The sequence below is a fragment of the Paenibacillus fonticola DSM 21315 genome, from assembly GCF_000381905.1.
Taxonomy (GTDB): Bacteria; Bacillota; Bacilli; order Paenibacillales; family Paenibacillaceae; genus Fontibacillus; species Fontibacillus fonticola.
The window spans coordinates 115,343-173,013 of the sequence record NZ_KB907251.1; the positions used below are offsets into that span (position 1 = coordinate 115,343).

Genomic DNA, 57,671 nt, shown 5'->3' on the forward strand with positions numbered 1-57,671 from the left:
GGCTGAACAGCTCCTCCTGCAAAAACTGGCCTAGCGTTTTGCCGGAAACGACCTCGATCAAAGCGCCGACCAAGTCGTGCCCGTACCCGTAAAGCCACTGCGTGCCCGGTTCAAAGGCCAGCGGAACCTGAGCTGCTGCTTTGGCTTCTGTGAGCAGGCTGTATTTTCCATGCTCGTCCTTTAGTTTCTGCTGCAGAGCCCTTAGCTGCCGGGCCGATTCGGATTCCCCAAAGGGGTAAGGAATTCCTGCGGTCATGCAGAACGCGTCTTTGATAAGAATCGGGTTTTTGGCGGCTTCCATATAGATTTCGCCGTTCGGTTTGGTCTTGACGACCTGCGGATTTTTAAATTCGGGAATGTATTCATGCAGCGGCTCATTCAGGAGAAAATGTCCTCTTTCGAAGAGCATCATGGCTGCGGTACATACGACAACTTTTGTCATGGAGAACAACCGGAACACCGTTTCGTCAGATATCGGGATTTCTTTACTTACATTGGCGTAACCGTGATAGCCTTCATACAAAATCTCCCCATGTCTTGCTACAGCGCAGGCACAGCCAGCAAGATTCTTCTTCGTAAAGCCGTCCAGCAATGCGTCCAGATGCCGAAAATCTCCCATACCAGATCCCCCGTTTCATTGATTTAAAATCATCTTATTCTGAAAAAATTTCATATATCCGTGAATAAAGTCATCATACTGCAAACAGCACTTTTGCGGCAAATCCCCATTTTTAAAATCATAAAATTTTAAACGTTTTTCAGTAGATTATTCCACTCTAATTAAAGTGCCGTCCCTATAAACTATTTGTGAGTATGAAGGAACCGAGGTGAAATGATGAACGACATTCTGGTCTCCATGAAAGGGATCGATAAACAGTTTCCAGGCGTTAGAGCTTTGAACAAGTGTAATTTCGAGCTGAAAGCGGGTGAGGTTCATGCGCTTGTCGGTGAGAACGGGGCAGGCAAATCCACGCTGATGAAAATTTTGACGGGCGTATACCGGAAAGATGGCGGCACGATTTTCTATAAAGGAAATAGTGTGGACATACCGGATACGAGGACGGCTCGCGAGCTGGGCATTAGTATCATTCATCAGGAACTGCAGCTCATGCCTGATTTAACGGTAGCGCAAAACATTTATATCGGCCGGGAGCCCAAAAAATACAGAGGTTTGCTAACGGATGAGAAAAAGCTGAACGAGCAGGCGAGCGCCCTGTTCGCAGAGCTGAACGCCAGACTGGATCCCAAAGCTAAGGTCGCCGGTCTTACTGTAGCGATGCAGCAGATGGTCGAAATTTCGAAAGCGCTTTCCTTTCGGTCTGAAGTGTTGATTATGGATGAACCTACTGCGGCTTTGACAGACGGGGAAATCGATGATTTGTTCCGGGTAATCGAACAGCTGCGCGAGAAGGGTGTAGGTATTGTCTATATTTCACACCGGATGGATGAATTGAAACGGATTACCGACCGGATCACTGTCATGCGCGATGGCTGTTATGTAGATACGGTGGAAACGTCCGGAGTAGATGTCGATGACATCATTACGATGATGGTAGGCAGGCAAATTTACGCCGTCTCCAGGCCGGATATTACGGAGGTGAGTGAGGAAAAGGTATTGGAAGTGAACAATCTCTCACGCGGGACTGCCGTAAAAAATGTCAGCTTTCATTTGAAAAAAGGGGAAATTCTCGGTTTTGCAGGGTTAATGGGGGCGGGAAGAACCGAAGTGGCCCGGGCTATTTTTGCAGCGGAATCTCCTGATGAGGGGGAAATCTACGTTCATGGAAAAAGGGTGCGAATAAAAACTCCGGCCGACGCCGTAAAGCATGGAATCGGCTACTTGTCAGAAGACCGCAAGCGTTATGGATTGATGGTCGATATGGATGTGAAAAGCAACATCTCCATCGCCACGCTGCGGAAATACCGGAAAGCCTTTGGCTGGATGAAGCGGGAGGCGATACGCAAAGAGGCGGAGGAACGGGTTGCCGAGCTGAACATTAAAACGCCCGGGGTAAATCAGATTGTGAAGTTTCTGTCAGGGGGCAACCAGCAAAAAGTCGTTATTGGAAAATGGCTGACGCGCGACAGCGACATTCTGATGATCGACGAGCCTACCCGCGGTATTGACGTTGGGGCGAAAGCAGAGATTTACAAGCTGCTGGATGATTTGGTGAGCCAAGGCAAATCGATCATTATGATTTCCTCAGAGCTGCCTGAGGTGCTGCGGATGAGCCACCGTGTGCTGGTTATGTGCGAGGGGCGGATTACCGGAGAGCTTTCCCGCGAGGAAGCGACCCAGGAGGCGATTATGAAATACGCCACCATGCGCGGGGATGCCAGGGTTGTGGCGGGCCAGGGCTGAGCCCATAAACAGGATACGGGCTGAGTCTCCACAAAACTAGGCGTATGCTTGCGAAGCAAGTTTTGTTGCGAAGCAGTTCCATAGCAGTAATGCTTCACAAAACTAAGCCCATGCTTACGAAGCAAGTTTTGTTGCGAAGCAGTTCCATAGCAGTAATGCTTCACAAAACTTTTAGGAGGTCAAACCAATGGCTGAACTTGGCAAACCGGCCGCAAATGCCGCAGCCGCAAGACCGGCAGCGGTGCTCAAAGCCGGGGCCACGCAAAAAGTACTGGCATTCGCCAGTCTCATTATGCTCATCGTCGTATTTTCATTATCGTCGGAAAATTTTTTCCGCTTTGACAATCTGATCGGAATTATGTTATCCACAGCCGTTATCGGCGTGCTTGCGCTGGGCTCTACATTCGTCATCATTACCGGGGGAATTGACCTTTCCGTCGGCACGGTTATGACGTTTTGTTCGGTCATGGTCGGCGTGATCGTTACTTTCTGGCAATTGCCGATCCCGCTCGGCATCCTTGGCGGAGTGCTGACGGGGGCGGCCTGCGGCTTCATTAGCGGCTGGCTCGTAACGAAGATGAGTATCCCGCCGTTTATCGCCACGCTCGGCATGATGATGGTGACAAAGGGGTTGTCGCTTGTTGTATCCGGCACAAAGCCAATCTATTTCAATGAAACCCCCGGCTTCTCCAAAATCTCGATGGCAACGTTATTCGGCATCCCTTCCGCTGTGTTCATTTTTTTCGGTTTGGCGGTGCTGGCCAGCATCGTGCTCTCGAAGACGATCATCGGCAGGTATAATTTTGCGCTAGGCAGCAACGAAGAGGCTACCCGGCTGTCCGGGGTCAATGTGACCTTTTGGAAAATCATCATTTATATCATCACTGGCATTTTCGCCGGTATCGCCGGCATCATGATGGCGTCGCGGCTGAACTCGGCCCAGCCATCGCTTGGCACGGGCTACGAGCTGGAAGCAATCGCAGCGGTGGTCATTGGCGGAACCTCGTTAAGCGGCGGGCGCGGCTCTATTCTTGGCACTGTCATCGGCGCGCTGATCATGAGCGTACTAACAAACGGGCTGCGAATATTGTCGGTCCCGCAGGAATGGCAGACTGTTATCGTTGGCGGAGTTGTTATTTTGGCGGTTTATGCTGATATACTGCGGCGCCGTAAGTAATAGTCCATTTAATTAATAACTAAAAAGGGGAGATCAATATGCGGGTAAACAAACGGATGATGGCGGTCGTGATGTTATTACTGACGGCAATCATGCTCAGCGCTTGTGGCGAGGTCGGTAAAAACAATGGGACAAACGGAGGCGGTGCCAAGAGCACGAGCAATAATAGCGGCACCTCCGGTTCGGAAAACAAGGGCAAAGGGCAAGAGAAGCTGTATATTCCTCTAATCTCCAAGGGTTTCCAGCACCAATTCTGGCAGGCGGTGAAGCAGGGAGCCGAGAAAGCGGCGGAGGAATACGACGTGCAAATAACGTTCGAGGGGCCGGAGACCGAGTCCCAGGTCGATAAGCAGATTGAAATGCTGCAGGCGGCTCTGGACAAAAAGCCCGATGCACTTGGTCTTGCGGCACTCGACAGCCAAGCAGCAGTACAGCTGTTGGAGAAGGCCAAGGCAGCGGGCATTCCGGTGATCGGCTTCGATTCCGGTGTAGACAGTGATATTCCGATCGCCACAGCCGCTACCGACAATAAAGCTGCCGCCGCGCTGGCCGCCGACAAGATGGCTGAATATATCGGCGGAGAAGGAGAAATCGCGCTTATTGTCCATGATCAGACGAGTCGCACGGGCGTAGATCGACGCGATGGATTTATGGAGCAAATCAAGGAGAAATATCCGGACATCCAAATCGTCGACGTGCAGTATGGCGGCGGGGATCAGCTGAAATCGACCGACCTGGCCAAGGCCGTGATGCAGGCTCATCCAGACTTGAAGGGGATTTTTGGCTCGAATGAAGGCTCTGCAATCGGTGTTGTCAACGCGGTGAACGAGCTGGGGAAAATCGGTAAAGTTACGATCATCGGCTTTGACTCCGGCAAACTGCAAACGGACGCGATCCGCCACGGCACGATGGCCGGAGCGGTAACCCAAGACCCGATCGGTATCGGCTACTGGACCGTGAAAGCAGCGGTCATGGCCGTTCGCGGCGAAGCGGTAGAGCAAAGCATCGATACTGGATTTCACTGGTACGACCAGTCCAATATTGATGCTGAAGATATTAAACCTCTTTTATACGAATAAAGCCGATACGAATAAAGTCTTTCAATAATATCTATACGAATAAAGTTGATTTGACAGACGGATACGGAATACGGCCTTTGTTTAAGGCTGCAGCCGTATCCGTCGGCCTATGAACAAGGTACAAATGTAAGCGCTGTCGAATATCAGTGAATGAATCTGCCGCACAACTTCCGCATACCTGAACGAGGAGGGGGAGCGACTTGTATAAGCTGATAGTTGTCGATGACGAGGATGAAGTAAGAGAAGGAATCAGGCTGAAGACGGATTGGAACGCCTGTGGCTTTGAACTGGCCGGGGATTACAGCAACGGCCGGGATGCTCTCGAGGCCGTGGAGCAGCTGCGCCCCGATGTCATTATTACCGACATTTGCATGCCATTTATGGATGGACTGGAGCTGGCGCAAAACGTTGCGCTTCTTTACCGCGACATTCGCATCGTAATCGTTACAGGCCATGAGCATTTTGAGTATGCTCAGCAGGCGATTAAGTTGAAGGTGCATGATTATTTACTGAAGCCGGTGAACCTGAGGGAAATTACTTGCTTTTTGCAGAAAATGAAGCAGGAACTGGACGAAGAGCGATTGAGGCGGGAGGATTTGAGTCTGCTGCGCCTTCGGCTGAACGAAAGCCTGCCCTTGCTGCGTGAACGGTTTTTGGAAAAAATCGTGACTACCCCGGTGCGAGAAGCGGAGATCGAACGCAAGTTTCGTTATTTTCAGCTGGATTTGGCCGGTCCGGCTTATGTTGCTCTTGTAGCCGATCTCGATGAAAACGGCTATCGCGAGGCTGAAACGAATGCCGCTCAAGCTGCAGACTATACGGAACTGCACCGTTTTGCCGTGTTTAACATTTTTGAGGAGATCTTTGTGAAGGAGAGAGGAGGAGCCGCATTCCGGACGCGCGATGACAAAATTGGGCTTCTGCTGTCCGGTCAAAACCGGGAGCTGGAGTCGGCGGCACAAACTGCAGCCGAGCAGGCCAGGTATGCGGTAGAGAAATATTTGCGGAGCTCCGTCTCGATCGGAGTCGGACGAATGTGCCAGCTGCGGAGCGAGCTGAGGCAATCGTACCAGGAAGCTTGCTCGGCGCTGGAATATCGTTTTTTGTATGGACGGGGGCGGGTGCTGTCGAATCAGGATGTTGAGTATGGTAAGCAGGGAGAACGTGCGGGATACAACGTTTTTGAGAAAAAGCTGATAGCGGCTCTGAAGACAGGTAAAGCCGACCTTGTATCCGAGGAGCTGGAGGAAGGGTTCAACCAGCTAAGGCGGGCTGCCTCGCCTCCCCGGCGCTGCTATGCCTCAGCACATCGTCTGCTTGTGGTGCTTATGAACATGGTCACAGATGCGGGCTTCGATGATGAGGAATTGTTCGGGGAAGACCCCTTCTCCCAAATACCGCCGATTCAGACGATTGATGATTTGCAAAACTGGCTGGATTTCAACTGCCGCAGGGTTATTGCATTTCTGTCTGAACAGCGTGCCGGCCTTAGCGCATGGCAGGTACAGCAGGCGACCGCCTACATTGAACAGCACTTCAGCGACCCGGAGCTTGCTTTAGGCCAGGTTTGTCAGCATGTATACCTTAGCGCAAGTTATTTCAGCGCTTTGTTCAAGCAGCATACCGGCAGTACATTTGTGGAATATGTAACCCGCCTGCGCATCGGCAAGGCTAAGGAGCTGCTGGCGCTGACCTGCTTGAAATCGTATCACATCGCCAGCAGAGTCGGGTACGCTGACCCGCAGTATTTCAGTGTCATATTCAAAAGAATGACCGGATTCACTCCGAAGGAATACCGCGCATCTCTAAAGGAGAGTCTGTAGCATGGCGAAATGGAGCAGACTTCAGTTCAGAAGTATACGTACGGAAATCGCCGTCGCTTTTTCCTGTCTGATCGTTTGTACGACAGTTGTCCTTACGCTGAATACCTTTTTGCTGTCCTCCGATGCGGTGAAGAAAAACTCCAGCCGCTACACAGCCAAACTGATTGAACAAGTCAACACTAATCTCGCGACTTACGTGGGAAATATGACCAGCATTTCCGACATGGCGATGCAGCATGCCGATCTGCAGGCGCTAATGCGGTTAAAGGATCCACAGGGGGAGGAAGGGCAGGAGTACACGAGGCGGACCGCTGATTTTTTTCGGGCGGTCGCGGAGTCGAGGGAGGATATCGCCGCAATATTGTTTATAGGGGGAAATGGGGCGATCGTATCCGACAGAAATCGGCAAGGGCTGAAAGATTACGGGGAGCTGACACGTCAGGAATGGTATGAGACGGCCAAGGCGGCGGATGGCCGTGAGGTCATTTCCTCCTCCCGGGTGCAGCACCTGTTTCATGGAGAATACCGCTGGGTCGTTTCGATCTGCAGGCAAATCGGAGCGGAAGCGGCAGGTCCAGGCCTAGGCCCGGGCAGCTCAGGCTCGGACTTGGGCTCGAGTTCGAGTTCGAGTTCGAGTTCGAGTTCGGGGGGGACCGCTGATGGTGTGCTGCTGGTCGATTTAAACTATAACGTCATTAATGATTTGGGGCAGTCGCTGCAAATGGGCAGCCGCGGGTATGTATTTATTGTTGCGCCGGATGGGAGCTTTGTCTATCATCCGCAGCAGCAGCTTGTCTATTCCGGGCTGAAATCAGAGCCAATCGGAGCGATTCTGGACGCAGAGGATGCTGCTTTTGAGATGGAGAACGACGGTACTCCCAAAACGTACATGGTGCGGAATTCTGTATTCGGCTGGAAAATCGTTGGGGTGATTGACCCGGAAGAGCTGGCGGGAAATAAACGGCAAATGCAGAGCACCTCTTTTTTGTGGGGCGGTATTTCCCTCGTGCTCGCCTTGGGCCTATCTCTTCTATTGTCATTGAAATTGACCGAACCGGTTAAAAATTTGGGGCGGCAAATGAAAAAACTCGAAACCGGCAATTTCGACGTCAGGGTTGATATTACTGGTGTAAATGAAATCGGCAGACTGGCGAGGACGTTTAATTTGATGGCCGGGAAAATCAAGCAGCTCGTCAATCAGCTCGTACTGGAGCAGGAACAGAAGCGGGTCAGTGAGCTCAAAGCGCTTCAGGCGCAAATCCAGCCGCATTTTTTGTATAATACGCTCGACTCTATCATTTGGATGGCTGAGATGGACAAATCGGCGGAGGTCGTAACGATGACCTCAGCGTTATCCAAGCTGCTCCGCTCCAGCATCAGCAGCGGGGAGGAGCTTGTCTCGATTCGGGCAGAGCTGGAGCACGTTCAGAGTTATTTGACGATTCAGATGATCCGTTACCGGGACAAGTTCACTTATACGTTGGATGTCGAACCGGCTATTCTCGATTGCAAGACGATTAAGCTCGTTCTCCAGCCGCTGGTGGAAAATGCGATTTATCACGGGATTCGCAACAAGGTTGAGGCTGGGCATATTACCGTTCACGGCCGTCGAACGGCTGGAGGAATCAAGCTCGGCGTCAGTGATGACGGCCTAGGTATGACCCCAGAGCAGAAAGAGCGTCTTATAGCTGCACTGAGTCAGTCTGGATATTCCAACTCCTCCTTGCTTGAGTTGGCGCTGGACCGATATAAGTGGACGGAAGCGGAAGCGCATGGCCGCAGCTCCGGTGGTGTGGGACTGTATAATGTAAATCATCGCGTTCAGCTGCATTTTGGACGGAAGTATGGGGTTACCGTCACAAGCGAGCTGGAGGAAGGGACGACGGTTTTGCTGCGCATTCCTGAATTGAACGAAAGGGGGCAGTCCGGTGCGGGGGCGGATACTGATTTTAATTAATTGCGTTGTGCTTATGGCTTTGCTAATCGGGTCATTCCTCTTTGTTAACCGGCATATGACTCCTGCAACGCCTGTCATTTGGTATGTGCCGAAGGCACTTGATTCCAGCGTGGAATTTTGGGTTACGCTGCATCAAGGCGTAACGGCCGCAGCCGAAGAATACGGCGCTCAAATTATTGTGAAGGGGACGGAGACCGAAAGTGACAGCAGCGGGCAAATTACGCTCCTTCGCCAGGCGCTTGTCGAGAAGCCGGATGCCGTTATCCTGGCAGCCACCGACCAGCGGCTGCTTCTGCCCGTGGCGGAAGAGCTGACAGCGGCGGGAATCAAGCTGCTCACCGTCGATTCGGGACTTGAGGGCGGCCAGACGGCGAGCTTTATAGGCACGGATAACTATGAGGCTGGGCAAAAAGCGGGAATCATGATGGCCGAGGCCATTCGCGGTGAAGGGCTCGTCGGGATTATAAACACCGTTTATGGCTCGGAAGCCGCACTGCAGCGGGAACAGGGAGTCAGGGATACGCTGCGGCTCTATCCTCGGATTACCGTGCTGGAGAGCAGTTATAGCGGCGCAATCCGGACGCGGGCGTATGAACTTGCGCGGAAATTGCTGGAACTGGAGCCCGAACTGTGCGGCATCGTGGCCCTGAACGAACCGACGGCTGTTGGGGCGGCGCAGGCAGTGGCCGAGCTGCAGGCTGTGCGTCAGGTGAAGCTGATTGGCTTCGACAGTTCGATGCGGGAGGTCGTCTACTTGGAGGAGGGCGTGCTGCAGGCAACGGTTGTGCAGAAACCTTTTAATATGGGGTACTTGGCTGTAAAAACTGCGATTGATGTCATCAAGGGGCGCGATGTTAATGACGTGATCAACACCGGGTCTGTCGTCATCACGAAGGAGAATATGTTTGTTCCTGAGCATCAAAAGCTGCTGTTTCCGTTCTTGGAGGATACACAAGCGAATTAAGGCAGCTGGAGAAACAGTTAAACGGACGGAAAACGATTCTATCGGAAACGACACTATGGATAACGATTCCATAATGTGGTTGAACTAACTATACAAAAAGGATTAAAATGACAATGGGCGGCAGGCTCAATTAAAAATACGAATCAGGGTGGGGGGGTTGCATGGAAGCTATTCAAAAAGAGCCGTCGATGCGTGTGTTGAAGTGGTTTTTTCTCGTTGTAGACTTGGCTTTTATAATGTACTTCAGCGCCACGGCAATGGGGCTCATTCCGGCAGAATATGCTTATTCAGATTATACCAATCCAATATTGGTTGCCTGGAATTGGTCCTTTTTTCCTCTAGACATGGCCATCTCGCTTACAGGCTTGAGTGCAATTTATTTGCATCGAAAGAGATGTAAGGAGTGGAAATCCATCGCATTAATTTCACTTGTTCTTACATTTTGTTCCGGATTAATGGCGATTTCCTACTGGGGAATTCGCTTGGAATTAGATCCCGTGTGGTGGATACCGAATTTGGCCTTGATGCTGTATCCTTTATTTTTTATTCCTCGCTTTTTAAAAGTATAATGCACAATTCACAAATTATGCGCTGGACCACAAGGTCTGGCGCTTTTTATTGCTCTGTAGCGGTTGTGACTCCGTCTCTATATGTCGTAATTTTATATATTTTTGTCGTATAGTTCTACTAAAAAAATGCATTCTATTGTGGTACCTTAGTACATAGATGTCAGGAAATTATATAAAAATCGGGAGGTTGCGAAATTGAGCATTCGTATTGGCAAGGCCAGCTTTTGGCATGTTCACGCCTGGGATTATACCAGGGAAGCCCAAGCGCATCAGAATACCGAAATTGCGGCGGTATGGGATGAAAATCCCGAACGCGGAAAGAAAGCGGCCGAGGAACTGGGTGTGCCCTATTATGTTACCTTGGCAGACATGCTTGCCCAGGACGATTTGGACGCGATTATAGTGGACGCGCCAACGAATCAACATAAGGAGGTTATGATTGCCGCGGCCAGAGCAGGCAAACATATTTTTACGGAAAAAGTGGTTGCCCCGACGCTTAAGGAAGTTCATGAAATTATCGGTGAAGTCGCCCAAAACGGCGTAAAATTAACCGTTTCTTTACCGCGGTTAAATGACGGTTACACGCTGGCTATTCAACATATTTTGGACCAGGGGCTGCTGGGCGAAATTACTTACGTCAGGGTGCGCTTGTCCCATAACGGCGCGATTGCCAATTGGCTTCCGGAGCACTTCTACAATCTGGAGCAATGCGGCGGAGGAGCGCTGATCGATCTTGGCTGCCATCCGATGTATTTGACCCGTTTGTTCCTGGGACAGGAAGTGACGGGAGTGAGCGCGAACTTTGGCTATATTACAGGAAAAGAAGTTGAAGATAACGCCATGGTGACGTTACATACGGAATCCGGGGCAATTGGTGTAGTTGAGGCGGGATTTGTAAACAGCTACTCACCGTTTACAGTAGAGGTTCATGGTACGGAAGGAACAATATTGTACGGCATGCCGGAAGGCAAATTGCTGCTAAGATCAAATCGAGCGGCTGACTCCGGGAAGGAGTGGACCGAGCAGCCGTGCCCTGACAGACGTGAAAGCGCCTTTGAGCAGTGGGTGGGGCATATTCAGAACGATACTTTGGCCACTGAAAATGTTCAGATAGCTATGGAGCTCACGCGCTTAATGGAAGCGGCAAACCTCTCGGCCCGGGAAAGACGCATGGTCCGGCCGGAAGAGCTAAGCCGCTAATCTATGGATGGCAGTATGAATTTGAATAATGCTTATCCCTTCGAGGTCATGTTTGAGAAGCACGATATGCTCGAGCGGCTGGATATTGTAATTTCTTGGGGGCATTACGAAATATCCGTACTCCGATTTCATTTGATTTCATTTGAGCCGGGAAGAATCGTCGATTTTCATAATCATGCCGAATTTGAATTTCATTTTATTCCGCGCGGGAAAGGCAAAGTCATTCTTGGGGAGCGTACGTATTCGTTATCTGCGGGCATGTTCTATTTGACAGGCCCCGGCGTCATGCATTATCAGGAAGCTTCTCCTGAGGAGGCGATGGATGAGCTATGTCTGCATGTCGATATCACCCGTAAACACAATCCTGATGCCGACCCCTGGGAAGCAGCGGAAGCTGAGGAGTGCATGGAAAAGCTGCGCGAGCTGCCGATAAAGCCAGCGGTGGACAGCCACCGGGCGATGAACTGCTTTCTTGAGGCGTATGAAGCTTGCGAAGGAAAGTATCGGGGATACTATACTTCGATTAAACAGCAGGTCATCAGCATTTTGTTAAAAGTGGTGAGGGCTTACGATTCCGGTGAAATGAGCGCCGAAGCGCCGATCAGGGATATGCTCGTCTCCCGTTATCAATACGCTGTCCAGTACATGGAGGCCAATTCCCCGGCGAGCCTCACGCTGGAAAATGTCGCCGAAAAGCTGAATATCAGCCCCCGGCAGCTGCAAAGAATTTTTAGAAATATCAATGCCGAAATGCCCTTCAGCAAGGTGCTGGAAAGTATCAGATTACAGGCCGTTTGCCGCCGGCTCGAGGAAAGCTCCTGGTCCATTGAGCGAATTGCCGAATCTGAAGGATTTTCAAATGCGACATATTTACATCAAGTGTTCCGCAAACGCTTCGGGATGACTCCTTCGGACTATCGAAAAGCGAAGGATCCAAATAAACAATTGAGGTGAACAAAAATGAAAAAAGTTTATCGCATCGGAATTATTGGTTGTGGCGGAATCGCCAACGGAAAGCATTTACCCAGCCTGGGCAAAATAAATGATGTGCAACTTGTCGCATTTTGTGACATTATCCCTGAACGTGCCGAAGAAGCCGCAGCCAAGTACGGCATAGAGGGAGCCAAGGTTTATACGGATTATAAGGAGCTTTTGAAGGATGGGTCTCTTGATATCGTACATGTGCTTACGCCAAATGACTCGCATGCCGATATTTCTATCGCTGCGCTGGAAGCCGGCAAGCATGTCATGTGTGAGAAGCCGATGGCCAAGACGGCGGCCGATGCCAGAAGGATGGTAGAAGCGGCGAAACGTACGGGCAAAAAGCTGACGATCGGCTACAACAATCGTTTCCGCGAGGACAGCATGTACTTGAAGAAGATGTGCCAGGAAGGAAAGCTGGGCCACATTTACTATGCTAAAGCCCACGCTATCCGCAGGAGAGCTGTTCCGACCTGGGGCGTATTTTTGGATGAAGAGAAGCAGGGCGGCGGGCCGCTTATCGATATCGGAACGCATGCGCTTGATTTGACGCTCTGGATGCTGGATAATTACAAACCAAAAGTCGTTTTGGGGACGAAGTATCATGAGCTATCGCAAAGGGAAAATGCGGCAAACGCCTGGGGGCCGTGGGATCCGAAGCAGTTTACGGTGGAGGATTCGGCGTTTGGGATGATTGTCATGGAGAATGGCGCAACGATTATGCTAGAATCCAGTTGGGCGCTCAATTCACTTGAAGTGGATGAAGCAAAATGCAGCCTTAGCGGGACTGAAGCGGGAGCGGATATGAAGAACGGGCTTCGTATTAACGGCGAGGAATTCAGCCGCTTGTATACGAAGGAGATCGACCTCAGCGCGGGCGGGGTAGCTTTTTATGACGGTAACGCCGAGAACGCAGCAGATGTGGAAATGAGAAAATGGATTGAAGCGGTTGATCAAGATTTGGAGCCTGTGGTTACGCCTGAACAGGCTTGCGTCGTCTCGGAAATTTTGGAGGCGATCTATGAATCGGCACGTACCGGCAAGGCTGTATATTTGAACTGATCCTTGCAGTTGAAGCAAGGAATGTGGAGGAGAACAACGATGAAGTATGTTAACAATCATGCCGTAGTTATTGTTGGCTACGGCGGCATGGGCAGCTACCATGCCAAACTGATCAAGGACAACGGGCGGCTGAAAGTCGTCGGCACTTATGACATTGACTCGGCACGCGGGAAAGCTTCTGAAGAGGACGGTTATCCGGCGTATGGAAGTTATGAGGAGGTGCTGAATGATCCGGCGGCGGATATCGTTCTGATTGCGACGCCGAATGATGTCCACAAGGATTTGGCTGTACGCGCCTTTGCCGCGGGCAAGCATGTCATTTGCGAAAAGCCGGTGACGATGTCCGTGGACGATTTCAAGGAAATGACAGCTGCCGCCGAGCAGGCCAAACGAGTGCTGATGGTGCATCAGAATCGGCGCTGGGATGAAGATTTCCTCATTATAAAACAAATGTATGAGCAAAGAACGATCGGCGAAATTTTCCGGATCGAGTCGAGAGTTCATGGCGCGAACGGGATCCCGGGCGACTGGCGCCATCTGGAAGTGCACGGCGGTGGAATGCTGCTGGATTGGGGCGTTCATCTGCTGGATCAGCTGATTTTTATGATCGACAGTAAAATCACCAGCCTGAGCAGCCGTTTGAGCTTCATTTTGGGCAATGAGGTGGATGATGGCTTCGAAGCTTTGCTGCAATTCGAAAACGGCGTGTCGGCGTTGGTCGAGGTAGGCACTACCAATTTCATTACGCTGCCGCGCTGGTATGTCAAGGGAACGGAGGGCACAGGAGTCATTGAGGATTGGTCGATGACCGGCCGAATCGTCACCCGCAACCTGGAGGCAGAACACGTGGAACCTAAACCGATCCGTGCGGGAGCTGGGCTGACCAAGACGATGGCCCCTCCATCGGAAACGGCGACCATTACGGGAGCATTGCCGGAACCTTACCGTCTGCCCAGCAGCTTCTTTGATAATTTTGCTGCGGTGCTGGAGGGAACGGCTGAGCCGATCATCAAAAACGATGAAGTGCTGCGGGTGCTGAACTTGATGGAGGTTATTTTTCAGGCTGGCCGGACCGGGGAAACCATTAAAAATTTTGATCTTTATAAATAAGACAGGCTGTAATTAGGCAAGCTGTAATAAGCAAGCGAGAATGGCCAAACTTAAAAGAAACTGCAGGTTGTGTGCGGTTTCTTTTAATTAGGTCAACAAATTAGGTTAGTAAATTAGGTCAGTACTCCAGGATCAGTATTTATAAAAATGAATTCCATATTTGGGAGGGATTGCTGTGACGGTAAAAATCGGAGTTCAGCTCTATACTTTGCGGGATTTGACGGATAAAGATTTTATCGGTACGCTGAGAGAGGTTTCCAAGCTTGGTTATCAAGGTGTGGAGTTTGCTGGGTATGGCGGTTTAGAAGCATCGGCCTTGAAAGCAGTTCTGGATGAACTTGGCCTGCAAGCTGTCGGAAGTCATATCGGCATGGATAGATTGCTGAAGGCGCTGCCTGAAGAAATCGCTTATAATAAAGTACTGGGCAATCGCAATTTAATTATCCCGTGGTATGAAGACAATAAATTGAAAGATCCGGAGCAACGTGCTCAATTTGTCACAAATTTAGCGGAAATTGGACAAAGATGTCTTGAAGCAGGTATGCAGCTGTTATATCATAATCACGAGTTTGAGTTATTGATAGAAGTAGATGGAGAGCCGGTGCTTGATGCGTTATACAGCAGCATTGATGAGAAAATCTTGCAGCTGGAGCTCGACAGCTGTTGGGTTCATTACGCCGGGTTTAATGCAGCTGAATATATCAGAAAGTACGAGGGACGTCTTCCCCTGCTTCACCTGAAGGACATGAGACGGGATGCTGAAGGCAATGTGACTACAGTTGAGCTGGGACAGGGTGAGGTCAATTTAAGGAAAATTGCCGATGCCGCCGTCAGCAGCAATGTCGAGTGGCTGGTTGTTGAACAGGACGAATGTCCGAATCCCCCGCTGGAAAGCATCGCTACCAGTATGGAGTGGCTCAGACAATATGGATATATGAAATAAAGAAAGTAGTGAAAGTACAGCTAACTTATGTATAGCGTCATGAAGCGGAGAGAGCAATTTTGACTATGAAAAAAAGAACGGCAGCACGAAAAGACAGACAAATGTTAGTCCTGCGTGGAATGAACTTTTGGCAGTATGCTATTTTAGCTGTGCTTGCGCCATTTTTACCGTTATATTTTGCAAACTTAGGATATTCTTCTTCACAAATCGGGTTTCTTATGATGATTGGCCCGTTTGTGGCAAGCATGATCCAGCCGTTCTGGGGGTATTTGAGCGATCGGCTCCAGACGGTGAAGAAACTTATTTTTTTGTTATGGATTTTGGCGATTATTAGCAGTGTAGCGTTATTTAACGCCGGGGGCAGCTATGCGCTTACGTTATGCTTCGTATTAGCGCTATACTTTTTCTATCAGCCCTCTATGCCATTGCTGGATAGCATATCTGTCCAGTCAGCGGCACGCAGAGGAAGCTCCTACGGATCTGTGCGGCTATTCGGCTCTTTAGGCTACACTGTAGTTTCCCTGTCGGGAGGCGTGCTGCTAGCCGTTTTGGGCGGGATTACCAAATTGCCCTATCTGCTATGGGCCGCCTGGATTGTTCCATTCTTACTGCTGATATTTCTGCGTGACGAACCGGCCGAAGGGGAAGGAATGACGCTTCAGTCGATAAAAGAGCTGTTCACGAATAAATCATTCCTGTGGTTTCTGTTTTTAGTGTTCATCATCTCGGTGCCCCACCGCATGAATGACGTGATGCTTGGTTTATACATGAAGGACTTGGGCGCCTCCGACGCGATGGTCGGTTGGGCCTGGGCTCTGGCCGCTGCTCTTGAAATTCCCGCTTTCGCTTTGCTGGGGAAGCATCTCCATCGGATTCATGAATATGTGCTGATTGGCATTGTAGGCATCTTGTATTCGCTTCGCTGGTCCATGTATTATGTGGCGGACGATCCGTGGGTGCTGCTGGCGCTGCAAGCGGGGGCTGCCATTACATTTGCCGTGTTCTGGATCGTTGCCATGCATTACGTCGCCCGGATTCTTCCTCCGCAGCTCGGAGCTACCGGCTTCTCGTTGCTAAGCATGGTGTACCTTGGCTTGTCCGGCATGACCGGCGGCATTGTGGGCGGGAGACTGTCCGACTTGTTTGGCGGAGCGAGCATGTATTTGTTTGCCGCCATCGTTTCCTTCATCGGAGGAATGCTGTTCCTTGTTACTGAAGTCATTTCCCGCCGGCGTGGTTGAGCCGTCTGTGAGAAGAACTTGCTTGAAATGATAAAGCCGCCTATTGCGTATCGGAGCGCGATGGGCGGCTTTGCTATTATGTTATTTTGCTATTTTGCTATTTTGTTATTGTTGATTTCGGGCTTAAGTCCGGGGCTTGAAAATGCCGAAGGGCCGGCCTACCGGCAAAAATATCCGGCCAAAATGAACATTAAGCACAGCAGCCCCGGCGCCGTACAGCGAGAGAAGAGCAATGCCCAATTCCGCGTAAGCAGCCAGAGGATGAAATATTTCTGGTGCAATGCCAAACGCATCCAAAGCAAGGCCAAGAAATAGAGCATCAATCAGAACGAATATAAAGAACAGCACTTTATGAGTCTCCATTGCGCCTATCGTCATAAAAAGGGTGAAGACAAGGTATCCGGCAAACGCAAAGCCAAGCTGTTTTCCGTCTATACCGTTCGCCAAATGCGGGCCGAATGTGCCGAGTTTAATCAGCCAGCTGACGCCCATGGCGAACCAGAAAAAAGCATATGCGCCGAAGGCGGTCATCCCGAAAGTGTTGTTCAGCTTAGCATCTTGAATGCACGCGAACAGTTGAGCGAACGCGCCCAAAAAAATTGCCCAGGGAAGGACATAGCTTAATCCGTCGGTCAGCCCCAGCTTCTGCGAAGAAGCGACCAAGGTGACGATCGCCAGTCCAAATAAGCCGATGCCGCTCGGATCAGCTGTCATTATTGCTACATGAGTCCGATTTGTATTTTGCATGGTTCCGTAAAAGCCTCCACTAGATGATATATTGCCCTATTCCTCCGATAACGGAATGCAGGCTGAATTGATTATTATATCGGATTTAACTCGATTTTGCAGTGAAGTTTCTTTGACTCCTGGAGAGATCCCGTAACTATCAGGTTAAATAATGAACAATTAAAAGAATAAAAAAAATCGAGAAGCATCATTTTCCTTATATTGACATCCTGTGTTTTATGCATTAATATAAATACCAACCAGCGGTATGTATATAAGTAGAGGTGCTAAACTTATGGCTAGAAACAAATATCCAGAGCAAACATTGGAACACATCCTGTCGGTATCAGCAAAGCTGTTTACTGAAAAAGGGTTTGAAAAGACGAGTATTCAAGACATTATTGATGAATTGGGAATGTCGAAAGGGGCTATTTATCATCATTTCAAGTCAAAAGAAGATATTTTGGATGCGGTAATGGAACGGCAATTTACCTATGTCGCGCAAATGCTGGAAGAACTTATTCACAATACACGGGCATCCAATGCCAGGGAGAAGCTGATTCTCATTTTGGAGGCTATTGTTTCCGATCCTGATGCGCACTCCATTGACGATATTTTAAGCACACAAATTAAAAATCCGCAATTTGTCATGAGGGGAATCAAGATCGGCGTAAATCATGATGCCCCAGTAATTGCCCAGCTCATGATGGAAGGAAAGCAGGATGGATCAATTACGACGGACTATCCCATCGAGTGTTCGGAAGTGTTCATGCTGCTTGTAAACATTTGGATTAATCCTGTTTTATTTGAACGCGGCAGCAATGAGACACTTCAGCGCTTGAAGTTTCTGCAGCACATGATGAAGCTGCTCGGCGCAGATATTGTGAGTGATGAACTTATTCGGACAATAACAGCACGTCATTCTGATATTGGAGGATACAAAGTGAATGAGTGAATTTGTAGTCAGAACAGAGGGGCTGGTCAAGACTTTTGCTGGGATAGAAGTCATTAAAAGATGCAATATGTCTGTGAAGCGAGGCAGCATTTATGGATTTTTAGGGGCAAATGGAGCCGGCAAGTCTACCGTCATGAAGATATTGACCGGATTGCTCACTCCTACCGCTGGGAGGGCAGAAGTGCTCGGGCTCCACGTCACACTTTACCGTGATAAAATATTGCGGAATATAGGCAGCCTGATTGAGGTTCCAGTCTTTTTCGAAGATTTGTCAGCTAGGGAAAACTTGAGTCTGCATTTGGCTTATATGGGAATCAGCAATTCAACTGAACAGGAAGACATCTCTAAAGTGTTAAAAATGGTAGGCCTGGAACATACAAACGAGCAGCCTGTCTCTAAATTTTCATTGGGAATGCGTCAGCGGCTAGGCATAGCCAGGGCGATTATTCACAGGCCTAAGCTGCTTATACTGGATGAACCGATTAACGGGCTAGACCCTATAGCCATACGTGAAATGAGAACATTATTTATCGATTTAGTTCAAAATTACGGAATGACCATTTTGCTATCCAGTCATATTATTTCGGAGATAGAACAAATTGCTGATACAGTAGGCATTATTTCCGCCGGAGTAATTGAACGAGAATTATCTTTAACTGAAATAAAATCGAGGCATCCAAATGGTCTTGAAGAGTACTTCTTCGGAGTAATGAGCGGGGGGCATGGTATTGCTTAACTTAATAAAATTAGAAATAAGAAGAATCAAGATTGGAACTTATATATTAGCCAGTGTAATTGCTACTGTTATTCTTGTCGGATTTATTTATTTCGTTTCTTATGTGGCCCAAGTGGAAAATGAACTGGATTTTAAAAATTACACGAATATTTTTTTGTTTGTCAGTATCGTGAGCATGATTATTTATTGTGTGCTATCTGCTGTCATGTACTCTCGTTTTATTATTGAAGAATATAGCGGCAAACGACTGCTTCTCATGTTCTCATATCCTGTAAACCGGAAAAAAGTATTGTTTGCTAAAATTACACTCGTAGCAGGGTTCACAACATTCGCGACGATTGCCAGCAACATTCCCCCGTTTGTAATATTTACCATTACGGAATCGATCTCACCTATTGTCGATGACACTCTCTCCTTAGAGTTACTACTTTCCATATTTAAAACAATTATTGTATTAGCGATTGCCGTGAACGGAATCAGTATTATAGCGATGAGAATAGGTTTTATAAAGAAGTCAATATCAACCACGATTGTCACTGCCTTTATTTTATGCGCACTTGTTGGAAATGCGGTTATAGGCAGCTACGGAAACAACATGTTGTTAGTGGGGTTATTACTTGTTATCACAGCCGCTGGTGTTATTGTTGCGTTGGAACTTTCAAATAAAATCAATGAGATGGAAATTGAATAGGAGAGGATTAGGGTGGTTGTTAACAACGGATTGAGCCTTCGTAAAAAAGTGAATATCGAAGAGAGCGTGTCCAGCATATCCTTGGATTGGTTCTCTGGAGAAGTAAAAATCTTGGCTAGCGAAACGGACAATGTCCACATAATTCAATACGGGAATAACAATTTTCCTGAAAAAAAACTTGCACATACTCACGTCAGTTCAGGGGTTCTCAGCATTGTCGACGGGAGGAAGAAAGGCAATTTTCTAGGTTTTAATTTTCAACAAACACTCCTCGAAATTTACCTTCCAAAGAAAAAAATACAATCGTTTACGATCAATGGAACAGGCAGCCATTTATTTATTCAAACACTGCATACGGCAACCGCTAAAATCAAGCTAACTTCTAGTCGAGCAACCATATCCGGAAATTATGATGAACTTGAATTATCCGCAGTAGGAACAACTATCGTAGGTGAAGATGCAGATATCGGAAAGCTTAAATTGCTTGCCACTTCATCCAAAGCGGATATTGACGGCAAAATTTCGAATATCGATGTCAATGTCATAGGCCGATCTGCAGCCATTTCCTCCAAAGTGGTGCCAAAGCATATTCAATCCTTATCCACAGGAGCGAATTTAACAGTAACTATCCCTGATAATGAAGGTTTTAATTTTAAATTCAAAAAGGTGTCAGGCCACTTCAAAACGGATTTTGCTCTTACTTCAAAGGATAACAGCTTTACTTACAAAGGAGGAGGGGAAAATTACAGTGCCGAGGTAAGAGGAGGAAAATTTTCTTTACAAAAGGAAAAGTGATGGGAGGAGGAGTTGAATTGGAGACAGCAGGCTGGATTGTTGGAACAAGCTTGTCCGTTTTAGTACTATTGGTGGGAATTATCGGAATGCTCGTCAGTAAACAGAGACGAACCAGAAACAAATGGTCAATATGGCTGATACTGTTCGGGGTATGTGCTTTAGTAAGTGCGTTTATTAACGCCGGTTATAAATAGGCAGTCTATACTATCAAGTCGGTTACGGAGGTGCATTTTGAAAATATTCACTTTGAATAGAAATTTTAACCTATTGATAATCGGCCAAATTATTACGCTTTTTGGAAGCTCCATTCTTAGATTCGCATTATCGCTATTTATCTTGGATATAACAGGTTCAGCAGGGACGTTCGCTTTCATACTGGCGGTATCTACCATCCCCACTATTTTCTTATCGCCAATCGGCGGGGCGATAGCGGACCGGGTTAACCGCAGAAATTTGCTTGTTATTCTTGATTTAATTAGCGGATTAATTGTAGCGGGTCTTGCTTTCTTTTTGTTCAGCGGGGTACATTCGATTTTGCTGATTGGAATTGTAATGACCTTGTTGTCAATAGTGAGTACATTTTATCAGCCAACCGTACAGGCAAGCATTCCGGTATTGATTGAAAACGACCATTTGTTGAAGGCTAACGGGGCAGTATCAGGAGTATCTGCTCTTACTAATTTTGCAGGTCCTGTGTTGGGAGGACTGTTGTACAGTTTTCAAGGTATCGAATGGATTGTAGTGATGACTTCAGTTAGTTTTTTCCTCTGCGCTATTGTAGAAACCTTCATGTACATTCCATCCGAAAAAATGCAGCAGACGTATGGGGCAATCAGAACGATTTTGAACGATCTTAAAGATGGAATCAGTTATATTGTGAAGAAAAATTCCTTTCTGCTTAAAGTCATCCTTATTGCAGCAGTCATGAATATTTTTATTACGCCAATATTTTTAGTGGGAATACCTTACATTATTAAGATTATTATGGGTTTAGATGGCAGTTTTTTTGGCTATACGCAAGGTGGAATTTCATTAAGCATGATCTTTGCGGCGGTCGCAATTGGATTGCTGTCAAGTCGTATCAAAGTCAGTAACTTGTATAAATGGTTTATTGGCAGCGGCATATTATTTATTCCAATGGCATTGTCCGTTTATCCTCTGTTTTTAAGCGCCCCTTATAGCACGATTATTTCCTATATCATGTTTTCATTGTGTGCCATGCTTATCATGTTCTCCATTACGATTATCAATATTTTTGTTATGACAATACTGCAGCAGCAGACCCCCAATTTACTTCTCGGTAAAGTGATGGCCATCTTAACCGCTGTATCAACGTGTGCAGTACCTATTGGCCAAATTCTGTTTGGTACCTTGATGGACAGCTTTACTACGAATGTTTATGCACTTTTGTTAATTGTAGCGGTCGTTACTATTGCCATTGCTATTACGACTAAAGTGTTGTTAAAGGAGAGAAAAGCCGCGCATGCTGACAAAGTAGATGAAGCTATAGTATAGGATAAGTTTGAGTCGGAGAGAAAAAATGAAAAAGATTCAATTGTTTTGCTTCAGGTTGCCGTGCTTGATGTATTTATTTTAGGTGAACGATTAAGTTGGCTGCAAATGGTTGCTCTGGTTCTATTGTTGATATCGATCGGATATGTACAATTAGCCCCTCAGTTAAGAGAAAAGAAAGAGAATAGTGTTTCCAAGTCTGCTTAATAATAAAGCAGAATTCTCGGGAAGAAGACTTACTTCCCCCGTACATGCACATCTAGGCCCCTGCCCACATACAATGTAGAACTGAACTTCATTGTATGCTGAAGCGGGGCGCGGCGATCCCCTTCGGCCAATCGACGTGGGGGTGCTTTGTTCATGGAATTGTTTTCTGCGGTTGCCTTGTTCATTAAACAGCTGACTTTGCTTGTGTCGTATGTGAAAAACAATGCTTTTCCCCAGCCATTGACGGAGGAGGAGGAAGCACGGCATCTTCAGCGCATGGCTGAAGGGGATGCGGTATCCCGAAATATGCTGATTGAGCATAATTTGCGGCTCGTGGCGCATATCGTCAAGAAATTCGATAACACCGGCGAGGACTTGGAGGATCTGATCTCTATTGGCACGATTGGCTTGATCAAAGCGATTGAAAGCTTCCGTCCCAACAAAGGGACAAAGCTGGCAACGTTTGCGGCCCGTTGTATCGAGAACGAGATACTGATGCATTTAAGATCGCTCAAAAAAACGCGCAAGGATGTATCCCTTCATGATCCCATCGGAACGGACAAAGAGGGAAATGAGATCACGCTTATCGATATTTTGGGAACGGAAGCGGATGACGTGGTCGAGCGGGTACAGCTTAAATTGGAGAAGAGCAAAATATATCAGAACCTCGATATTCTCGAGGCCAGAGAGCAGGAAGTCATCAAAGGGCGCTTTGGACTGGAGCACGGGGGGGAAGAGCGAACGCAGCGGGAGATTGCGAAGGAACTGGGCATCTCACGCAGCTATGTGTCTCGGATTGAGAAAAGGGCGCTGATGAAGCTTTATCATGAGTTTTATAAGAAGAAGTAAGTGCTTAACGGTAAACCAGCCGGGGCTGCCGTAAAGTTCCGGTTGGTTTAGTCATTACTGAAAGCTAAAGAACGGGGACATAACTCCAAAATATATTGTTGGACAAGCCTGGATCAAATAAGTTGATGCAATTTGAGTATTTGATTCGAAGCGCTTGACTATGACGTAAGGTCATAGTGCATAATTCTCACTATAAACGACGAGGAGTGAGAGATATGAATATAAAACAAACGCAGAAACACTGAACAGGCGCATAAAGCCTGTGCTTAGAGAGCAATTGCAATTAACTGGATTTGATCAATTTGCTCCGTATCTTTACGGTGACGAGATCGCAAAACTTCAAAACTTTAAACCGGTCAATATGCCTTATAGCGCTGGCTACGCTTGCGGATATTATTTAATCCAGTATTATTTAAGAAAAACAGGAAGAACGATCTTTGAGGCAACGATCACACCTGCTAATCAAATACTAGACGAGGTAAAGGGATTTTGGGATGAAGAAACGATTATTAGCGGTTAAAGATATTGTTCGGATTACAGGCATTATAGATCGGACCCTGCATTATTACGATAGAATTCATTTGTTGCAATTATGTACGATATCAATCCGTTGAACGGCTCTCAATTCAACAACAACTTAAACAATAAGCAGCTATATAATAACAAGCAAGCCAGCTGGCAAAAAGGACTGCCAAGCTAGCTTGCTTGTTAAACTTTAAAATTGAAAAGGTTTACTACTGTTTCAGTATATCTTGAACCGCCTTGTCCAACTTCTCCAGAAGTTGTTCTCTGGAGATTTGGGCACCCAAGTATTCCTGCATCGCGGCTCCAAAGCCTTGCGTAACACCGTCTGGGAACAGGTCCCAATACCAGCCGACAGCAGTAGAGGATTTTCCTTGGATAGCCACAGCTATTTGTCCGATATCATTTTCAGTGGCTTCAATGCTTGTAAGGGCAGGAATAAAATTAAACTCTTTACTTACAAAAGTCTTTCCGGTTTCGGATGTGACCAGCCAGTTCAGGAAGTTTTTTGCCTCTTCAGGATGTTCTGACTTGCTGTTCACAATATAGTTGCTAGGTACCCCGATCAGTACACTGCCTTCGTTATCGTTGATTGGAGCCGGAAGCACTCCCAACTGCAAACTGGGATCGACTTTATCGATGTCGGCCTGCGTCCAATTGCCCTGAAGCATCATCGCGGCTTTGCCTGCAGAGAAGTTGGCGATTTGCGAGGCGTAATCACTGGTCATTTTTTCCTTTTGCGCATTGTTAAATATCAAGTCGACTAGATCCAGCCATTGGTTGAAAATTTCATTGTCTTGGAAGGTTGCGTTTCCTGCCTTGACGTCTTCGATGAACTTTTGTGGATCGGGCTGATTGGCGAGCCCGACATTAACCAGATGCATGCCGAGTGACCACCATTCATTCGTTGCCATGAACGGTGTAATACCTTCGGCATTCAATTTTTCCACGGCCTCTTTTAATTGTGAAAGGGTCTTAGGTTCCTCGGTAATTCCAGCTTGCTCAAACAAGGATTTATTATAAATAATACCGTATCCCTCCACGTTCATTGGCATACCGTAAAGCTTTCCGTCTACCATCATGGGATTCTTTGAAGATTCAATCAGATCTTTGCTCCAAGCCTCATCGGTAAGATCTGTCGCACGATCCATATAGGGAATCAAGCCGATATAGCCGCCGTTATTAAAGATTTCCGGTTCGGAACCTGAAGCCAACTCGGCCTTTAATAAAGCACCGTAGTCTTCCCCGCCGCCATGGGTTTCTACTTCTACTTTGACACCAGTTTCTTTCTCATATTCTTCGACCAGTTTATTGAGGGCTTCGGCAATTTCAACTTTGAAGTTAAACATTTTAATGCTGAAATCTTTTTTGGCTCCCTGTTGGTTTTGTTCCCCGTTATTCTGTGTGCCTTGATTCCCATCTTTGCCGCAACCAGCAATTACTAAAGTGAAGATGGTTGCTACAATGAGGGCAAGCTTCCAATTTTTCATTTCGATAACCTCCCTTTATATTTTGCCTATAAGGTCATTTTAAATGAATACGCTTTACGATAGACACTAATTATAATGCTGAAAAAAGTGGACAATTTTGTTTGCTAACCTTTTACAGAACCTGCCGTTACACCTTCGACGATATATTTTTGAAGTGAAAGGAAGAAGATGATTATTGGTGTAATTGCCATAACAAGACCAGCGAGCGCAAGATCCCATTTTTTCGTATACTGACCAAAAAATTTCGTGACAGCCAAGGGTAATGTTGTTAGATCTTTATTGCCTCCAATGACGAGTACCGGCAGCAGATAGTCATTCCAGATCCATAATGTGTTCAGAATAATGACAGTAACTGCAATAGGCATCAGTAGAGGAAAAACGATTCGGAAAAAAACACTGTAAGGATTTGAACCATCCACTTTAGCTGCCTCTTCCAATTCGATAGGAACCGTCTTGATAAATCCATGGAACAGAAAAACGGACAACGGCATCCCAAAACCGAGATAACAAGCCACAATGCCGTAAAATTCTCCGCGCAATTCCAGTAAACTTGTGACGCGAACCAATTGCAGCATAATGGATTGAAATGGTATGATCATGGCCGAAATCAGCAGCAGGAACACCAGCGCATTGAAGCGGGTTGGTTTCCGGACAATTTGGTACGCAGCCATGGAACTGAACAGGACGATAAGAACTACGCTAAATAAAGTAATTAAAAAGGAATTCGAGAATGCTTGAGGAAAATTTATGGCACTCCAGACGCTCGAGTAATTATCCCAATGAAAGATTTGTGGGAAAGAAGCTGCGTCGATCAGAATCTCCTTTAGCGATTTTACCGAGTTGGTCAGAACCAAGTAGAAGGGAGACAAAAAGAGCAATCCGAGTAATATAGCGGCGATTTCTAAAGTCAACAGTCTTGCTTGATAGGTTTGATTGTGAGAAGACATTAGGCGGACACCTCCTTGCGCTTCGTCACCCAAACCTGTGCAAGGGTAATCGCTGACACGGCAAGAAAGAACAGCAGAGCTTTTGCTGTGCCCAACCCATAACGGTTGTTTATTAGAGCTTCGGCGTAGATGTTATAAGCCAAAGATTGGGTTGAAGTGCCAGGACCGCCTTTCGTCAAGGAAAGGTTGAGATCAAACATTTTGAAGGCGTTGGAAGTTGTAAGGAAAAGACAAATTGTAATCGCTGGCATAATCAAAGGAATGTATATTTTTCTTAGAATTTGATATGGACGTGCTCCGTCCATTTGCGCTGCTTCAATCAGATCCTTGGGGGTTCCAGACAGGGCGGCGATATAAATCACCATCATATACCCTGCGGTTTGCCAGACAAAGACGATAATGAGTCCCCAAAATCCAGTGGAAGGCGTTCCGAGCCATGGAAGTTGGAAGAAAGACAGGCCGGTCAATTCTCCGATGGTGCCGAATCCCTTCGTAAAAATAAACTGCCAAATATAACCGAGCAGTATTCCGCCTATTACATTAGGCATAAAGAAGACAGTTCGCAAAATTTTCCGGGTCTTTATGGAACTGGTCAAAATCAGGGCGAGACATAATGCGAGAATATTGGATATGCACACCGAAATCACTGTAAACTTCAGTGTGAAGATAAGGGACTCCCAGAATTTGTCGTCGTTCATAAAAATTTTTCTCCAATTATCCGCCCCCGTCCAGACGGCTTTATCCAAGTCGAGACCGTTCCAGTCAGTGAATGAAAAATAGAATCCTAGGGCGAACGGGACGAGCACAATGGTGACAAAAAAAACAAGGCACGGACCGAGAAAAATAATCTGTTGTGCCCAGCCTTTTTTCGACCGCAAAACTCTGTTCATAGGTTTATCTCCTTTCAGATCTGTGAGGTTAATCAAACTCAGTATAGAAAGGATAGGGGGGAGGCAACACTCATTTTTATGATAATAATAGTGGAATATTTTGCCGCCCTTTGCTAAGATGTTGTGAAAATGGGGGGGGGGATATGTTTGTTTCGAAAAAGTATCCGTTTCAAGTTGATAGCACTTCTTCTGTTCGCGGTAATACTGCCGACAGGAGTATCAATCACTGTCTCTTACTTTTATACAAAAGCGTCAGTGACGGAAAAATCGATTCGTGAAAATACGAATTATCTTAACCTTGGGGCCTCCAATCTTCAAAGCTATTTCAAGGGAATTCATGAATTAGCTTTATCCGTTTATAGCGGAATTAATATCCCCAACTCCCTGTACACATCGATATTATCGGCTAAGCCTCATCATTTGCAGGATGCTGATTCGAAGGAAGACATCAATCATAATGTTTTTTCGAGTCAATTGCTTAATATGTTTCAATCCAATAAAGATATCTATCAGATTCATCTGTTCGTGAATGCGAATAAACAATCCAATACCTTGTTAAAGGGTTTTTTTCGTAGAGAATATAACGATTCGTACCGTCCGTCAGTATCCCCATCAGGAAAGATGGAGCCTTTTATAGAAATAACGCATCCGGATCACAGATATGGAATGAAATCTGGAATTCCAAATCTTAAGCTGGGCTCTATCGAGGTTTTTAGTGCCCACTATCCGATTTACCGTACACCAAGTGATGAGGTCATGGGTTATCTTTCCATAGACTTTCGTTTAAGTGAGTTTGAGGAAATAGCGAAGGCCATGTATCACCTCAATTCGGAACAGATTTTCTTGCTGAATGAGCAAGGAGGAGCCCTTTATTCCTCTGATCCGGATCTGATAGGAAAAACGATTAAAGCGGGATGGAGTGAGGTCTCGTCCAAAGAAGATTACGGTCATTTTTCATGGAAGGACGAAAATTTCGAAGGTATTGTATTTTACAAGGCAATCCAGAATCCTTTATTTAAGGGTTATCTTCTTAAGCTGGTTCCCTATGATAATTTATACGGAGATGCCAGAGCAATTACCCGAATCACTACAGGAATCGGTATGCTATTTCTGATTGTTGGGATGATCGCTGCAATTTTTATCTCTATTCGTTTTACTAATCCGATTAAACGGATTATCTCCTTCACGCAAAAGGTGGAAATCGGAGATATGGATGCCCAGGTGGAGGTTGCGACCGAGGATGAATTCGGAATTTTAACGAGAAAAATTAATAATATGACACAGACCATCAATAATTTGATTTTAAAGGAATACAAGCTCGAAATCGCCAATAAGAGCAACCAGTTAAAGGCGCTCCAGGCTCAGATCAATCCGCATTTTTTGTATAATGCATTGCAGTCGATAGCTACATTGTCCCTTAGGTACAAGGCCTTGGAGGTTTATGAACGGATCTGTGCACTTGGCAGCATGATGCGCTATACAATGGCTACGGGGGTAAATACGGTCACGCTTCAAGAGGAGTTGGAGCATGTGGAACATTACCTTATGCTGCAAGAGGAGCGATTTGGCAATGAATATCTTGAGATCGATTTTGATATCGCGGAAGAAACTAGAATTCAAGCTGTTCCCAAAATGATTTTACAGCCTCTCGTAGAAAATGTTTTTAAGCATGCTTTTGATGATGGAATCGTGAATGGGCCGATACGTGTCCGTATTGTCAGCCACTTGGACGAGGCAGGAAATCTGATGATTGCCGTCTCTGATAACGGAAAGAAGCTGCCGCCGGAAAAAGTCCGGGAGATGGAGTTAGCGATCAATGTCGAGACAAGGAATGAAATGGAACAGATCGGGCTTCGAAACGTATTAGCCAGACTCCGATTGTATTTTGGCAAGGAAGCCAGCCTGACGATGAGGGGACATGATAACGGCGGCTTAACGGTAGCTTTGTGGATACCGACTGGAAATTGCGGAATTATGGAGGCGGACAAGAGTGAAAGCACTGATTGTGGATGATGAAAAGCATGTAAGGGAGGCCATTCGCTATTTTGTGCCCTGGAATGAATATGGAATCGAATCTGTGTTTGAAGCAATGAATGGACAAGAAGCAGTCAACCTGATCTTGGCGGAGCGACCGGAGATCATTTTCACGGATATGCGAATGCCCCTGATGGATGGAGCCCAGCTTCTGGAATGGATTCACCGGCATATTCCCTGCACGAAAGTAATTATCATCAGCGGATATCAAGATTACAAATACCTTCAACCTGCCATTGTATATGGGAGCATGGATTATCTGCTTAAACCGTTGAATGGCAACAAAATCGTGGAAGCGACAGAACGCGCGGTTCGCAAATGGCAGCAGGAAAAGGAAGAAAGTGACCGGGCCCTTCACCGGAATATTCAGATCAATGAACTTCAGCCGCTATACTGGGATCGAATGTTTACGGATTTGATGTCCGGCTATCGACGATATGAGGAACTAGCTGCTGCCCTGAGTGATCACTTCGGACTAACCTCGGGATTTACCCGCTGCCAGGTTGCCGTCTTATCTTTGGAAATGATGGATCAAAGGTTATTAACCCGGTTCAGTGGAGATGCGTCATTAATGTATTATGCCATCATGAATATATGTAATGATGTGCTTGTGGGGAGAAACGGCAGTTACGGATACGCCTTTCGTTGCGGGATTGAGGGAGTGAATATTGCGATTTTTTATTGGAATGAAGTCAAGGATATAGAAGGGGCCCTTCGGAGCATCAATCAATCCATGCTGGAAACCTATCAAATTCAAGTTCACTTTGGCCTCGGTGAAGTATGCCTCATTGCAGAAGACGTGCCCCGTTCATTCCATCAAGCCAAGATAGCACTACAACAACGCAATTTGTTTTGTTCAGATGAATGGATTCATATGTATCACGATTCAGATCAGTTTAGTGAAGAGAGTTGTCCATTTCTTCGCTTTTATGAACCCTTTAAGTTTGCGGTATTATCCGGACAGCGCGATCGCATTTTGGAATGGGTGGATAGATGGGCTGATCTTATGGAGCAGCAACTTTACCTATCTCAGATTCAACTTGAAAAATGGCAGAAGAATTTCAAGGCTGCTTTGTTAAACTGGAAGGCTGAAATCGGATGGGACAAGTGCTCCGATTCGGCTGAAACGTTTGATGTAGACCTGCCTTTCGATACCAACGGGAACTTTTCGCTTGCGGTTTGGAAGGAGCAAGTTGCAGCCAAGCTGCTTGCCTTTTCTGAGGAGTATAACTCCATGCATGATCAGGACAGTCGATTGGTACAAGACATCAAACGCTATATTGATCAAAACTATCACAAAGAAATTACGCTGCAGCATATTGCGGATTGCTTTTTTATCAGTCGAGAAAATGTTTCGAGGAAATTCAAGCAGGTCACAAATGAGAATTTAATAGACTATCTTACCCGATTACGAATTGATAAAGCCAAAATGTTGTTAGCAGATTCGGACCTGCGTATTACTCAAGTCGCTGAGCTTGTCGGATTTCAGGATGAAAAGTATTTTAGCCGTGTATTTAAAAAGGTAACCGGGCAGACTTCTCGCGAGTTCAGAAAACAGTTAAATTAGGTATTCCGTCTGAACTGATATTTTGGAAATAGAAATTGTTTCGGGAATGGCGCTGTAAGTGAACACCCTGATTTATTAAGAGCCGGCGATGCCGGCTCTTTTTTGCTGTAGGCACAATTCAAACTATGATCCGGGCGCTCGGCGTACTATGCCTTATACTCGGCTTATATACCCTATAAAAATAAGTCGTATCAAGGCTTTGATTAAAAAAATACTAGTTCAAAAAAATAATGCAAACACGTCAAATCCGATAATTTAAAAGAGTGTTATTGTCGGGAAGCTTGAGTTCCAATAACGTGAAGTTATGAAAGCGGATTCAATCGAAAAAACGATATTGGAGGATGTGGTTAGTACGATGCTGGAACATGAGATAAGCGTTCAAGACAGTGGGAACGTAAGCGGGAAACTGCACAAAAAAAGAGGCGGAGTCCAGAAAGTCCTCAGAGAAATGATGCGGGACAAGTACCTCTATCTGCTTGCGATACCCGGGATCCTTTATTTTATTCTTTTTAAATACGTGCCGATGTACGGTATTTTGATTGCTTTTCAAGACTTTTCACCGTATTTAGGGTTTTCGGCAAGTCCATGGGTTGGATTTGAGCACTTCAGCCGTCTGTTTACAGAGGATGCTTTTTGGGTGCTGCTCCGCAATACGCTGGCGATCAGCTCATTGAATCTTTTATTGTTTTTTCCGTTACCCATCGTTCTGTCGCTCTTATTGAATGAATTAAAAAACCAGTTTTACAAAAGAACGATTCAATCATTGGTTTATTTACCTCACTTTCTTTCATGGGTCATTATCGCGAGCCTTACTTTAATGCTGTTCGGCAAAACGGACGGAGTCGTCAACTACTTTCTGAACCTGCTCGGGTTCGAATCGATTGATGTGCTGACGAATCCCAAGGCCTTTTGGTTCCTTCTAACCGGACAGTCGATATGGAAAGAGGTCGGATGGGGAACCATCATCTTCCTGGCAGCTATCGCCGGTGTCAACACGGAGCTGTACGAAGCAGTCAAAATTGATGGTGCTAATCGGTTCAAACAAGTGTGGCATGTTACCTTGCCGGCCATCCGAAACGTGATCGTCATTCTTTTAATTTTGCGCCTCGGGGTTGTCCTGGAGGTCGGTTTCGAGCAGGTATTCCTTATGTATAACGGTGCTGTGTCCGACGTAGCGGAAATATTCGATACGTATGTATACCGCGTCGGCATTCAGCAGGGACAATTCAGCTATAGCACGGCGGTTGGATTATTTAAGTCTGTTGTAGGCCTCGTGCTTGTAGTCGTGTCGAATAAGCTGTCGAAGCGGTTCGGCGAAGAAGGATTATATTAGGAAAGGAGCGGAGCGTCTTGAAGATTAGTGTCGGAGAAAAAATATTTAATGTAGCGAATGTGGTCATTCTGGGGCTGACTGCTATAGCTGCCTTGTTTCCCATCTATTATGTTGTGATTGTCTCCTTTACTGCGCCAGCAGAATTCGTGCGAAAAACAATCGTGTTGTGGCCAGAAACCTGGTCGCTCGTTTCCTACCGCTATTTATTGTCCGCGCCGCCTTTTATGCGGGCGATTGGGGTCAGCTCGTTTTTGGCCGTAGTTGGAACGATATGCAGCTTGCTTATTTCCTCGTCGTTTGCGTATTCCTTGTCGCGAAATAAATTCAAGGGCAGAAAAACGATCTTGATGTTCGTTCTGTTTACGATTTTGTTTAGTCCGGGTATTATCCCGAACTATCTTCTCGTGAAAGAACTCGGCTTGATCAATAGCTTATGGGCCGTCATTCTAGTATCGCTGACCAGCGGCTGGTATGTCATTCTGATGAAAGGGTTTTACGAGAGCATTCCGGACGCATTGGTCGAAGCGGCAGCCATTGACGGGTGCAATGACATTTCCGCATGGGTCAAAATTGTGCTGCCTTTGTCTCTGCCGTCGATCGCTGCGTTTGGTTTGTTTTTCGCCGTCTCGAACTGGAACCAATTTTTTAACGCGCTGCTTTATCTGAACGATGCGGGCAAGTGGCCCATTCAAGTGCTGCTGCAGAACATGTTAATCGATTCATCCGCCAGCAGCTTAGGCGATGCAGATCCGCTTATTAAGCCGCCTCCAAGCACGCAATTAAAAATGGCGGCCGTCGTAATCGCCATTGCGCCGATCGTGTGCGTCTACCCGCTTGTTCAAAAGCACTTTGCTAAGGGGGTGATGATCGGATCGGTCAAAGGATAAGGTATGAGCCTAGAGATAACCGCAAGAAACATAGTATTCATTCACTTAAAACATTCAAGGGGAGGATTACAAAATGAAAAAAGTATGGTTAATCGCGGCGCTGGCTTTATCCGTCATCGTTGGAGGCTGCGGCGGCAATGGAGGTTCAAATGCAGGGAAATCGGCCGGGGCATCGTCCACGGGCGATGACTCCGGAAATAAAGAATCGCAACCGGTCGAAGTAAGAGTCATGAGCCATTTCTTCGGCGCAACTCCGCCAAGCAAAGATAATCCAGTCGAATTAGAGATTGAAAAAGCCACCAACGCAAAATTAAATATTGAATGGAACGCCGCGCAGAATTATCAGGATAAATTAAACGTTGTGCTGGCTTCAGGAGACTTTCCGGATCTCATCTTGATCCCCGCAGTAAATCCTATACAGAATGCAGTTTTTGCTCGTGCGGCGGAACAGGGAGCATTCTGGGATGTGTCTCCATACATTGACGAATATCCGAACCTGAAAGGCAAAATTACGCAAACCGCATGGGACTTAACGAAAATCAATGGCGGAAATTACGTGATTCCGCGTCCGCGTCCGTCCGAGGGTGAGACATTCTTCGTTCTGCGGAAGGATTGGCTGGACAATGTTGGACTAGAGATGCCGACGACAGCTGAAGAACTGTATGCCGTCATGAAGGCCTTTTTCTGAAAATGACCCGGATCAGAACGGGAAAAAAGATACGATTGGTTTTGTCGGGATTGTATTGGAAGACGGCATGGGCGACTTTGTACACTTTGAATCCATCTTTACCGGCATCAACGGCGAATGGGGCGTAAGAGACGGCGAGCTTGTATTTTCCGCTTTTCTTCCGGAAATGCGGGAATCGATTGCTTTTATTACAAAGGCTTATGAAGAAGGCCTCATTGCGCAGGACTTTGCTTCCTTGCAGTTAAGTCAAAGCAAAGAAATCTTCTCAGCTAGCAAAGCAGGGATGAGGGTGGAGAAATCGGGAGCATTCCAAGAATATTATACGGTTTTGTCGGAGAATCATCCCGACTTTCCGTTTACCAACCTGTACCCGGTAACGAATATTAACGGTTATAACCCGAAAGGCCCTGGTTTCAGCGGAGGGAACGCTATTCCTAAAACCGTCCCTGAAGAAAAAATGAAACAGATATTAGGCATGATCGATCGTTGGATGGAAGACGACGTCTTTGAATTGCATAAAGGACTCGAGGGAACTCATTATAAAATCGAGAACGGCGAAAAGGTCTATGACGCGGACCAGCAGCAAAAAGACGGCGTAGGCGAATATAATCAAATCGTATATGTGGCTGATCCGTATGCAAGTACATCGAAATTGAATTTCCCTAAAGAAGCGCAAGAATTGTATATGCAGATCCAGGACGAGCGTGCAAAAACAAGTGTCGCTTCCATCGATACGGGACTCGTTTCCGAAATAGGCCGTACTTACTTGCCAGAGATCAGAAAAGATATGACGGATTTGAAGATTAAGATTATCCTTGGCCACAGACCGATCACAGCTTGGGATGAATATATCGAGACCTTGAAAAACGATGCTAAAATGCAACAAGTGATGGAAGAAATGAAGGCAGCGTATAAAAATCTAGCTTTGTAATGAACAAGCCCAAGCACTCTCTAAATTTAGAGGGTGTTCTTGGCATCTTATCAGTGCTATCATTTGAGAATTAGAGTACACTGAAAATAATGCTGTTAATGAACATGGAGTGGTCTATTTGGAAAAAGAATGGCGCAAAAAAATGCCAAGATGGTTGCGCATTAGGGGCAACTATCAAAAAAACTTAGTCATTTTTTTATTGCTTGCGAGTTTTCCGGGCATTATTTTTAGCTTTTTGTTGTTTTTCCTGAGTAAATCCCAAATGGAGAGGGAGCTGCAGACGGTTCACCAAAACCATATGACTTACATGATCCAAACCATTAAAGACGAGTTTTCGGACCTAGAGCTGCTGATGGCGAATTGGTCCACGAATTCCAATATGCAAGGATACAGCGACCTGGATGTTGTTAGCGATTATGTCCAAATTAAGAACCTGTATAATACACTTAACCTGATGGGGGGCTACAACCCGCTGATTGGCCGGGTAGAACTGTTTCTGAATCAGCCGAGTCCGATCGTTTATACTGAAAATGGATACAAATTTCTGGAGGATGCTCAGGTGCTGGATGAGTATACCCGTCTATTAACCAGCAAGCAGAAGATGTTCTGGGACCATTCGCTGACTAGTATTGAGAGCGTTTACAAAGATCGTTATGCCCCTCTGGCGATGGTTCATAATTTGGATGGGAACTTATTTGAACCGTTCGGTTCTTTAATCGTTTTTTTGGAGCGGGAGAAGCTTCACAATATGCTGCAGTCCCCCTATGAGGACGGATCGGTATTTATGCAGCAAAATGACAATCGTTGGCTATTCGGCAAGCCGGAACAGACCGAGCCATCAAAGCTGCAAATGGAAATTATGGCTGAAATTCAAAGTCGGGGGGATGATGCCGAGCCGTTCGTGTTCCATTACGACAACATCAAATATACGATTACGTACGATTCGTTCTCCAGACTGGGCGAACAGTGGTGCTACGTTTCGATTGCACCGATGACGAATATTACGGCACCTGTCGTCCTAATTTTCAAAATTTTCATATATTTAAATTTGTTTATTTTTATGTCGGCGATTACTCTTACTTTGCTCGTCTCGAAGAAGCTATATGCGCCTATAGAAAAGCTTACTCGCCAAATTGGCGGCACCCACCTTCACCCTGCCAATGAGTTTAATATGATCGAATCGCATATGAATGAACTGTCGGCTGAGAGCGAAAATCTCCAGAACCGCTTAAACCGGCAAATGCCGCATCTGCGCGAAGGGTTCATTTTACAATTAATGCAAGGATACCTTTATGCTTATCAGGAAGAGGAGCTGCAAGCTCGAATGCAACAATTTGGCTCGGGCGGTTCTGAAAAAAAGTACGTTATCGTATTTGTTCAAATGCTTGGATTCAATAAGTTGAAGGAGCGGTTTGCGGAAGAAGATAAGGGACTAGTCACGTTTCTGGCCGTCAATATCGCCGAAGAACTGCTTTTATTCTCTGAACCGGAGACCGACGTACTCAATTTCCACGATTTGTCGTTTGGCATTTTATTTTCATTTAACGGGGATAAACATGTACACGAGATCGAGAAGAACGTGCTGAATTTTTGCGAGGAGCTCATTAGTTATATCAACACCATTTGCAAGATGAACGTTTCGGTTGGCATAAGCAGGATGGCTGAGTCGTTAAAATCCGTTCACAGCATATTCGAAGAAATAAAAATTTCTTTGAGTTTCCGGAACCTGCAGGAAGATAATCAAATCATTGAGATGAAAAAAATGGACAGCCTGCTGAGCAGCCAGGATCAGGGGGAATATCCGTTTGAGCTGGAAAAAGAAATTATCCATGCGATGCGCCAAAGGCAGCAAGAGGAAGCCATTCGCTTAGTTCATGATTTTTTTGCGATTTCCAATGACCGGACTCGTACCGTCAGCGAAGCAGTAATCAGGCAAAGAGCTTTTAAGCTGCTCGGTGCTATTTTCCATATCGTGCTTCAATCAGGGATGATCGAGGATTTCATTAACGGGAGCGCGCATCTGTACGAAAAGCTCTACAAATTGAAGGAGCCTGAGGAAATCAGCCATTGGTTTGAAAGAAAGGTCATTATCCCGATTATTGAAGAGCTTTCCCTGAAGCAGGATCAGAGATTGCAAATGGTCGTTCAAAAAGTGATGCATACGTTGGAAGCGAATTATACGGAGGATATATCACTGGAAGCTTGCGCGAGCGATGTAAACTTGAATCCATCGTTTTTAAGCAAAATTTTCAGGGATGTTTCCGGATGGAACTTCATCGATTATTTAACGCATATTCGGTTGTCGAAGGCGAAAGAATTGTTGATCGAGACGGACGCCAAAATTAAAGATGTTGCCGAAGGCGTCGGGTATAACCAGCATAGTTATTTCAACCGTATTTTCAAGAAGGAAGAAGGCATTACGCCTAGCGAGTTCAGGGAAATGAATCGAAAAAATTAAAAAAAGTGCTACATCGTTAAATAAGTCTTATTCCCTTGTGAACCTCTATCAAAAAAGTATTATTGCATTAAAATTGCTTCCTTCCTAGCATGGCAGTAAGAGCAGATTGAATAACGTTTTTCTAGTAGGGCTGTTTGAATAAGAACAGATTTTGGCTTTATGGAAAAGGGAGGGGTTAAGACATGAACGATTTTGTAGCAATTAAAGGCAGGGAGCGCATAGTCGGCAGCCTGGATGATATGAAACAGCAGTTTGCCAATCCCCCATCGGAGTTTAGTCCCATACCGTTCTGGTTTTGGAATGACGAATTAACGCAGGAAGAGCTGATCCGGCAAATGCGCGACTTCCATTCGAAAGAAGTGGATGGCGTTGTCATTCACCCTCGGATGGGCTTGCCGGCCGAGATGCCTTATTTGTCCGAGGCCTACATGGATCTCGTCGAAGCGGCAGTGGCGGAGGCAGAGGCTTTAGGGATGAAGGTCATCCTCTACGACGAAGGCATGTATCCTTCCGGCTCCGCTTGCGGTTTGGTCGTGAGGCAGAATGCGGACTACGCAAGCCGCGGATTGGAGGTCCGGGAATATCCGTGTGAGCCTGGCGTGCCCTTGCGGATTCCAGTGAGACTGCTGCCTGGTGAAGCGCTTGTGTCGGCGCAAGCGGTCCGCAAGCAGTCGACAAAAGCGTTCGCGCCGGACAGCGTGGTCGTCCTCGAACGGGGGCAAGACACCGTCGAATTCACTCCGCCGGATGCCGGGGCCTGGTCCATTCTGCTATTCGTGGACACGTATACAGAAGGAACGATCCGCGGGGTACATCCCGGGCAGGATGACGGTGAGACCGACGCGCCATTGGCTGCGGATTTGCTGAACCCGGACGCCATGCAAGCCTTTATTTCGCTGACGCATGAAGCGTACTATAAGCGGCTCAGCCCCTATTTCGGCACGACAATTATCGCGATGTTTACCGACGAGCCGGACTTGCTTGGCCGGGGACATCGGGAAGGCTTAAAGCCATGGACGCGGGACTTCATGGAGGAGTACCTGCGGAATGGAGGACGGGAACGGGATTTGCCCGCGCTGTGGCTGGATGCCGGCGAGGCGACTACACGGATTCGAGATACATATGAGGCTGCGGTTCGCCATCGACTTGGAAGAACCTATTATAAACCGTTAGCCGATTGGTGCGAAGCCCACGGCATCGGGCTGACGGGACACCCGGCAGCGAGCGACGATATCGGGCTGCTCGAGCATTTCCATATCCCCGGGCAGGATGTGGTCTGGAGATATATAGCGCCGGAGGACGATAAATCGTTGTCGGGTGTGCACAGCACCATGGGGAAATGTTCCTCCGATGCCGCGCGCCATCGCGGAAGACGCAGGAATTTGAACGAATGCTTCGGGGTGTGCGGAGTCGAGGGCGGCTGGTCGCTCAGCGCGGGCGATATGAAGTGGTACCTGGACTGGCTGTTCGTCCGAGGCGTTAACCTGATTAGCCCTCATGCCTTCTATTACTCGATCCGCGGGGAGCGCAGGGACGAGCGGCCGCCGGATGTCGGGCCGAACAATATATGGTGGCCGGAATACGCCCAGTTCTCGCGGTACATCAAGCGGATGAGCTGGCTTATGACCGATAGTATGAACGGAGCGCAAGTCGCCGTACTTGCGGGAGCCGCTTACTTGCCATGGACGGTCGTCAAGCCGCTGTATGAGCAGCAAATCGAATTTAATTACCTGGAAGAAGAACTGCTGCCTTCATGCGCATGCAAGGATGGAACGCTCGAGATCGCCGGGTATCAGTATAGGGTCGTCGTGATCGAGGATGGCCGGCGATTGGCGGAATCCACTTGGGCCATGCTGGAGGCGTTTGTGCAGCAAGGCGGTTTGGTTGTGGAGCTAACGGAATCTGGCTGGAATTCAGTGAACATTGGCCAGCTTCGGTATGGCCGAGCGGAGGACATCCCGGATGAATTGGCACGCGCGATCGGCCGAGACGCCGTGCTTGAACCCGCGGCAGCAACGCTTCGATTAAGCCGTATAACGAAAGACGGCATGATCTTCTATGTGATTGTGAATGAAGGCGAGGATAGATATGATGGATTGCTTCGGATTGGGCAAAGAGGTTACGCGGAGCTTTGGCGTCCATGGACGGGGGAGTCTTCGGCGGCGGACGCTGTGAGTACCGAAGAAGGACAGCTTATCGCGCTCAGTCTTGCCCGCCGGGAATGCCTGATTGTTGCCGTTGACCCGAGTCAATTGAATCAGGAGGTTCATGACAGGACGGAACTCAGCAAGCAAGCTGGCACAGTTAAGGCGATTAAGGACCTATCCGCGGGGTGGCACGTGGTGGAAGGACCGTGGAAGGGAAAAGTATCGCCGCTTGCTTCGTGGACGGAATGGCCGGGAATGGAGCATTATTCGGGAACGGTCACCTATGAGAAACGATTCGAGCTCGGCAGCCTGGTTAAGGCAGAGCGGCTGGAGCTTGATCTTGGCGAAGCTCATGAGATCGTTCGCTTGTCGGTGAATGGGCGGGAGGTTGGCGTTAGAATGTGGGCGCCTTACGTGTTTGAGATCGGAGATGAGCTGTTGCAGGGTGAGAATGTACTGCGCGTGACTGTTGCGAACAGTCTGGCGAACCGTTATGACAACAAATCCTTGCCTTCAGGCTTGATTGGTCCGATACGGCTTATACGCCATGACACAACGATCGATTAGCTGGCAGCAAGCTCCGCTCATACAGGGTTCAGCGTTAGCAGGGTAAAGATGAACGTACTGCGGTAATCGATAGGCGTTAAATCTTGTTAGGGGAAAAGTTGTAACAGAAAACCGGTTAGGCGGGTCTCTCTAAATCTATTTTAGAGGGACCCTTCGCGTATATTTAGTGTGATCTTCTCCTGGTAAAAAACCAACCGCCGGCTACGAATAGGAGGAAAAGCACAAGATTAAATCCGACGCCTGCGAGCAGCGAGCCGTTGAATAACAATGCTTCGAAAAAAGAAGCAACATGAGCACGTAGCGAAGGAATGGCCGTTCCAGTCGGGATTGCTACAATGAACACCGCCCACACCAGCCAACCGGTAAAGTGGTGGTAACCGGAGACCAGCATGCTTAGGAGCGCCATAACCATCAAATAAAAAAAAGTTTGGTAGAGAAAAGAACCTGCCAAGCCAAATTCGCTCCAACGAAACGCTTCGACAAGATTAACAGTGTTCTTATGGAGCACATTTACTTCAACCATAGGCCATAAGCAATTGAATAAAGCGACGGCTGCTGCCCACACGGCATAGACGAAATGAAGCCCCAAAAAATATTGTTTTCGGCTTGCGCCTAAATGTATGATGCGTTGGTAATAACTAAGCGGAAGCATAATTGCGATAAGGAGCAAAATGAGAAGCAGCAGGTTGCCATCCGCAAGTACTTTGCTTTGCTTGATGTCTATAAAGAGACCAACAATGAATTCCGCCAACCTGCCAAGGAGAATGAAAATAATGACCATCCATATGTAAATCTTCAATTGCAAATAGGTCGCCTTTAAATGAACGGCCAATGCACTCAATTTAGTGACCCCCTTCGATCAAATACGAGAAAAACTTTTGAAGCGTCAAATGTTCAATTGTAATGTCTAGTTGGCGGGCCTGCTGCCTGTCCCTATCGTTCAACATTTCGTAAATGGCAGCAAGCTTTCCGTGGCCGTAAGACTCCGTATGTAATACTCGCTTCCCTTCCGTAAATGAAGCCACGGCGTCCGAATTTCCACGAATCAAATAAGCTGCCATGCGTAACTGATGAATTTCTTCATGAAGCAGGAGGGAACCCTGATCCATAATATAAACCCGCTCTGCGACTGGGACGATTTCGTCAATCAAATGCGTAGAAAGCAAAATCGTTCGGGGGTGATTAGCGTAATCTTCTAACAGCTCTTTATAAAACTTCTCTCGCATTAAGACATCAAGCCCAAGCACGGGTTCATCGAATAAAGTCAACGCTGCCCGGCTGGCCAGACCGATGATAATTCCTACGAGCGATTCCGTGCCTCTTGAGAGCTGTTTGATTTTTTGGTTTGGATCGAGCCCGAACGTCTGAAGCAGCTTATGAGCAAACGTCCAGTCCCAATGGGAATGAAAATTTGCAGCAAGCTGCAAAGCCTCGATCACTCGTGCTCCTCCGAAGTGCTTGTTATTCTCCCGAACGAAACAGAAATCCTCAGGAAGTTCTCCTTTTCCAAGCTTCTTCCCTCTGATCTCAATGGAGCCATCGTCCGCCAAGATTCCGCCTGCGATGATGTTAAGCAAGGTCGTTTTGCCGGCACCGTTTCGCCCGAGCAAGCCGTAAATCACGTTGTCCTCCAGCTGCATATCCAGATCCCGCAATGCGTAGGTAGGGCCGTATTTTTTGTTTAACTTATCGCAGCTCAATACGATGCTCACAATAGATTCATTCCTTCCGTAATTGTTTGATCATGTTAATGATATCTTCGGTCGTCAGCTCGAGTTTGTCGGCTTCGCAAAGCAGATTGGACAGCAGCTCCTTGTAGAAACGGTCTCTTCGCTGATTTTGAATCTTTTGTTTGGCATCCGTCGAGACATACATGCCAAGCCCTCTTTTTTTATACAAAATACCTTCATTTACGAGCAAGCCGATCCCCTTCACTACGGTAGCCGGATTGATTTGAAACAGCTGAGAAAACTGAGCTACAGAAAGAATCTGTTCGTCCTCCCGGTAAGTTCCGTTCAGGATATCGTCCTCAATGATATGAGCTACTTGTTGAAAAATTGGCTGTTTATCGTCAAAAGTTACGTTCATTGCCTCACCACTCAGCATCGTAGTTTGTTACCTATCTAGCAGCAAACCATAACTTACGCGCAAACAGATGTCAATAGCGAATCGCCTGAGGAAAAGAGAAGCGTTTCACACGTGATCCAGTTATTGACAATAACATTTTTGTATTATAGTATGCTACATGAGTAGTATACCAGCATACATTGAAATATACAAGGCCAAGGGTTTTGGAAGCATCAAAATATATTACGGGGAGATATGATTTATGAAAACATTAATCGAATTCAAAAACGTATCGAAAGAATACAAAATAGGCGAAGTGCCGATCAAAGCGCTGAACGGGATTGACTTTTCCATTAACGAGGGCGAATTCGTTGTTATTCTGGGCGCAAGCGGCGCTGGCAAAAGCACGATTCTGAACATACTTGGCGGCATGGATACGGCATCCTCGGGTAATGTGACTGTCGGCTGTGAGGATATAACTAGCTTCAACGAGAAGAGGCTTACGGGATATCGCGCCGAGAAGGTAGGCTTTGTCTTTCAATTTTATAACTTAATCCCCAATTTGAACGCTTTAGAAAACGTTGAATTCGCCGCTGAAGTATGTAAAAACCATCTGGATGCACAAGAAATATTAAATAAAGTCGGGTTAAAGAACCGTATGAAGAACTTTCCGTCCCAGCTCTCCGGAGGAGAACAGCAGCGGGTCGCCATAGCTCGAGCCGTTGCCAAGAACCCTTCGCTGCTGCTCTGCGATGAACCAACCGGTGCGTTGGATTATGTGACCGGCAAGTCCGTATTGAAGCTTCTTCAGGATTTGAACCGAGAAACGAAAAAGTGCGTTGTTCTGGTCACGCATAACTCGGCGATTGCCCCGATGGCGGATAAAATCATTCGCGTGAAAAGCGGAAAAATCGAAAGCGTAACGGTCAATGAGCACAAACAAAGCGTTGAAGGGATTGAGTGGTGATGAAATTATTCAAAAAGTTGTTGAGGGATATTAAGCAATCAATCGGCCAATTTCTTGCCTTTGTGCTGGTTATTGCTGTAGGCGCATTTTTCTACACGGGGCTAGTTACGTTAAGCGATAATCTTAGCGCTTATTCGAAGGACTACTTTCAAGCGCATAATTTAAGCGATTTGAACGTCTACTACGACCGAATTTCCAAGCAGGATACGGCGGAGTTAGGCAGCATCGAAGGGATAAACAAAATTGAAGGACGATACACCTTTGATGCGACGCAATCTTTTGACAATGCGAAAGCGGCCTTAAAGATCCATTCGATCCCTGCCAACAATAGCATTAATACGCCTGCGATCATCGAGGGCAGCATTCCATCCCGCCAGGATCAAATCTTGCTGGATTCCCATTACGCTACGGAACATCAGTACAAAGTCGGGGATCAAATACGGTTAAACGTCAATGATCAGAATGTGGCATTCACCATTAGCGGTTTGGGCGAGAATGTGGAATATGCGAAGAAGAACGAAATCCAGAACCATAAGACGTCTGGATTCGCATATGTGGCTGAAGCGGGAGTTCCTCGAATCGCCGGCAGCCTTTTCTATAATGAATTGTTGGTCGATGCGGAAGAAGGGTACGATGTAAACCAGTTAAGCCAAAACATTGAAACACAATCCAAGAATCTTTCCTATGTAAGCCAAATCAGCAAAGAGCGGACGTTCAGTTATTCGCAGCTTCAGCAAACGGTCCATAACAATAAATTGATGAGCAAGGTTATTCCGTTGGTTCTTTTTATGATCGAAGCGATCATTCTCTTCCTTACGATGGCTCGGATCATCGATTCGCAAAGGAATCAAGTAGGTATTATGAAGGCGTTAGGAGTGAAGAACAGCAGCATCATGCTCCATTACATGGGATTTCCGGTGCTTGTCGGCATCATAGGCTCCATTCTTGGCGGCGTCGTTTCGGCGATCCTATTCGTTCCCATGATTGAGGCGTCGAATGCCAGATCCTACTCGCTGCCGGGCATTACCTTCACCCTATCCTCCTTCTCGGTCATTCCGCCTATCCTGTTCTCGAGCGCATTCGGCATGCTGGCTTGTTACCTGAGCGGCGCAGGCATTTTGCGAGAACGCGCAGCGCAGGCCATGAGGCCTAAACCGCCGAAGAAGATGAAGAGTCTGCTCATTGAACGGTTTCCGGGAATCTGGGGAAGCATTTCCTATAGCTATAAGCTTATTTTGAGAAACATCTTTCTTAATAAGCACAAGGCGCTAGCGAGCTCCGTTGGCGTTGTGGTGAGCACGGTGTTATTGATTACGGCTTTCGGGACTCAAACGTCCTTGCAAAGGGTGGCTGACCAGATCGAAGAGGTAAATACCTATGATCTGAAGGTCGAATATGCGAGGGAAGCAGAGCTTCAGAAGGTACAGCAGCAGTTGCCCGCCGGGATTGAAAGCAGCTATCATCTATCGGCCTTTCCCGTGGAATTCGTGAGAGGTGATGACCATGAGAACGCCACGTTGATCGTTACGGAGAAGGACAACACGCTCATTCAATTTTTCGATGAGAACGACAAGCCGATGACACTTATGGACAGCGGCGTGCTGGTGCCCAAATCGTATGCGGATCACTATAAGATTGCGGTAGGGGATACGATCCGAATCCAATTCACCGATCCGTCGTTTGCGAATAAAGCGGCCGAAATGAAGGTTGCGCAAATATCCAATCAGTATTCGAATCCGGCATTCTATTGCACGGCAGCGTATCTCCATAGCTTTGGCATCGACTACAACCCAACCTCGCTTCTAGTGAAAGCCAGCAGTGCAGCAGACCTTACTAACGTCCGCCAGTTCTTCGAACAAGAAAATCAGGTAGATACCATCGCGGACAAGGATGATTTGAAAGAATCCGCACAATATATTCTGAAGCAAAACAGTTTTATCTTCATCATGTTTATCATTAGTGCCGTCATTCTTTCGTTTGGTGCCATCTACACGATATCCTCCATCAATATTTATGAAAGGAATCGCGAGCTGGCTACGCTTAAGGTGTTGGGTTATCAAAAAAGCAAAATAAATCGGCTGATCTTCTTTGAGAACATGATACTCACCACCTTTGCCGTCATTATAGCACTGCCAATTAGCGGCTACATGTATTCCATTATTATAAAGGCGTTGTCGAGTACCCATCAGCAAATCCCAGATCAAATCAATATGTTCGTTATGCTCATATCCGTCATTCTTGCCTTCCTGCTTACCACGCTCTCTAACTTGCTGCTTAGGCGAAAGGTGTCCCGAATCAATATGATTGAATCGTTAAAAAGTGTGGAATAAATTACTAATTCCCTGCTTTGGTAGCACAAAAGATGATGGTCGAGGCTGTGGCAAAAATTCAATGCTTGCGGTTAAGGAATCGCAGGTGTTGGAGCAGGTGCTGAATGAGCTGCACGGAAAACCCATAGTATCGTTCATAACCTCAAGCAATGCAAAGGCGCCCAATCGGGTGCCTTTTTACATGTATCCTGCATTATTTAGCAATCCTCTAAAAGTTTATTTTGAGTTTAGATTAGTAGAATATGATGAAAGCCGTAGAAACGAGACTTATGTATCGATAATAGAAAACCAAGGAGGAAAAAATGAAGTCACTTTTGACATCAATTACAGATGGGGTTACGACAAAAAGAGGTATGTGGATTACACTTGTGGTTTGGCTTGTTCTCATGATTGGTTTAAGTGCCGGACCCCAATTAAGCAACTATAAGGTGACGAATTTCCAATCATTGCCAAACAATGCGCCATCCATCATTGCGAATGAAAAGCTGGAGCAGTACTTTCCGAATGATCAAGGGACACCTGGCATTCTCGTGTTTCATAATGAAGATGGCGAAGTAAATCTTACGGCAGTAACCGAAATTATGAATGCGATTATATCGGCAGATGTGGCAGGCGTTGACCAAATCGTAGATATTGCCAAATTGCCGCCTCAAGCGACCGCTGCATTCATGTCTGAGGATAAATCTACGATGATTATTCCTATGACCCTAGACCCGGCTGCCGACAGCCGTCAGATTGGCGAAACGATCGATGCTGTCGCAAAGATCGGAAACGAAGCCGCGCAAGGATTTACAGACACCACATTTCGAATAACGGGTCCTGCAGGTATTGCTGGGGATACGTTAAAGCTATTTGAACGGGCGGACATCGTGTTGCTGCTGGCGACAATCGGGATTATTTTATTGCTTCTAATCGTGATTTACCGATCCCCATTGTTGGCCCTCATTCCCTTATTGGCGACAGCGATTGTCTACCAAGTTACAAATCAGATCATTGCCTTGATGGGCGCAGGCGGGTTGGAAATTAATAACTCGACAACCTCGATTATGAGTATCCTTCTGTTCGCGGCAGTTATTGATTACTCCTTGTTCGTCTTCTCGCGCTTCCGGGAGGAGCTGAATCATTACGAAAGCAAGTACGATGCCATGAAGCATGCCATGCGTGCTACAGGCATGCCGGTATTCCTTGCTGGCGGTACAATATTTGCGGCAATGCTTGTTCTATTCTTCGCAAGCTTCCGGGATTACCAGAATTTCGCACCTATTTTCGGTACCACCATGCTTATCATTATGATAGCATCGATCACGCTGGTACCTGCCTTGTTTACACTGTTTGGGCGTAAAGCATTTTGGCCTAGAGTGCCTAAGTTCGGCAAAACCGGAGAAATCAAACATGGTTTCTGGGGTGCAGTAGCTAAATTTGTTGTGAATAAGCCAGGATTATCGGGTGGACTAGTTGCGATTATGATGGTCGTTACTGCACTTAATGTGTTTAACTTGAATTATGAGTTCGATATGGTCAAATCCTTTCCGAAAGATTTACCTTCTCGCGAAGGATATGAGATTGTGGAAACCAGGTTTAATAAGGGGGAGCTAGCACCTACTTCGATCTTGGTTGAAAGTGATCAGGCTCTGTCGGAAGAACAAATCGAGGCGCTTCGTACGAGATTGCTTGACGAAGACAATGTTGCGTCGGTTAGGTTAACCAGTGTATCGGAGGATAAGACAGCACTAAAATACAGCATGACGCTTGACCTTAATCCTTATTCGGTAGAAGCCATAGATATGCTCAAAGATCTCCGCAATCGCAGTGAGGAGATGCTGGTCGATGCAGGGGGAACTGGAGAGATTCATTATGGCGGTATCACACCGAAGCTGGTGGATGAGCGTGAGGTAAATAACCGCGATATATGGCTGATTGTTGTCCTTGAGACGGTACTCATTCTTGGCTTGCTGTTCGTTTTGACCAAATCGATCCGAATGTCTACTTACATGATGGCTACGATTCTGGTTTCATTCGTATCTGCATTAGGACTTGGTCTCTTCCTTGTTGATGCCTTCTTTGGTTATGATGCGATAAGTACGCGTGTCCCTGTGTATTCCTTTATTTTCCTGGTAGCGCTAGGCATTGATTATAACATTATTCTGGTCTCCCGATTCTTAGAGGAACGTAAATCCCGCAAGGTGAAGGAAGCGTTAGAGATTGCCATTCGCAACACGGGTGGTGTCATCTCTTCGGCCGGTATAATACTAGCAGCCACGTTCGCAGCGCTAATGACGATGCCTATTGCTGATTTGTTTGTTTTTGGATTCATTGTTGCGATCGGTATTCTGATGGATACATTCTTAGTCCGCGGAATACTATTGCCAGCTGTTATCTTATTCTTTGAGAAGGATAAGGGTAAGTAATTTGAAAAATGCAGAGACTATTTTTACGGTCTCTGCATTTTTTGGCTAAGGAGGAACTCCGGATGAAGATCATTGTGGTTGATGACGATAAAAACATTTTACAGCTTGTTAGTATTCATCTCACACGTGAAGGATACCGAGTGTTAAACGCGAGCAACGCATCAGAAGCCTTGGATATGCTGGAGAATGAAGTGCCTGACCTAGCGGTGGTTGACGTGATGATGCCCGGAATGGACGGAATTGAATTAACGAAAATCTTAAGCAAAGACTACGGCATTCCAGTTCTACTTCTAACCGCGAAAGGCGAATTGGAGGACAAGACAAAAGGATTCCTGGCGGGATCGGAAGATTATGTGGTGAAGCCGTTCGAGCCGAAGGAGCTGCTGTTCCGCATCGCTGTTATCCTAAGGAGATTTGAAAAAGAGTATCAGTCGGTTATTCAGGTAGGTAATGTGACCATTAGTCGTCAAACCTATGAAGTATCGACAGGTGAGCGTACTCTTGTGATGCCGTTGAAAGAATTTGAGCTGTTAGCCTTGCTGGCTAGCCGTCCGAATCACATCATGGAACGGAGCATGATCATGGAGAAAATATGGGGACATGATTATGAGGGGGATGATTATACCTTAAATACCCATATCAAGCGACTTCGCGAGCGTTTAACGCAATTGGGTGCAAACGTTGAAATTAGTACGACCCGCGGCGTTGGCTATCGATTAGAGGTTCAGCATTCGTGAAGACCCTGTATCGGCAATTTACCCTGATCACTGTGCTCATTATGTTATTTAGTACAGTTGTCTCTTTCTTTTTGACAAATACGTACTATCTCTTGGCCACTAAAGAATTAAGCGATAGGGAAAATATCCAGATAGCGCAGCAAATTACACAGTACATTGAATCTACCCCAAATGTAGATTTGGATCATTATTTAAAAACGCTTGGTCAGGTGGGGTATCAGTTATATGTGACTAGCGATTCGGGGTATTCTAGGTTTATTGGGAGTGAGTTTAAAGTCAAAACGTTGCCGGAAGCTGTGAAATCATCTGTATTTAGCGGGAAGATTTATAACGGAATGGAAAGCTTTCCGAATCAGACCTTCATGAGCGGAAGGTTTGCCAATGAACTGCAAAATACAGTGGGCGTGCCATTTCGCTATCAAGGTGAACATTATGGATTATTTTTACGGCCGCATATTGATATTCTTGTTGATGAACTTCACATTATTTTCGCGATAATAATTATATCCATGGCATTGATTAGTCTTCTAGCCATGCTTGTTACTGCCAAACAGATTATTCGGCCTATCGCGCAGCTTACGGAAGCCACTAAACAGATTTCGCTGGAGAAGTACGATCATTTGCTAACGGTTAATCGAAAAGATGAGATCGGACAGCTTGCCGAGAGCTTCAATCAAATGACGAAGCAACTGCAGGTGAATGATCAGTCCAGGAAAGAATTCATTAGCAATGTGTCGCATGATTTTCAATCGCCGCTTCTTAATATTCAAGGCTACGCGGATCTATTGAAATCCCAGTCCACAACCGAGGAAGAGAGAGTAACGTTCACATCTATTATTGAGGCGGAAGCGAAACGCCTGTCGATTTTGACGAAACAGCTATTGCTTCTTACCTCATTAGATCAGTCGAACTATATATTGGAACGTTCATTCTTCTCGTTAGACCAACAGCTCAAAAGCATGTCGCAAAAATATTTATGGCGCATCGAGGAAATGGGCATCGAGCTTTATTATAAAACGACACCTGTCTATTTCTACGGAGATAAGAGCCTATTGGAGACGGTATGGGATAACTTATTAACCAATGCCCTGAAGTACAATAAACCTCATGGTTCCATTCAAATTGAGATGAAGGACTCCGATCACTCTGTTACCATTCAGTTCAAGGACACCGGGATAGGGATACAGGAAAGTGAGCTTAACCATTTGTTCGAACGTTTCTACCGGGAAGATTCCTCCAGAAGCAAGGAAGGTACAGGACTTGGATTGACCATCGTCAAACAAATCGTCGAATTACACGGTGGAAGCATTCATGTTTCAAGTAAGATCGGGGAAGGAACCTGTTTTACTATTACATTGCCCAAAAAGAATTCTCGCCTAAGCAACCAATGATCTTGGCAAAGCCGCTACTATGTCTCGCGGATAGAGAAGCTAGTGTTGATGAAGCTGTACCATGAGTTTTGGTTGGAGTTTTTGAAGGTCGAATATGCGATAGGCGATGATCATGAAAACGCCACATTGATCGTTACGGAGCCGGACAACGCTCTCATTTAATTTTTCGGCGAGAACGACAATCCGGTGACGCTTATGGACAGCGGCGTGCTGGTACCCAAATCGTATGCTGGTTGGTGTAAAAGAGGCTGTTCCAAAAATGGAACAGCCTCTTTATCGTGCTTGTATACCCCAAGCTTTTCCCAATTTTGCGAATCCTGCCTGAATATCTTCCTCCGACAAGCCGCCAAACCCGACCAAGACGGTAGAAGTCATCGCATCCTTTGCATTTAGCCAATAAACCGAGGTCGGATAAACATTAACCCCTTCTCGGCGAGCGGCTGAAATTAGTTGGCTTTCGCTCATTTCATTCCTCACTTTTAACAATAGATGGAGGCCTGAGCCTTGTCCGATAATCTCAGCGCCTTGTCCAAAGGTTGAGTGGATACAATGTAATAAAATCTCATACTTCCTTTGATATACAGAACGCATTTTGCGAATGTGGCTTGCAAAATCTTGTGATTCCATGAACAACTGCAGTGTCATTTGCAGGATAGGAGATGAGAGCTGGTTATAGCTATGCTTTTTTTGCCTAAAATGCTGCATCAAATGGTGCGGCAGGACCAGGTAGCTGATTCTGAAATGAGGCGTCAGAACTCTCGAAAAAGTCCCTAGGTAAATGACCTTCTCATGCTCATCGAGACTTTGTAGTGACGGAAGGGGCCGGTTGTTATAACGAAATTCTCCGTCATAATCGTTTTCTATAATATAACCATCCTGTTTCTTGCTCCATTGAAGCAATTCCATTCGTTTTTCCTTGGACAAAGTCATCCCGAAAGGAAACTGATGCGACGGGGTGACATAAACCGCCTGTGCACGGCTTGCATATAAATCGTCAATGCTGATGCCGTCCTTCTCAAGCGTAAGCGGGCAAAAAGAGATGGATGGAAATTGATTAAAAATGTCCTGTACGCCTACATTAACCGCTTCCTCTGTGCCTACAATGGCTACTTCATCCTTCAGCAGTTGAAATAATAGACCTAGTGAATGATAGGTGCCGGCACCGACAATAATTTGATCCGGCGTACAACGAACGCCGCGCAATTGATGCAAATACGAGGCAATTTCGCTTCTTAACCCAGGTTCTCCCTGTAAATCTCCATATTGAAGCAACTGAAGATTTTCAGGTGTTACGCACGAGCTGTTTAATCTGTTCCATTTTTTATAAGGAAAATGAATGAGGTCTACCTTGTCATAATGAAAATCCAAAACGTTGGTTTGGGGTGCATTTTTTAAAAAGGATAATTCTGTTCTAGGTGTTAAGGTCAAATGTTCTTGAAATGGAATGACGTAAAAGCCGCTTCGGGGCTTGCTCGTGATATACCCTTCTGCAAGCAGCAGTTCGTAGCAATCAGCAACAGGCGTTCTGCTTATTTCTAAAGAAGCAGACAGCTGTCTAACCGATGGCAGCCTTGTGCCCTCTTGAATTCGTCCAGATACAATTTCATCGCGTATATATTGATATAGCTGGATGTATAGAGGTTCTTTCGAATTTTCCTCCAATATAGGCATCAATTGAATCACAGGGCTGACTCCTTTTACATTAAACTGACATCTAAAAATAACAGGATCTGACTATTTAACCTGGTTCCGTATCCATATATTGTTATCATAATCTCTCTTAAAAGTGATGTACATAGTTATAGCTTTTATCGAAAATGAGGAGTGGGAAAATGTCGATGATTTTGGATCATATTGAACAAATGAAGACGTATGTTTCTGCTAAACAGCCTTCCGAAATGGACGGTGCGATCAGACTGAATTTAAATGAAAATCCGTACCCGCCTTCAAAGGAAGTAAGAAAAGTTTTCAGCAGGATCGCCAAAGAAGATATACGCGTTTATCCCGATGCCCTTTGTGAAGAACTGCGGAACGCACTGGCGGAAAAATATCAGGTCAAACCGGAGCAAATATTGTGCGGCAACGGTTCAAGCGAAATTATCACGCTTATTTTTCAAGCTTGTATCGGCGCCAACTCTAAAATTGCCATTCCTGATCCTTCATTCGCTTTTTATCATACGGCTGCTGTTATAAGGCAAGCGCAGATCGTTAACATTCCAACGAGGGACGACTTCTCGATCGACATTGATTTATTGATAAATAGCGGGGCTGACGCCGTGGTGCTCGTTAACCCCAATGCGCCTACAGGACGTTGTCTGGCGTATGCAGAGGTTGAAAGGCTGGTACGCAGTTTTTCCGGACTCGTTATTATTGATGAAGCTTACATTGATTTTGCCGATGAGCAGGCTTCCGCGGTATCGTTGATTTCAAGCTGCAAGAATGTCATTGTTGTAAGGACATTTTCCAAGTCTTATTCGCTGTGCGGAGCACGGGTCGGCTATTGTTTTGCTGATGAAAAAATGATTGGGGCTTTGCTGAAGGTAAAGACGGTATATAATGTGAACTGGCTTAGTCAACAACTGGCCTTAGCTGCATTGTCCGCTCAAAACGATTTGGCAAAAAATACGTCCGCCATTAGAAGAACACGGGAGTTTTTAACGGTAAAGCTCCAAGCTATGGGCTTTTCGGTTTTTCCATCACAGACTAATTTTGTTCTATGCACTCCCCCCGAACGGATACATGCTAAGGAGCTTTACGAGCGTTTGCTCGAAAAGCACATTTATGTGCGGTACTATGACCAGCCCCGCCTTAGTGATAAGCTTCGCATATCCATTGGTACAAGCGCACAAGTAGAACAACTGTGCAACGAAATAGAACGGTGCAAAAGAGCATAAAAAGCAAAAAATGAACCAGCAATGAGCATAAAATCTAAAAATTATAGTTTGCTGTTGCTATATAATTAAATGTATGGCGGAAAAAGGAGGTACCTATGTCCTTATCAACATCATTCGCTGCAGTAATTGAAAAAAATGATCGGTTGTTTGAACGGTTTTTTCATTGGTTGGCCGGGCAGTATGATCACAAGTCCGGAGGCTTTTATTATGCGCGAAGTTCTTTTGATATGGAGGGGTTCTCTCCCGATATTGAATCGACCGCTATGGCGCTGAACATTTTGCAGCGGTCGGGTTTGCTGGAAGGGATGCCCGATGATATCCGGTTGAAAATGATCCGTTTTTTTCAAAGCAAGCAGGACCAGGGTACGGGATATTTTTATGATCAGGACGAGCATATGCCGAATGACGAGGTCATGGTGGCCCGGGCGCTCGCCTATTGCAGCGGATCGCTAGCGAAGCTTGGAGGGGAACCGCGGTATCCTTTGCCTTGTTCTTCTACAACGAAGCCGGAGTATTTAAAATCGCCCGCTGACTATGTGGCTTGGCTTCAGCGTGTGGATTTGCGAAACAGCTGGCGGGGCTGCGATTTAATGGGAAGTGCGAATCATTATTTAAGGCGTATGAGCGAGGGAGAACGGAAACCATTCGTGGAGGCGGCGCTCAGCTATTTCAATTCCATTCAAGATCCGGAAACTGGTCTTTGGGGTGAAGGTAGCTTGTATATCCGTATTTCAGGTACGTTTAAGCTTAGAGGCTTCTATCTTACGTTTGGGATCCCGATGCCTCGCATGGACCGCATCTATGAAACGATGCTGTATTGTTTGCGGAGCGAAAAAGCAGTGGATATGTGCTGGGTACGCAATCCGGTCGATTTGCTGGGCTGCTTCTACGGAATGATGGCTATTCCGGATGAAGAATTATTAGAGATCATGGAGATTACTTACGCCAACATGAGTCACTTTTTGAAACCGGATGGCGGCTTCTCCCGCGAAATTGATCATTCGCCGCCCGCTCCGAACGTTGCCCAGGTGAAGGCGGGTGAAGATTACTCTAACATGCCTAAGGCAGTGCGGATCGGGCAAGGGCTGGCGGAGGGGGACATGAACGCCGGGACGCAGACGTTATGGATTCGGGAGCTGTTCCATAGAATGGCTAAGCTCGATCCTGCTCCGTTAACCGCCTATACGGGGCATTTCTGGGACAACATCCGAAATTAGGGGGATGTCTGCTGCTGTATTTGCTGTATGACATACATTGATAAACAGGAGGCAATAGAAATGTGGAATCCAGATACATACTTTAATTCACTTGAGGAGCAGTTGAAGCCGGCTTTTTCTTTCGAGGGGCAGGCAGAGGAGTGGCCAGCGTGGAGGGAACAGCTGAAGACCCGCTTTATCGAACAGCTCGGGGGCTTTCCGAAGCAGCGGGCGGATTTATCCCCGGTCCTGCTGGAACGCAAAGAGCTGGAAGGCTATGTGCGGGAACGGGTGGAAATTACTACATATACCGGGCTTCGGATGCCGATGTACGTTCTTATTCCCCGCAATAAGAAAGGGCCGTTCGCCCCGGTAGTCGCACTCCACGGGCATGGGTACGGGAGCAAGGAAATCGTCGGGCTTGAACCGGATGGGAAGGAGCGGCAGGGAGAGCCAGGGCGTTATAAAGATTTTGCCATTCAGCTCGCTGAGCGCGGTTTTCTGGTCCTTGTCCCCGAATTGCTCGGCTTCGGCGACAGACGGCTGCTAGCAGACCAGCATAAGCCGCCTGAAGAAAGCTCGTGCAATTTTATTTCCGCCCGCCTGCTCATGCAGGGGCAAACAATCGCCGGTTACCGGGTTTATGAGACTATGCGGGCGATCGATTATTTGGCTGAAAGGCCAGATGTGGACCTGAGCCGGATCGGCTGCATGGGGATATCGGGAGGCGGTCTGGTAGCGGGCTTTACGGCCGCGGTTGACGAACGGATTCACTCCACGGTGATTAGCGGTTATACTAATACGTTTAAAGGGAGCATTTTGACGAGACTGCATTGCTTTGACAACTATGTCCCAGGCATCCTGCAAACGGTTGAAATGCCTGATTTGATCAGCCTTATTTGTCCTCGTTCGCTCTTTATTGAGGCTGGCAAAGAAGATACCGTATTTCCATTCGAACCTGTCTTGCAGGCCCATCAAAGGCTGGAGGAAGTTTACCGGACCGTCGGGGCGAAGGATAAGCTGGCCTATCATTTCTTCGATGGGGGACATGAAATCAGCGGCGCCGAATCCTATGATTGGCTGGAGCAGCATTTGAGTTAATCGGCAAAAACATAAATTAAACGAAGCATTTAGAGAGCTATCCAACGGTTGTCATACCTGCGGATAGCTTTTTGTAGTTAAGTGGTCAGGAATTTTGCATGATTTGCAAGGGGGTGCCAAAACCATAGTTTCTGGCGAACAAACCATAGTTTCTAAGGTGGTGATATACAGAATATCCCATTATAATGTCTATTGATAACGACTATTCATCAACTATAGTTTTGGAGGAGTGAAGAAAGGATGAAAATGTTAAATAACAACGCTGTTATGTACAACAATCCGATAATGCCGGGATTTTATCCAGACCCATCGGTATGCCGGGTCGGGGAAGACTATTACCTCGTTACCTCTACTTTTGCTTATTTTCCTGGTGTTCCGATTTTCCACAGTCGGGATTTAGTGAACTGGAAGCAAATCGGCAACGTGCTTGATCGTCCGTCGCAGCTGAACTTGCAGGGAGCAGGGCATTCGCAGGGGATTTTTGCTCCGACGATCCGCTATCATGAAGGTACTTTTTATATGATCACAACAAATGTAACACATGGTGGTAATTTCGTCGTTACAGCAACAGATCCAGCCGGGCCATGGTCTGATCCATATTTCATTCAAGGGGCGGCGGGCATTGATCCGACGATTTTCTTTGATGATGACAGGAAAGCTTATTATTTGGGGACGCGGCCGAACTCCGAAGGCGTGCGTTATGATGGCAATTGGGAGGTGTGGCTGCAGGAATTGAACACGGAGACGATGGAGCTTATCGGAGAATCTTATGTGCTTTGGAGAGGCGCCATGGTGGATGTGATTTGGCCTGAAGGACCCCATTTGTACAAAAAAGACGGTTACTATTATTTACTGATCGCCGAGGGAGGCACGGGTCCGGACCACGCTGTTACAATTGCACGAAGCAGAAAGTTGACAGAAGGCTACGTCGGGAATCCGAAAAATCCGATCATTACGCATCGTCATCTCGGCAAGCGTTATCCGATTATTAATGTTGGACATGCCGATTTGGTGCAATCCGCAGACGATCAATGGTTTTTAGTCATGCTTGCATCGCGGCCTTATGGAGGCGGCTACAGCAATTTGGGGCGGGAGACGTTCCTGGCTTCCGTCATTTGGGAGGATGGCTGGCCGGTAGTGAATGAGGGCAAAGGCATAATTGCGGAGCAGGACGTTATGCGATTGACGCCGGTGCCAGTCGAACCGCAGCTGCGCTGCGATCATTTTGACAGCGGCAAGCTGGCTCTGAAATGGATGTTTTTAAGAAATCCGCAAGCTGATTTGTATTCATTGACAGAGCGAAGAGGATATTTGCGGCTGAAGCTGAAGCCGCAAACGATGAAGGATCAGGATAATCCGAGCTTTGTTTGCTTACGGCAGCAGCATTTCAGTTATGTGGCCGCGACGGCGATGGAATTTACGCCGCGGAACAGCCATGAGTCGGCAGGCATGGTCGTGATTCAAAATGATAAGTATCATATTCGATTTGAGCGCGCGATAAGGGACGACCAGCAGGTACTGCGCGTTGTAACCTGTATAAATGGCCGGGAATCCAACGTTGCAGAGGCAGTTGTTACAGGGCAGCGTTTGTATTTAAAAATAGCTGCACTGGAGCAGCAATTAAGCTTCTACTACAGTACGGATGGGGACCAATTTCATTTGGTTGCGGGGCATGTCGATGCGAGCAGTTTAAGTACCGAGATAGCGGGTGGTTTCGTCGGCTGCTGCATCGGGATGTATTGTACTAGCAACGGTACACTCTCTGACAATGTCGCAGATTTTGATTGGTTTGAATATGGCTCAATGTCTTGAATCCGGCGAAGTGGCTTTTTGAAACCATTCTGTAAAATTGGGGAAGGATATTGGCGCGGAGATGGCAACGTGCGTGGAATTCTGTTACCTAACTGTACAGAAATGATTTAGGATTGCAAATATCTAGTTGCCTTAACCACCCAAGCTAAACAGACGGCAATTAACTATCTCATACCAGACAAAGTATGAGTAAAAAAGTTAGACGGAAAAACACTGTGTTTTCCGTCTAACTTTATTTTTCCCTCCTCTAAATAATCCCAAAGTCGTAAAGCAAAAAGAAGTAAAGTTCGGGTAAGGAAATAAAAAAATGGACGTTGTTTTATTTGAAGGAATTACTGATAATAACTGGTGCACTGACGATATTATTTTCTTGAGAAAGGGGTTATATCGTATATGCTTTTACCGTTTAGCAAAAAGATCGTAATAGTTGGGATAGCAGCCTTGTCTTTGTTGGCAGCTTGCGATCAGCACAATCGTAGTGCTCAAACGGTCTTGGAACAGGCAGAAAGCCCAAGCCCCAGCGCAGCCCCCTATTCCGTGTTCTGGAAATACAACCCGCCGATTGAGCTTACTTTTGTCAGGGAATATACGGAAAATATGGAGGATTTATTCAAACTATTGCCAGGGGAGTCTTTGGAAGATAATAGGTGGAGCCGTCTTTACAAACAAGCTTTGGGAATTGAAATTAAATATGATTGGGTAGCGGGAAGCGATCAGTATTACAAGAAGCTGGGCGCTGCACTTGCCTCCGGCGAAATACCAGATGTAGTCCGGGTCGATGCGCAGCAGTTGAGGCAGCTTAGCAATGCAGGCCTGATTCAGGATTTATCGGAGGTATACGAGCTATATGCCTCTCCGCTTACGAAAAAGGTGTTGAGTCAAGAAGGGACAGGTCCTTTTGAAAGAGCTACGTTGGATGGGAAGCTGATGGGAATACCGGAGACCAATTCATCGATTGAAGGAGCTACTTATTTATGGATCCGTACCGATTGGCTGGATCGCCTTCAATTGCAGCCGCCGCAAACGATGGATGATTTGTTGTTTATTTCGGAAGCGTTTACAGAACGCGACCCCGATTTGAACGGCGAGAAGGATACGTTTGGGCTCGCGGTGACGAATCATTTATGGGATCCGGTAATGGGAGTAACGGGATTTATGGCTGGATACGATGCGTTTCCGAATCTCTGGCTTGAGGATCATACAGGCAAACTCGTGTATGGAGGCATACAGCCGGAAGTAAAAAATGCTTTGAAAGCGCTTCAGGAGATGTATCGAAAAGGACAGATCGATAGTGAATTCGGATTCAAAAACGGGATAAAAGTGGGCAAACAGATTGCTGACGGTAAAGTCGGCATGATGTACGGGGAG

At 46.5% G+C, this 57,671-nt stretch carries 46 protein-coding genes and 2 pseudogenes (2 of these 48 running past the window's edge); 39 read left to right on the forward strand and 9 right to left on the reverse strand.

Annotation, left to right across the window (positions count from 1 at the left end):
- A protein-coding gene (locus G358_RS0108920) for a serine hydrolase domain-containing protein (protein ID WP_019636868.1) crosses the window boundary here: on the reverse strand, positions 1-619 show its 5' portion. 542 nt of this gene lie to the left of the window's left edge; 619 of the gene's 1,161 nt are visible here — the first part of the coding sequence; it begins with the start codon at positions 617-619; its stop codon lies off the left edge, out of view.
- Positions 620-835: 216 nt separating this feature from the next.
- Here G358_RS0108920 and G358_RS0108925 point away from each other — a divergent pair, with 216 nt between their 5' ends.
- The 13 genes from G358_RS0108925 to G358_RS0108985 all read left to right on the forward strand — a co-directional run bounded on the left by G358_RS0108925 (position 836) and on the right by G358_RS0108985 (position 16,468).
- Positions 836-2,362, forward strand: a complete 1,527-nt coding sequence (locus tag G358_RS0108925) for a sugar ABC transporter ATP-binding protein (RefSeq protein ID WP_026342156.1) — start codon at positions 836-838, stop codon at positions 2,360-2,362.
- Positions 2,363-2,654: 292 nt separating this feature from the next.
- Entirely contained in the window at positions 2,655-3,539 is an 885-nt protein-coding gene (locus tag G358_RS0108930; protein WP_240479995.1) for an ABC transporter permease, read from the forward strand.
- A 92-nt stretch (positions 3,540-3,631) separates the two neighbouring features.
- On the forward strand, positions 3,632-4,618 hold the full coding sequence (locus tag G358_RS0108935) for an ABC transporter substrate-binding protein (RefSeq protein WP_205621522.1): 987 nt from the start codon (positions 3,632-3,634) through the stop codon (positions 4,616-4,618).
- A 200-nt stretch (positions 4,619-4,818) separates the two neighbouring features.
- Positions 4,819-6,441, forward strand: a complete 1,623-nt coding sequence (locus G358_RS0108940) for a response regulator (protein WP_019636872.1) — start codon at positions 4,819-4,821, stop codon at positions 6,439-6,441.
- A 1-nt stretch (position 6,442) separates the two neighbouring features.
- Positions 6,443-8,398, forward strand: coding sequence for a cache domain-containing sensor histidine kinase (locus tag G358_RS0108945; RefSeq protein WP_019636873.1), 1,956 nt, complete (start codon positions 6,443-6,445; stop codon positions 8,396-8,398).
- Positions 8,370-9,362, forward strand: a complete 993-nt coding sequence (locus G358_RS0108950; RefSeq protein WP_019636874.1) for a substrate-binding domain-containing protein — start codon at positions 8,370-8,372, stop codon at positions 9,360-9,362. Before G358_RS0108945 ends, G358_RS0108950 begins: the two co-directional genes overlap by 29 nt.
- Before the next feature lie 161 nt (positions 9,363-9,523).
- Positions 9,524-9,931, forward strand: a complete 408-nt coding sequence (locus G358_RS0108955; RefSeq protein ID WP_019636875.1) for a DUF5360 family protein — start codon at positions 9,524-9,526, stop codon at positions 9,929-9,931.
- Between the two features lie 195 nt (positions 9,932-10,126).
- On the forward strand, positions 10,127-11,131 hold the full coding sequence (locus tag G358_RS0108960) for a Gfo/Idh/MocA family protein (RefSeq protein WP_019636876.1): 1,005 nt from the start codon (positions 10,127-10,129) through the stop codon (positions 11,129-11,131).
- A gap of 15 nt (positions 11,132-11,146) precedes the next feature.
- Entirely contained in the window at positions 11,147-12,085 is a 939-nt protein-coding gene (locus G358_RS0108965; RefSeq protein ID WP_240479984.1) for a helix-turn-helix domain-containing protein, read from the forward strand.
- A gap of 6 nt (positions 12,086-12,091) precedes the next feature.
- On the forward strand, positions 12,092-13,174 hold the full coding sequence (locus G358_RS0108970; protein WP_019636878.1) for a Gfo/Idh/MocA family protein: 1,083 nt from the start codon (positions 12,092-12,094) through the stop codon (positions 13,172-13,174).
- Positions 13,175-13,213: 39 nt separating this feature from the next.
- Positions 13,214-14,284 (forward strand): Gfo/Idh/MocA family protein, encoded by a 1,071-nt coding sequence (locus tag G358_RS0108975; protein ID WP_019636879.1) that lies wholly within the window; start codon positions 13,214-13,216, stop codon positions 14,282-14,284.
- 175 nt (positions 14,285-14,459) lie between these two features.
- Positions 14,460-15,227: a sugar phosphate isomerase/epimerase family protein gene (locus tag G358_RS0108980; protein ID WP_019636880.1), complete on the forward strand. Its 768-nt coding sequence runs from the start codon at positions 14,460-14,462 to the stop codon at positions 15,225-15,227.
- Between the two features lie 65 nt (positions 15,228-15,292).
- Positions 15,293-16,468, forward strand: coding sequence for an MFS transporter (locus tag G358_RS0108985; RefSeq protein ID WP_019636881.1), 1,176 nt, complete (start codon positions 15,293-15,295; stop codon positions 16,466-16,468).
- 123 nt (positions 16,469-16,591) lie between these two features.
- Here the strand turns inward: G358_RS0108985 and G358_RS0108990 are convergent, their stop codons facing one another.
- Positions 16,592-17,215 carry an acetate uptake transporter gene (locus G358_RS0108990; protein WP_019636882.1) on the reverse strand — a complete coding sequence of 208 codons (624 nt, stop codon included), beginning with the start codon at positions 17,213-17,215 and terminating at the stop codon, positions 16,592-16,594.
- Between the two features lie 274 nt (positions 17,216-17,489).
- On the opposite strand from G358_RS0108990, the gene G358_RS0108995 reads away from it, so the two are divergent.
- The 8 genes and pseudogenes from G358_RS0108995 to G358_RS33890 form a co-directional block, all read left to right on the forward strand.
- Positions 17,490-18,149 carry a TetR/AcrR family transcriptional regulator gene (locus G358_RS0108995; RefSeq protein WP_019636883.1) on the forward strand — a complete coding sequence of 220 codons (660 nt, stop codon included), beginning with the start codon at positions 17,490-17,492 and terminating at the stop codon, positions 18,147-18,149.
- Positions 18,142-18,885 carry an ABC transporter ATP-binding protein gene (locus G358_RS0109000; protein ID WP_019636884.1) on the forward strand — a complete coding sequence of 248 codons (744 nt, stop codon included), beginning with the start codon at positions 18,142-18,144 and terminating at the stop codon, positions 18,883-18,885. Before G358_RS0108995 ends, G358_RS0109000 begins: the two co-directional genes overlap by 8 nt.
- The gene (locus tag G358_RS0109005; RefSeq protein ID WP_240479986.1) at positions 18,872-19,576 is read left to right on the forward strand and encodes an ABC transporter permease; all 705 of its coding nucleotides are present in this window, start codon (positions 18,872-18,874) and stop codon (positions 19,574-19,576) included. The genes G358_RS0109000 and G358_RS0109005 overlap by 14 nt, the downstream gene beginning before the upstream one ends.
- Before the next feature lie 12 nt (positions 19,577-19,588).
- Positions 19,589-20,371: a DUF4097 family beta strand repeat-containing protein gene (locus tag G358_RS0109010; RefSeq protein ID WP_019636886.1), complete on the forward strand. Its 783-nt coding sequence runs from the start codon at positions 19,589-19,591 to the stop codon at positions 20,369-20,371.
- A 231-nt stretch (positions 20,372-20,602) separates the two neighbouring features.
- Complete coding sequence (locus G358_RS0109020; protein ID WP_019636888.1) at positions 20,603-21,886, forward strand: MFS transporter; 1,284 nt, start codon at positions 20,603-20,605, stop codon at positions 21,884-21,886.
- 357 nt (positions 21,887-22,243) lie between these two features.
- Complete coding sequence (sigK, locus tag G358_RS0109025; protein ID WP_019636889.1) at positions 22,244-22,939, forward strand: RNA polymerase sporulation sigma factor SigK; 696 nt, start codon at positions 22,244-22,246, stop codon at positions 22,937-22,939.
- Positions 22,940-23,159: 220 nt separating this feature from the next.
- Positions 23,160-23,459, forward strand: a pseudogene (locus G358_RS0109030) (DUF2268 domain-containing putative Zn-dependent protease); the annotation flags it as partial.
- Positions 23,434-23,529, forward strand: a pseudogene (locus tag G358_RS33890) (MerR family transcriptional regulator); the annotation flags it as partial. The pseudogenes G358_RS0109030 and G358_RS33890, both read left to right, overlap by 26 nt.
- Before the next feature lie 144 nt (positions 23,530-23,673).
- Here the strand turns inward: G358_RS33890 and G358_RS0109035 are convergent.
- The 3 genes from G358_RS0109035 to G358_RS0109045 form a co-directional block, all read right to left on the reverse strand.
- Positions 23,674-24,951: an ABC transporter substrate-binding protein gene (locus tag G358_RS0109035; RefSeq protein WP_019636891.1), complete on the reverse strand. Its 1,278-nt coding sequence runs from the start codon at positions 24,949-24,951 to the stop codon at positions 23,674-23,676.
- A 104-nt stretch (positions 24,952-25,055) separates the two neighbouring features.
- Positions 25,056-25,898 (reverse strand): carbohydrate ABC transporter permease, encoded by an 843-nt coding sequence (locus G358_RS0109040; protein ID WP_019636892.1) that lies wholly within the window; start codon positions 25,896-25,898, stop codon positions 25,056-25,058.
- Positions 25,898-26,788, reverse strand: a complete 891-nt coding sequence (locus tag G358_RS0109045; protein WP_019636893.1) for a carbohydrate ABC transporter permease — start codon at positions 26,786-26,788, stop codon at positions 25,898-25,900. The genes G358_RS0109040 and G358_RS0109045 overlap by 1 nt, the downstream gene beginning before the upstream one ends.
- Positions 26,789-26,935: 147 nt before the next feature.
- Here G358_RS0109045 and G358_RS0109050 point away from each other — a divergent pair, with 147 nt between their 5' ends.
- The 8 genes from G358_RS0109050 to G358_RS0109080 all read left to right on the forward strand — a co-directional run bounded on the left by G358_RS0109050 (position 26,936) and on the right by G358_RS0109080 (position 39,400).
- The gene (locus G358_RS0109050; RefSeq protein WP_019636894.1) at positions 26,936-28,801 is read left to right on the forward strand and encodes a cache domain-containing sensor histidine kinase; all 1,866 of its coding nucleotides are present in this window, start codon (positions 26,936-26,938) and stop codon (positions 28,799-28,801) included.
- Entirely contained in the window at positions 28,779-30,389 is a 1,611-nt protein-coding gene (locus G358_RS0109055; protein WP_019636895.1) for a response regulator, read from the forward strand. Before G358_RS0109050 ends, G358_RS0109055 begins: the two co-directional genes overlap by 23 nt.
- Before the next feature lie 304 nt (positions 30,390-30,693).
- On the forward strand, positions 30,694-31,722 hold the full coding sequence (locus tag G358_RS0109060; RefSeq protein ID WP_019636896.1) for an ABC transporter permease: 1,029 nt from the start codon (positions 30,694-30,696) through the stop codon (positions 31,720-31,722).
- 17 nt (positions 31,723-31,739) lie between these two features.
- Positions 31,740-32,609: a carbohydrate ABC transporter permease gene (locus tag G358_RS0109065; protein WP_019636897.1), complete on the forward strand. Its 870-nt coding sequence runs from the start codon at positions 31,740-31,742 to the stop codon at positions 32,607-32,609.
- Between the two features lie 73 nt (positions 32,610-32,682).
- A complete protein-coding gene (locus tag G358_RS33895) occupies positions 32,683-33,297 on the forward strand; it encodes an extracellular solute-binding protein (protein WP_240479989.1) in 615 nt (204 codons plus the stop codon).
- A 67-nt stretch (positions 33,298-33,364) separates the two neighbouring features.
- Positions 33,365-34,228 (forward strand): type 2 periplasmic-binding domain-containing protein, encoded by an 864-nt coding sequence (locus G358_RS33900; RefSeq protein ID WP_240479990.1) that lies wholly within the window; start codon positions 33,365-33,367, stop codon positions 34,226-34,228.
- 118 nt (positions 34,229-34,346) lie between these two features.
- The gene (locus tag G358_RS0109075; protein ID WP_019636898.1) at positions 34,347-36,686 is read left to right on the forward strand and encodes a helix-turn-helix transcriptional regulator; all 2,340 of its coding nucleotides are present in this window, start codon (positions 34,347-34,349) and stop codon (positions 36,684-36,686) included.
- Positions 36,687-36,868: 182 nt separating this feature from the next.
- The gene (locus G358_RS0109080; protein WP_019636899.1) at positions 36,869-39,400 is read left to right on the forward strand and encodes a glycosylhydrolase-like jelly roll fold domain-containing protein; all 2,532 of its coding nucleotides are present in this window, start codon (positions 36,869-36,871) and stop codon (positions 39,398-39,400) included.
- A 163-nt stretch (positions 39,401-39,563) separates the two neighbouring features.
- Here the strand turns inward: G358_RS0109080 and G358_RS0109085 are convergent, their stop codons facing one another.
- Genes G358_RS0109085 through G358_RS0109095 form a run of 3 tightly spaced genes read right to left on the reverse strand, consistent with a single transcriptional unit; the run spans position 39,564 to position 41,488 of the window.
- A complete protein-coding gene (locus tag G358_RS0109085; RefSeq protein WP_019636900.1) occupies positions 39,564-40,241 on the reverse strand; it encodes a hypothetical protein in 678 nt (225 codons plus the stop codon).
- Between the two features lies 1 nt (position 40,242).
- Positions 40,243-41,112, reverse strand: a complete 870-nt coding sequence (locus tag G358_RS0109090) for an ATP-binding cassette domain-containing protein (RefSeq protein WP_019636901.1) — start codon at positions 41,110-41,112, stop codon at positions 40,243-40,245.
- A 7-nt stretch (positions 41,113-41,119) separates the two neighbouring features.
- Entirely contained in the window at positions 41,120-41,488 is a 369-nt protein-coding gene (locus G358_RS0109095; protein WP_240479991.1) for a GntR family transcriptional regulator, read from the reverse strand.
- 241 nt (positions 41,489-41,729) lie between these two features.
- Between G358_RS0109095 and G358_RS0109100 the strand changes: the two genes are divergently transcribed.
- The 5 genes from G358_RS0109100 to G358_RS0109120 all read left to right on the forward strand — a co-directional run bounded on the left by G358_RS0109100 (position 41,730) and on the right by G358_RS0109120 (position 49,300).
- The gene (locus G358_RS0109100) at positions 41,730-42,434 is read left to right on the forward strand and encodes an ABC transporter ATP-binding protein (RefSeq protein WP_019636903.1); all 705 of its coding nucleotides are present in this window, start codon (positions 41,730-41,732) and stop codon (positions 42,432-42,434) included.
- Positions 42,434-44,764, forward strand: a complete 2,331-nt coding sequence (locus tag G358_RS0109105) for an ABC transporter permease (RefSeq protein WP_019636904.1) — start codon at positions 42,434-42,436, stop codon at positions 44,762-44,764. The genes G358_RS0109100 and G358_RS0109105 overlap by 1 nt, the downstream gene beginning before the upstream one ends.
- A gap of 302 nt (positions 44,765-45,066) precedes the next feature.
- Positions 45,067-47,172, forward strand: a complete 2,106-nt coding sequence (locus tag G358_RS0109110) for an MMPL family transporter (RefSeq protein WP_019636905.1) — start codon at positions 45,067-45,069, stop codon at positions 47,170-47,172.
- 62 nt (positions 47,173-47,234) lie between these two features.
- Entirely contained in the window at positions 47,235-47,909 is a 675-nt protein-coding gene (locus tag G358_RS0109115; protein WP_019636906.1) for a response regulator transcription factor, read from the forward strand.
- Positions 47,906-49,300, forward strand: coding sequence for a sensor histidine kinase (locus G358_RS0109120; RefSeq protein ID WP_019636907.1), 1,395 nt, complete (start codon positions 47,906-47,908; stop codon positions 49,298-49,300). Before G358_RS0109115 ends, G358_RS0109120 begins: the two co-directional genes overlap by 4 nt.
- A gap of 273 nt (positions 49,301-49,573) precedes the next feature.
- Here the strand turns inward: G358_RS0109120 and pdxR are convergent, their stop codons facing one another.
- Complete coding sequence (gene pdxR / locus G358_RS0109130; protein ID WP_019636909.1) at positions 49,574-50,983, reverse strand: MocR-like pyridoxine biosynthesis transcription factor PdxR; 1,410 nt, start codon at positions 50,981-50,983, stop codon at positions 49,574-49,576.
- A 149-nt stretch (positions 50,984-51,132) separates the two neighbouring features.
- Between pdxR and hisC the strand changes: the two genes are divergently transcribed.
- The 5 genes from hisC to G358_RS0109155 form a co-directional block, all read left to right on the forward strand.
- Positions 51,133-52,194, forward strand: coding sequence for a histidinol-phosphate transaminase (gene hisC, locus G358_RS0109135; RefSeq protein ID WP_019636910.1), 1,062 nt, complete (start codon positions 51,133-51,135; stop codon positions 52,192-52,194).
- A gap of 95 nt (positions 52,195-52,289) precedes the next feature.
- The gene (locus G358_RS0109140) at positions 52,290-53,411 is read left to right on the forward strand and encodes a prenyltransferase/squalene oxidase repeat-containing protein (protein ID WP_019636911.1); all 1,122 of its coding nucleotides are present in this window, start codon (positions 52,290-52,292) and stop codon (positions 53,409-53,411) included.
- Between the two features lie 60 nt (positions 53,412-53,471).
- Positions 53,472-54,491 carry a dienelactone hydrolase family protein gene (locus tag G358_RS0109145; protein WP_019636912.1) on the forward strand — a complete coding sequence of 340 codons (1,020 nt, stop codon included), beginning with the start codon at positions 53,472-53,474 and terminating at the stop codon, positions 54,489-54,491.
- 240 nt (positions 54,492-54,731) lie between these two features.
- On the forward strand, positions 54,732-56,303 hold the full coding sequence (locus G358_RS0109150; RefSeq protein ID WP_019636913.1) for a glycoside hydrolase family 43 protein: 1,572 nt from the start codon (positions 54,732-54,734) through the stop codon (positions 56,301-56,303).
- Positions 56,304-56,696: 393 nt separating this feature from the next.
- Positions 56,697-57,671 carry the 5' portion of an extracellular solute-binding protein gene (locus tag G358_RS0109155; protein ID WP_019636914.1) on the forward strand. 714 nt of this gene lie beyond the right edge of the window, so only the first 975 of its 1,689 coding nucleotides appear in the window; its start codon is at positions 56,697-56,699; its stop codon lies beyond the right edge, outside the window.

Excerpts from the sequence above, each read along its gene's own strand:
- G358_RS0108985 (WP_019636881.1), top strand. The coding sequence starts at position 15,293 with ATGAAAAAAAGAACGGCAGCACGAAAAGACAGACAAATGTTAGTCCTG.
- G358_RS0109080 (WP_019636899.1), top strand. The coding sequence starts at position 36,869 with ATGAACGATTTTGTAGCAATTAAAGGCAGGGAGCGCATAGTCGGCAGC.
- G358_RS0108925 (WP_026342156.1), top strand. The coding sequence starts at position 836 with ATGAACGACATTCTGGTCTCCATGAAAGGGATCGATAAACAGTTTCCA.
- G358_RS0108945 (WP_019636873.1), top strand. The coding sequence starts at position 6,443 with ATGGCGAAATGGAGCAGACTTCAGTTCAGAAGTATACGTACGGAAATC.
- G358_RS0109115 (WP_019636906.1), top strand. The coding sequence starts at position 47,235 with ATGAAGATCATTGTGGTTGATGACGATAAAAACATTTTACAGCTTGTT.
- G358_RS33900 (WP_240479990.1), top strand. The coding sequence starts at position 33,365 with ATGGGCGACTTTGTACACTTTGAATCCATCTTTACCGGCATCAACGGC.
- G358_RS0108930 (WP_240479995.1), top strand. The coding sequence starts at position 2,655 with ATGCTCATCGTCGTATTTTCATTATCGTCGGAAAATTTTTTCCGCTTT.
- G358_RS0108995 (WP_019636883.1), top strand. The coding sequence starts at position 17,490 with ATGGCTAGAAACAAATATCCAGAGCAAACATTGGAACACATCCTGTCG.
- G358_RS0108965 (WP_240479984.1), top strand. The coding sequence starts at position 11,147 with ATGAATTTGAATAATGCTTATCCCTTCGAGGTCATGTTTGAGAAGCAC.
- G358_RS0108935 (WP_205621522.1), top strand. The coding sequence starts at position 3,632 with ATGCTCAGCGCTTGTGGCGAGGTCGGTAAAAACAATGGGACAAACGGA.
- G358_RS0109105 (WP_019636904.1), top strand. The coding sequence starts at position 42,434 with ATGAAATTATTCAAAAAGTTGTTGAGGGATATTAAGCAATCAATCGGC.
- G358_RS0109140 (WP_019636911.1), top strand. The coding sequence starts at position 52,290 with ATGTCCTTATCAACATCATTCGCTGCAGTAATTGAAAAAAATGATCGG.
- G358_RS0109110 (WP_019636905.1), top strand. The coding sequence starts at position 45,067 with ATGAAGTCACTTTTGACATCAATTACAGATGGGGTTACGACAAAAAGA.
- G358_RS0109000 (WP_019636884.1), top strand. The coding sequence starts at position 18,142 with ATGAGTGAATTTGTAGTCAGAACAGAGGGGCTGGTCAAGACTTTTGCT.
- G358_RS0109150 (WP_019636913.1), top strand. The coding sequence starts at position 54,732 with ATGAAAATGTTAAATAACAACGCTGTTATGTACAACAATCCGATAATG.
- G358_RS33895 (WP_240479989.1), top strand. The coding sequence starts at position 32,683 with ATGAAAAAAGTATGGTTAATCGCGGCGCTGGCTTTATCCGTCATCGTT.
- G358_RS0109040 (WP_019636892.1), bottom strand. The coding sequence starts at position 25,898 with ATGTCTTCTCACAATCAAACCTATCAAGCAAGACTGTTGACTTTAGAA.
- G358_RS0109035 (WP_019636891.1), bottom strand. The coding sequence starts at position 24,951 with ATGAAAAATTGGAAGCTTGCCCTCATTGTAGCAACCATCTTCACTTTA.
- G358_RS0109045 (WP_019636893.1), bottom strand. The coding sequence starts at position 26,788 with ATGAACAGAGTTTTGCGGTCGAAAAAAGGCTGGGCACAACAGATTATT.
- G358_RS0109145 (WP_019636912.1), top strand. The coding sequence starts at position 53,472 with ATGTGGAATCCAGATACATACTTTAATTCACTTGAGGAGCAGTTGAAG.
- G358_RS0109100 (WP_019636903.1), top strand. The coding sequence starts at position 41,730 with ATGAAAACATTAATCGAATTCAAAAACGTATCGAAAGAATACAAAATA.
- G358_RS0108955 (WP_019636875.1), top strand. The coding sequence starts at position 9,524 with ATGGAAGCTATTCAAAAAGAGCCGTCGATGCGTGTGTTGAAGTGGTTT.
- G358_RS0109095 (WP_240479991.1), bottom strand. The coding sequence starts at position 41,488 with ATGAACGTAACTTTTGACGATAAACAGCCAATTTTTCAACAAGTAGCT.
- G358_RS0108970 (WP_019636878.1), top strand. The coding sequence starts at position 12,092 with ATGAAAAAAGTTTATCGCATCGGAATTATTGGTTGTGGCGGAATCGCC.
- G358_RS0108975 (WP_019636879.1), top strand. The coding sequence starts at position 13,214 with ATGAAGTATGTTAACAATCATGCCGTAGTTATTGTTGGCTACGGCGGC.
- G358_RS0108990 (WP_019636882.1), bottom strand. The coding sequence starts at position 17,215 with ATGCAAAATACAAATCGGACTCATGTAGCAATAATGACAGCTGATCCG.
- hisC (WP_019636910.1), top strand. The coding sequence starts at position 51,133 with ATGTCGATGATTTTGGATCATATTGAACAAATGAAGACGTATGTTTCT.
- sigK (WP_019636889.1), top strand. The coding sequence starts at position 22,244 with ATGGAATTGTTTTCTGCGGTTGCCTTGTTCATTAAACAGCTGACTTTG.
- G358_RS0109005 (WP_240479986.1), top strand. The coding sequence starts at position 18,872 with ATGGTATTGCTTAACTTAATAAAATTAGAAATAAGAAGAATCAAGATT.
- G358_RS0109060 (WP_019636896.1), top strand. The coding sequence starts at position 30,694 with ATGAAAGCGGATTCAATCGAAAAAACGATATTGGAGGATGTGGTTAGT.